Below are 57,671 nucleotides of genomic sequence, written 5' to 3'. Positions count from 1 at the left end.
CATTCCTGAATTCGCTGGTGATTGCCCGCGCCGATTCGCCCTTCCAACTGCTGCTGGCCTTGATGCCGAACAGGTTGTGACTGCTGCTGCCATCCTGGGCGCGCATGACCGATTTGCCCCATCCGGTTTCCAGGGCGGCCTGCGCCACCAGGTAACGCGGATCAACCCCAATGCGTTCGGCGGCCTCTTTGGCCATCGGCAGCATGGTATTGACGAATTCGTCGGCGGAACTGAACGCTTTCTTCGCCGGTGCCAGCGGTATTTGCGCCATGGCACGACCGTAAACCTGCAGGCGCCCGCTGGATGTCGCATCCGCTTGCGAAGCCAGCCAATCGCCGTTGTACAGCGGACCGGCACCGGTCTTGGTGCTCTGCGGCATCTGGATGTTGTTCTGTGCTGTCGTGGCGGTCGCGGCAGGAATCGATGCCGACGGCACCAGCCCTGCGAGCAAGCGGTCGGCCAGTTTTGGCGGCAGCGCCAGACGCCGTTGATTGATCAGCGCCATGTCATTGCGATGAGTGCCTTCGCCCGCACTACTTGCCGCGCTCACCGAGCGCGAAGCCCACAACGGACGCTCGCCATTGAGGCGCGACAGCGGCCCGTTGGTGGCAACCGTACCGGCGGCAATCGGGGTTTCCACGGCGGCTTTCGCGGCAGCTTGCTTGGCGGCTGACGCTGCAGCGGCCTCGCCCGGGGCCAGCGGTTTGTTCTTCGACATCTGACGCATCAGCACGTCAGCCAGACCAATACCGCCACCCTCACGGGACATGGAAACGGCCAACTGCTGGTCGTACATTTCCTGGTATTGCTTGGCGGCCGGCGTATTGAGCGGATTGTCCTGGCCCAGCGCGTCGGTGGCCGAGCGCATGGACTTGAGCATTTCACCGAGGAACAGCGACTCGAATTCCTGCGCAACCTTGCGCATGTTCGCGTCACTGTCCTTGTCGCCGACCTTGAGCTGGTTCAAGCGATTAAGGTCCGAATAGGAACCCGAATCGTTGCTGTTGACCCCCAAACCGCCCTTGCGCATATCCATGGTCGCCGCCCTCAGATCACGATCAGATCGGCTTGCAACGCGCCGGCCTGTTTCAGGGCTTCGAGGATGGCCATCAAGTCACCCGGCGCCGCGCCGACCTGGTTCACCGCACGCACGATTTCGTCGAGAGTGGTGCCCGGGCCGAACTTGAACATCGGCTTGGCTTCCTGCTGGGCGTTGACCCGCGAGCGCGGCACGACCGCCGTCTGCCCATTGGACAGAGGGCCGGGCTGGCTGACGATCGGGTCTTCGGTGATGGTCACGGTCAGGCTGCCGTGGGTCACGGCGGCCGGGGAAACTTTGACGTTCTGGCCGATCACGATGGTGCCGGTCCGCGAGTTGATGATGACTTTCGCCACCGCCTGACCCGGGTCGACTTCAAGGTTCTCGATGATCGACAAATAGTCGACGCGCTGGCTCGGATCAAGCGGCGCACTGACGCGAATCGAGCCGCCGTCGATGGCCTGGGCAACGCCAGGGCCGAGCATGTTGTTGATCTTGTCGACGATGCGCTTGGCGGTGGTGAAGTCCGAACGGTTGAGGTTCAGCGTCAGGCTGTTGCCCTGGTTGAAACCGCTCGGCACCGAACGCTCGACCGACGCACCGCCCGGGATACGACCGGCCGACGGAACGTTAACAGTGATCTTCGAACCGTCACGACCTTCGGCGTCGAAACCGCCGACCACCAGGTTGCCCTGAGCGACCGCATAGACGTTGCCGTCGATCCCCTTGAGCGGCGTCAGCAGCAAGGTGCCGCCGCGCAGGCTCTTGGAGTTACCGATGGACGATACGGTAATGTCGACCTGCTGCCCCGGCTTGGCGAACGCCGGCAAATCGGCACTGATCGACACCGCCGCGACGTTTTTCAACTGCACGTTGCCCGAACCCGGCGGCACCTTGATGCCGAACTGCGAGAGCATGTTGTTGAACGTCTGCAGGGTGAACGGGGTTTGCGTCGTCTGGTCGCCGGTGCCGTTAAGCCCGACCACCAGGCCGTAGCCGATCAATTGGTTGGAACGCACACCAGAAATACTGGCGATATCCTTCAGCCGCTCGGCTTGAGCGTTGAACGCTGCGGACAGCATTAGAGCGGCCACCATGAGGCTTTTGAAATTCAACGTGGCCACCTAGAAAGGGAACAGCGGGCTGAGGAAGAAACGGTCGAACCAGCCTGGCTGACTCGCATCGGCAAAAGCACCGGTGCCCGAATAGGTGATGCGCGCATCGGCGACGCGGGTCGACGACACAGTGTTATCGGTGGCGATGTCATCGGATCGAACCATACCGGCAATCCGCACCAGCTCATCGCCAGTATTGAGGGTCAGCCACTTCTCGCCGCGCACGGCGATGATGCCGTTGGGCAACACATCAGCGACGGTCACGGTGATCGAACCGGTCAGGCTGTTGCTCTGCCCGGACTTGCTGTCGCCCTTGGTGGCGCGGTCACCTTCATAACCGACATCCAGGCTCAGGCTACCGCTGCCCACTGGATCGCTGGTGCTCAGGCCACCCCCGAAAAACGAGCTCAGACCGATGTCGGTCTTGCTGTTCTTGCCAATTTGCGAGTTGGCGTTCTTGCTGGCCTGGGTGCGTTCATTCAGGGTGATGGTGATGATGTCACCGACCCGGAACGCCTTGCGGTCGCTGTAGAGGTTCTGTTCGAAACCGGCCTGGTAGATCGAGCCGTTATTGGCGGCAGCCGGCAGCGGTGTGCGCGGCAACACCGGGGCGTAGTAAGGGTCATTGGGCTTGGGCGGCGGGGCAACGCAGCCCGCGAGCACGACGGCCCCACTCAGTGCCAGAACAGATACGAAGCGATTCATGACCCTACCTCACGGTGTTGCAGGCGACCTCATGGCCGCCTCATAGACTTGATTACAGATTCTGCGTTACGAACGAGAGCATCTGGTCGGCGGTGGAGATCACCTTGGAGTTCATCTCGTAAGCGCGCTGAGTGGTGATCATGTTGACCATCTCTTCAACGGTGCTGACGTTCGAGGTCTCGAGGGTGTTCTGCAACGTGGTGCCGAAACCGGCCAGGCCCGGGGTACCGACTTGCGGCGCGCCGCTGGCCGCGGTTTCCAGGAACAGGTTGTTGCCCACCGCCTGCAGACCGGCCGGGTTGATGAAGTCGGCGGTTTGCAGGTTGCCGATCACCTGGGAGGCCGGGTTGCCGGTAACGGTGATGGACACGGTGCCGTCACGACCGACCGTGAAGGTCTGGGCATCGTTCGGGATGACAATGGCCGGTTCCAGGGCGAAGCCGCTGGCATTGACGATCTGGCCGTTGGAGTCGAGGTGGAATGTCCCGTCACGGGTGTAGGACGTGGTGCCGTCCGGCTGCAGGATCTGGAAGAAACCGCGACCGTCGATGGCCATGTCCAACGGCTGCTCGGTGGTTTGCAGGCTGCCGGCGGTGAAGTTTTTCTGGGTCCCGACAATGCGAACACCAGTACCCAATTGCAGACCCGACGGCAGTTCACTGTCCTGGGTCGACTGGGCGCCTGGCTGGCGTTTGATCTGGTAGAGCAAGTCCTGGAACTCGGCGCGGTCACGTTTGAAACCCGTGGTCGACACGTTGGCCAGGTTGTTGGAAATGGTCGTCAGGTTAGTGTCCTGGGCGGACAGACCTGTTTTGGCAACCCATAGAGCCGGAAGCATTCGATTCTCCTCGTGCGCCTGTTTTACGGCGCGACGTTCTGATAATTAGCTGATCTGCAAGACCCGAGCCATGGCCTGGTCGTCTTCTTTGGCGGTGTTCATCATCTTGATGTGCAGCTCGAACTGCTTGGCCAGGGCCAACACCGAGGTCATCTCTTCCACGGCGTTGACGTTGCTCGACTCAAGGAAGCCGGACACCAGTTTGACGTCGGCATCGGCCTGCGCCGGCTTGCCGTCCTTGGTGTGGATTGAACCGTCCAGGCCTTTGGTCATGTTCTTGAAGTCAGGGTTGACCAGCTTGATGCGGTCGACTTCCGCCATCACGCGAGGACCTTCGCCCATCGCACGAATGCTGATGGTGCCGTCCTCGCCCACTTCGATTTGCTGCTCGGGCGGCACGGCAATCGGCCCGCCATTGCCCATCACCGGCATACCGTTGCCGGCGCGCAGCACGCCCAGGGCGTCGACGTTCAGGCTGCCGGTGCGCACGTAGCTTTCGCCGCCGTCCGGGTTCTGCACGGCGATCCAGCCATTGCCTTGCACCGCGACATCGAGGTCGCGACCGGTTTGCACCAATGCGCCAGGGGAGAAATCGGTGGCCGGACGCTCGGACAGGGCAAACGCACGCGCCGGAAAGCTGTCGCCGAACACCGGCATCGAACGCGCCTGCTCCAGGTCTTTCTGGAAGCCGTTGGTGGAGATGTTCGCCAGGTTGTTCGCATGAGCCTTCTGCGCCAGTGCATTCTGGCTGGCGCCGGTCATTGCCACATAAAGGTACTTGTCCACACTCTTTCCTCTGCATGCCGGACGTTTGCCGTCCACCGCTGTACTGCTGAGCCACAAGCAATTTGCAGACCAACTTTTTTCTGGCGGCGCAGGGCCCGGCAAACAAAGGACTTGAGGGGTTCAGGAGGGATTGGAGGATTGTGTCGAAGACGAAAAACCGGCGGTGTTATGCCGCTTCGAGGCAAGTGCCGACCTTACTGACCGATTCGCTGATCGTTCCCACGCTCCGCGTGGGAATGCAGCCCGGGACGCTCCGCGTCCCAAAGCGGACGCAGAGCGTCCATTGAGGCATTCCCACGCGGAGCGTGGGAACGATCAGGCGCTGCCGGGTTCTTTGCCGACTTCATACTCACGCAACTTATTGGCAATGGTCGTATGCGAAACCCCCAACCGCTTGCCCAGTTGCCGACTGCTCGGATGCTCGGAATACAAACGCTCCAGCACCGCTTTCTCGAAACGCCCGACAATCTCGTCCAATCCGCCTTCAAGAGAAAAATCGCCAAGCGGCTGACGCACGCCGTAGTCCGGCAAGCGGATATGTTCGGCCTTGACGGTACCGCCCTCGCACAAGGAAACCGCCTGGAACAATACGTTTTCCAATTGCCGAACATTGCCCGGCCAATGGTAGTGACTGAGCCGTTCCATCGCCGCCGGCGCCAGTTTCGGCAGCGGGCAACCAATTTGCCGACTGGCCTGATCGAGGAAGTGTTCCACCAGCGGCGTCAAACCATCGAGGCATTCGCGCAGTGGCGGGATGTGCAGTGAAAGCACGTTCAAGCGGTGATACAAATCCTGGCGAAACTCACCCCGCGCGCACAACTCGGACAGGTCGACCTGCGTCGCGCAAATCACCCGCACATCCAGATAAACCTCTTCATCACTGCCCACACGACGGAAGCAACCGTCCTGCAGGAAGCGCAGCAATTTCACCTGCAAACGCGGGCTCATTTCCCCGACACCATCGAGAAACAGCGTACCGCCTGCCGTCAGCTCCAGCAGACCGAGCTTACCCTCGGCCCGCGCCCCCTCGAAAGCGCCGGGGCCGTAGCCGAACAGCTCCGTCTCAGCCATGGATTCCGGCAGGCCGGCGCAGTTGAGCGCCATCAACGGTGACTGCCCCCGCGGACTCGCCAGATGGCAGGCGCGCGCCAACAACTCTTTACCGGTACCGGTTTCGCCTTCTATTAACAGCGGCGCATCCAGCGGCGCCATGCGTCGGGCTTCGCGCACCACCGCGGCCATCACCTTCGAGCTTTGGAAAATACTGTCGAAACCGCGCAACTCCTGCTTGCGCACGTTATAGATGCGCTCACCGACCCGGTCGGCGCGGTGCAACGTGAGTACGGCACCGGCCATTGCTTCGCTGTCGTCATGCTCCGATTGCAGTGGCGCGATGTCGGCGAGAAACACGTCGCCCTTCACTTTCACCCGCAAGCCGTTGATCCGCGACTTGTTGGCGCGCACCAGTTCCGGCAAGTCGAAATCCTCGGCGTAACGCGACAACGGAATCCCCGGCACCTCATCGACCCGCACGCCGAGCAACTGCGCCGCCGCGCGGTTGGCCGCGACGATCGAGCCGCCCATGTCGATCGATAGCACCGGAAATTCCAAGGCGCCGAGCAACGCATTGAGTTCCATGTGCCGACGTTCGCTGGGCATCAGCCCTACACGCTTGACGCCGAATACCCCGCCGATCGCCTCAAACTTCGGACGCAACGCCTGAAACTGAATGTTGATCAGGTTCGGGCAGTGCAGATAGATCGCGTTGCCATGCTCACCGCCGACTTCGCCGCGAGCGACGTTGATCCCGTACTCCACCAGCAAGTTGAGAATGTCGCGCAGGATGCCGATGCGGTTCTGGCAGTGGACTTTGATACGCATAAAAACGCCCGAAACAGGAGTGATTGAGGGCCTGAGCAGGGATTTTTCTGCGCAGACACCAACTTAGTCGTCAAGATTATGTGACACCTGCACGCCATTTCAAACCCGCCAATCTCAATCCCTGCGCCATTTCAGTCGATCCGTAACGATTACTTTACAAAAATCGACGATTTTTCCTACGCACAGCGCGACTCGGGCGCTGCAACACTGCATTTCTGAGGTATTTCTAGGTCCATAGCTGTACTCACAACAAGAACGAATTCCCCTAGCAGGAGAGCAGCATGAAGCAGACGCAATACGTGGCTCGCGAGCCCGATGCGCAAGGTTTTATCGACTACCCCGCCGAAGAACACGCGGTGTGGAACACGCTGATCACTCGCCAACTGAAAGTGATCGAGGGTCGTGCGTGCCAGGAATACCTGGACGGTATCGAAAAACTCGGTCTGCCCCACGACCGCATTCCGCAACTCGGCGAGATCAACAAGGTCCTCGGTGAAACCACCGGGTGGCAGGTTGCCCGGGTACCCGCACTGATCCCCTTCCAGACCTTTTTCGAATTGCTCGCCAACAAGCAGTTTCCGGTGGCGACGTTTATTCGTACCCGCGAAGAGCTGGATTACCTGCAAGAGCCGGACATTTTCCACGAGATCTTTGGCCACTGCCCGCTGCTGACCAACCCCTGGTTTGCCGAATTCACCCACACCTACGGCAAACTCGGCCTACAGGCTTCCAAGGAAGAACGCGTGTACCTGGCGCGCCTGTACTGGATGACCATCGAGTTCGGCCTGGTCGATACAGCTGAAGGCCTGCGCATCTATGGCGGCGGCATTCTCTCCTCGCCGAAAGAAACCGTTTACTGCCTGTCAGACGAACCTGAGCATCAGGCCTTCGATCCGCTGGAATGCATGCGCACGCCGTATCGCATCGACATCCTGCAACCGCTGTACTTTGTCCTGCCGAACCTCAAGCGTCTGTTCGACCTCGCCCACGAAGACATCATGGGCATGGTCAAGCAAGGCATGCTGTTGGGCTTGCACACACCGAAATTTCCGCCAAAGGCTGCGTGATCCGCAGCTTTTAGAATCAAGTGAGCCTGTCAGGAACCGACGCTTTGGTTTAGCGTGGTGAATTGACGGCCGAATTCCAATAATTCGATTTCAGGAACCCATCATGTCCACATTGAACCAAGCCCATTGCGAAGCCTGCCGCGCCGATGCCCCTCAGGTCAGCGACGAAGAACTGCCGGTACTGATCAAACAGATTCCTGACTGGAACATTGAAGTGCGCGACAGCGTGATGCAGCTGGAAAAAGTTTTCCTGTTCAAGAACTTCAAACACGCACTGGCGTTCACCAACGCCGTTGGTGAAATCTCCGAGGCGGAAGGTCACCACCCAGGCCTGCTGACCGAGTGGGGCAAAGTCACCGTGACCTGGTGGAGCCACTCCATCAAGGGCCTGCATCGCAACGATTTCATCATGGCCGCGCGCACTGACGAAGTGGCGAAGGACGCCGAGGGCCGCAAATAATGCATTTCGACGCCATCGGCCGAGTACCCGGCGACCCGATTCTCGGCCTGATGGAGGCCTATGCGCAGGACCCCAATCCGCGCAAATTCGACCTCGGCGTGGGCGTCTATAAAGATGCCCAAGGCCTGACACCGATTCCCCAGTCCGTGAAACTCGCCGAGCAACGTCTGGTGGATCGCCAGACCACCAAGACCTACATCGGTGGCCACGGTGAATCGGCGTTCGGCAAGGCCATCGTTGAATTGGTGCTGGGCGCCGATTCCCCGCTGATTGCCGAACAACGGACCGGGGCGACGCAAACACCGGGCGGCACCGGCGCGCTGCGCTTGAGTGCCGACTTCATCGCCCAGTGCCTGCCGGGCCGTGGCGTGTGGCTGAGCAACCCGACCTGGCCGATCCACGAAACCATCTTCGCGGCAGCCGGGGTCAAGGTCAGTCATTACCCGTACGTGGGCAGCGATAACCGCCTCGATGTCGAAGCGATGCTCGCCACCCTCAACGAGGCGCCGAAAGGCGATGTGGTGCTGCTGCACGCCTGCTGCCATAACCCGACCGGTTTCGATCTGTCCCATGACGACTGGCGCCGAGTGCTGGACGTGGTGCGCAGTCGCGATCTGGTGCCACTGATCGACTTCGCCTACCAAGGCTTCGGCGATGGCCTGGAACAGGACGCCTGGTCGACCCGGTTGTTCGCTGCCGCGTTGCCGGAAGTGCTGATCACAAGCTCCTGCTCGAAGAACTTCGGCCTGTACCGCGATCGCACCGGTGCGCTGATTGTCTGCGCGAAAACCGCTGACAAGCTGGTGGATATCCGCAGCCAACTGGCCAACATCGCCCGCAACCTGTGGTCGACACCACCGGATCATGGCGCGGCTGTGGTAGCGACCATCCTCGGTGATCCAGAGCTGAAAAGCCTCTGGGCCGACGAAGTGGAAGCCATGCGTTTGCGCATCGCCCAGCTGCGCAGCGGTTTGGTTGAAGCGCTGGAACCTCATGGTTTGCGCGAGCGCTTTGCGCACATCGGCGTGCAGCGCGGGATGTTTTCCTACACTGGTTTGTCGCCGGAGCAGGTCAAACAACTGCGCGATCATCACAGCGTTTACATGGTCGGCACCGGCCGGGCCAACGTCGCCGGAATCGATGCGACACGCTTGGATCTGCTGGCCGAAGCCATCGCCGAAGTCTGCAAGTAATCCCTATCGCACCACTGATCGTTCCCACGCTCCGCGTGGGAATGCCTCGACGGACGCTCCGCGTTCGGCTTTAAAGCGACGCAGAGCGTCCCGGGCTGCATTCCCACGCAGAGCGTGGGAACGATCGTCTGCGCCACTGCCGCAGACCTGTCTAGACAATCCCATCCGTCGCAACAATTGGATATAAAAGTCTATTTGTCATTTCTTCTGCTGTATCCTCCCCAAGCTTTTTAAAAGCGCGGATCTACCAGATCTATCAACAGACTTTGCGAGGAGCGCGATATGCACGAGATCCCTAATCTCCCCTTCCCAAGCCTGCACGAAACTGAGCAGACGCCCACGCAACAAGCCGGCGCCCAACAGCCCGAGCCGAAAGAAGCCACTGAACGCCGCAAGGCCGACAGCGAAGACTGATTCACCTGCAATGCCAGACCGTGTGGAAAGCGCTAACATGCGCTTTCCACACCGCCTGAACCCTTGAGCCCTCCATGACCGACGACTTCAGCGAAACCCAAGCCAGCGTCCTGATCGGTACTACCGAGAAGATGATCGAGATCTGGAATCGCCTGTCCCCCGAGAAACGCGCCGCGCTGCTCGCCCGTTTCGGCAGCGAAGAAAACGCACTGGCCGCCCTGGTCACCACGCACCTTGTCGCTCCCGCCAAACCCTGATTCATCCCCGCCCGGCAAATAGTTTTACTTTTTCCACGACCCGTAGCCGCTTGCGCCGCTATCATAAGCAGCCTATCTATCCTGCTTCCCCGTGGATCTTTACCCATGTCTGAAACCCAGCGCCCCCTGGCGGTCACGCTGCAAGTCGTTTCCATCGTCCTGTTTACCTTCATCGGCTACCTGAATATCGGCATTCCCCTCGCCGTGTTGCCGGGCTACGTCCACAGCGATCTGGGCTTCGGCGCGGTCATCGCCGGCCTGGTAATCAGCGTGCAATACCTGGCCACCCTGCTCAGCCGTCCGTATGCCGGGAAAATCATCGACAACAAGGGCAGCAAACTCGCCGTGATGTACGGCCTCGCCGGCTGCGGTTTGAGCGGCGTGTTCATGCTGATTTCGGCCTGGACCCAAAGCCTGCCGACCTTGAGCCTGATCAGCCTGCTGATCGGCCGTCTGGTACTCGGCAGCGCGGAAAGCCTGGTGGGTTCTGGCTCGATTGGCTGGGGCATCGGCCGGGTCGGCGCGGCGAACACCGCCAAAGTCATTTCCTGGAACGGCATCGCCAGTTATGGCGCGCTGGCGGTCGGTGCACCGCTGGGCGTGCTGCTGGTCAGTCAATTGGGTTTGTGGAGCATGGGCGTGAGCATCGTGTTGCTGGCCGTCCTCGGCCTGGTGCTGGCCTGGCCGAAGACCGCAGCGCCGATTGTGGTCGGTGAGCGGCTGCCGTTCATGCACGTGCTGGGGCGCGTACTGCCACATGGTTGCGGTCTGGCGCTGGGCTCCATCGGTTTCGGCACTATCGCGACTTTCATCACGTTGTATTACGCCACGCAGCATTGGGACAACGCGGTGCTGTGCTTGAGTTTGTTCGGTGCCAGTTTCATCGGGGCGCGGCTGCTGTTCGGCAACCTGATCAACCGCCTCGGTGGCTTTCGCGTGGCGATTGCCTGCCTGTCGGTGGAAACGCTCGGCTTGCTGCTGCTGTGGCTGGCGCCGGACGCTCATTGGGCACTGGCCGGTGCGGCGCTGAGCGGGTTCGGTTTCTCGCTGGTATTCCCCGCGCTGGGGGTGGAAGCGGTCAACCTGGTACCGGCCTCAAGTCGTGGCGCGGCAGTCGGGGCTTATTCGTTGTTCATCGATTTGTCGCTGGGGATCACCGGGCCGGTGGCGGGTGCGATTGCGGCAGGCTTTGGCTTTGCCTCGATCTTCCTGTTCGCTGCACTCGCCGCGTTGAGCGGTCTGGCACTGAGTGTTTACTTGTACCGGCAGGCGCCGAAGCATCTCAATGAAAAGTACCGGGAAGAACGCCAAACCCGCTAAAAATCGACCTTGCCGCGTCCAGCCTTGATGCTGCCGCGCTTGGTCTTTGACTCCAACCGACGCTTCTTCGAACCGAGGGTCGGCTTGGTCGGGCGACGTTTTTTCTCGACCTTGGTGGCACTGAGGATCAACTCGGTCAGCCGTTCCAGCGCGTCCGCACGATTGGCTTCCTGCGTGCGGTATTGCTGGGCCTTGATGATCAACACGCCTTCGCTGGTAATGCGACTGTCACGCAGCGCCAGCAACCGCTCCTTGTAGAACTCGGGCAAGGACGAGGCCGGAATGTCGAAACGCAGGTGCACGGCACTGGAGACCTTGTTGACGTTCTGCCCACCGGCGCCCTGGGCGCGGATGGCGGTCAATTCGATCTCGGCATCCGGCAGATGCACGTTGTTGGAAATCACCAGCATGGAAAAGCGTCCGGGTTCAGGGCGCTCAGGATACCGCGAATAAACTGAAAGAATGCGGTCCCCGTAGGAGTGAGCCTGCTCGCGATAGCGGTGTGTCAGGCAACTAAGATGTTGACTGACACACCGCTATCGCGAGCAGGCTCACTCCTACAAGGGATTTGTGTAAAACCCGAAAACAACAAACCCGGCACATGGCCGGGTTTGTTGTGTCTGCGCTTACATTATTTCGCTACGGAACCCGCAGCCTGCAGTGCGTGCCGGGCGCTGCGTTTGTTCTTGATGCCGTAGCAAATCCACATGAATGCGACCCACACCGGAATCGCATACACCGAGATCTGAATCCCCGGAATCAGCAGCATCACGCCAAGAATGAACACCACGAACGCCAGGCAGACGTAGTTCCCGTACGGGTACCACAGGGCCTTGAACAGCGGCGTCTGTTTGGTCTTGTTCATGTACTGGCGGAACTTGAAGTGCGAGAAGCTGATCATCGCCCAGTTGATCACCAGGGTGGCAACCACCAGCGACATCAACAGTTCCAGCGCGTTTTGCGGGATCAGGTAGTTCAGCAAAACGGCAATCAATGTCACCGCCGCCGAAGCAAGGATCGAACGCACTGGCACGCCGCGCTTGTCGATCTTCGACAAGGCTTTCGGCGCATCGCCCTGCTCGGCCATGCCCAGCAACATGCGGCTGTTGCAGTAGGTGCCGCTGTTGTACACCGACAGCGCCGCGGTCAGGACCACGAAGTTGAGAATGTGCGCAGCGGTGTCACTGCCAAGCATCGAGAACACTTGAACGAACGGGCTGCCGCTGTAGGAGTCGCCCGACGCATTCAGGGTCGTCAACAGGCTGTCCCATGGCGTCAAGGAAAGCAGGATAACCAACGCGCCGATGTAGAAAATCAGGATCCGGTAGATCACCTGGTTGATGGCTTTCGGGATCACGGTTTTCGGCTTGTCAGCTTCCGCTGCGGTGAAACCGAGCATTTCCAGGCCGCCGAAGGAGAACATGATAATCGCCATGGCCATCACCAAACCGCTGACGCCATTCGGGAAGAAGCCGCCGTGGACCCACAGGTTGGTCACCGAGGCTTGGGGGCCGCCGTCGCCGCTGACCAGCAGATAGCTGCCGAGTGCAATCATGCCGACGATGGCCACGACCTTGATGATCGCGAACCAGAACTCCGCCTCACCAAAGACTTTGACGTTCGCCAGGTTGATCAGGTTGATCAAGACGAAGAAACCGGCTGCCGAAACCCAGGTCGGGATATGTGGCGCCCAGTAGTGAATGTACTTGCCGACCGCGGTCAGCTCCGACATGCCCACCAGAATGTACAGAATCCAGCAGTTCCAGCCCGACAGGAAGCCGGCGAAACCGCCCCAGTATTTATGGGCGAAGTGGCTGAAGGAACCGGCGACTGGCTCTTCGACGATCATTTCGCCGAGCTGGCGCATGATCATGAAAGCAATGAAGCCGCAGATGGCGTAGCCGAGGATCATCGACGGGCCGGCAGATTTCAGTACACCGGCCGAGCCAAGGAACAGCCCGGTACCGATCGCGCCACCGAGGGCGATCAGTTGAATGTGGCGATTTTTCAGGCCGCGTTTCAGCTCGCCTGAATGCGAGTTTTGTCCACTCATGAAAAGGGTCTCACGCAAGGTTTGATGATGTTCGTTAGACGTTGCTGCTCGGGGGCGATTTCAAGCAGCGCCGATCAAACCCCAGCGAAGGCAAAAGGAGTTCAGCGTTTTTACAACGGTCATGCGTCACCTGTTTGTTTTTATCTGTGACGAAATCGAACCCGACACGCTTGTGGCGCAGCGGAGTGAACAAGGCGGATAGCCTTGAGGTTTGCGCAGATGCGCAGGAGGTCACAGTTAAAACGCGGCGCATTGTACACCTGTAACCCCCTGCTGCCAGACACTGCTGGATCAGCGTGTCATTTGCCGGGATTGCCTGTGTCCGCCTCGAGGCTCTCGGGCGGCTGCAAAAATAGAGTCAGACCTTTGCGGGTCATCGATGGGAACGATGGAAAAATCGCTCCCCGGGGGAGATGGAGATGAGTCACGGCGTACATTGCGCCTCCTTCTTGTTATGCACCTGCACGACAGGCATGGGGCGCATCTCACCCTTCAACCGCGCCTGAAACAAGCGGGCCAGAGCCCTGCGCACGGCCTGAATGGCTACTTGGCGGAAGGTTTTCCTTACATCCCTTGCGCAAGCGTCAAACCAAGGGCTTTGAGGCTTGATTTCGTCAGTATTTCTTTACAAGCCGTAACGTAAATTTGCCGAATCAGATCTGACTGTATGTTGACTGCAAATTGACGGTAGGACGTTTCCGTAGGGAAAGGTCGAGTTAGTTTTTTGTTTTTTATTAACAAATTGCCCGATAAAAAACAGAATAAAAAGTTCAAACAAATCTTATTTGATTATTTTTTTGCAATTTAAAAACCTGTGAACTAGGTTTTCAGCGACTTGCCGAGACGCATCGATCAGCAAGTTGGCGGGTTGTTCAATGACTGAAAACGCGCCGCTGCACTTACCGAAAAAGTCATCTAGGAGATTCACAATGCAAGCACTTGAAAAAGACTTGGAAACTGAACTGCAACTGGACGATTGGTTTGAAGCACCGACCCATGACGCCGCCGTTGAAATGATGCAAGCCGATGCGGTTGTTCCGTTCGGCACGGCGATGTGGCCTCTGTAAGACATCCCGGCAGGCACGATCCGGCCGGTTGTGCCTGCCACTTTTTCTCGGTTTGTCAGGGAGGACTACATGGATAAGCAACGCGCCATTTCGCATTTCCTTTACTACCTCGAACATCACCCTGCCCTTGCCGGCATTAATCCGGCGAAGGTCTTGCTCGGCTACACGGCTGATTACCATGCACTGACGGGCGCCATCGCCGAACAGGCCGGTGCCAGCCCTCGCTTCAGTTTCAGCGCAATGCGACTGGACCTGGAACCCACGGAATTGCTGGCCCAGACGATTGCCGACAGTGATCTGTACATTTTCTTCTACGACTCTTCCACCCTGCCCAACCCACGCCCCGATGGCCCGGATTTTGTCCGCGCGCTGCAAGGCGTCATGGCCGAGAACTGGAAGAAGTCGCTGCTGTTCAAGGATTACGGCGATTACTTCTACGACACGTTCAGTGTCACCCCGCAGCGCATTGCCGGGTTGAACAGCCACTTGATCCAGCGCATGTCCCATGCCACCACGTTAAGTTTCAAGGATGATCACGGTTCGTGGTTTGAAACACCGTTGAGCAGCATCAAGAAGTGGACCGACATCAACGGTGTCGGCAACTTCGATCTGGCGCCTGGTGAGATTGCCACGCACAGCGAAGCCATAAACGGCCGGGTCAAGTTCATGGGGACTTTTCTTGGCACTATTCCATTTGCCCGCAAATACGGGGTGCTGGAGTCGCCGCTGGAGTTGTGGATCGAGAACTCGACCATCAGCAAAATCGCCACCGAGGTGCCGGGGCTGGAACATGACTTCAACAAGTACCTGGAGGCCAATCCATCCAATCGACGAATTGAGGAGTTGGGGATCGGCACCAATGAAGGCGTTAAGGCGTTGTATGCGCGCAATGCCGGATTCGAGGAGCGCCATTGCGGGCTGCACCTGGGATTGGGCGGTGGCGCGAAGGGTAGCCATCATCTGGACCTGATTTTCTCCAGCGGCGTGTTGGCGCTGGATGATGAGCCGGTGTTTGATGGGCGGTTTGTGTTCTGACTGATCGACTGATCGTTCCCACGCTCCGCGTGGGAATGCATCAATGGACGCTCTGCGTCCGCTCTTGAGATGTGACGCAGAGCGTCACGGGCTGCATTCCCACGCGGAGCGTGGGTACGATCAGAAAAACAGACAAAAAAAACGCCAACCCGAAGGTTGGCGTTTTTCATGGGGCGCTTAACGATTACTCAGGCTTGCGACGACCGAAGCCCGGACGCTGGCCCGAACCGGCTGGCGCGCCACGGCGCTTGCCCGATGGCGCGTCCTTGTCGACCAGAACGATGCCTGGACGCTTCTTCGCCGGAGCCTTGGCCGGGCGCTTGGTGTCGGAAGGACGGTCTGCCACAGGCGTACCGCGACCCGACTCACCACGAGACTCGCCACGACCGGCCGGAGCACCGCGATCGCTACGACCACCGCTTGGCGCACCGCGGCCTTCGCCGCGCTCGGTGCGACCATTGGCCGGACGTGGCGTGCGTGGACCGCGCTCGCCGTCAGCACGAGGTGCTGCTGGCTTGCGGGCTGGGCGCTCGCCTTCGATATGCGGTTCACGGGTATCACGCGGCGTAGCAGCGGTCTGGTTACCGATGGCTGGACGCAACGAACGCACGCGCTCGGTCTTGCCCATCGGACGCGACGATTTACGCTGCATGCGATCGAGCTTGTCTTTGCTCTTGGCGTTCATCTGCGGCATGGCCACTGGGGTCAAGCCAACTTCAGCACTCAGAATGTCGACTTCGTACTGGCTCATTTCGCGCCAGCGGCCCATCGGCAGGTCGGAGTTGAGGAACACCGGACCGAAACGCACACGCTTCAGACGGCTGACCACCAGGCCTTGGGATTCCCACAGACGACGGACTTCGCGGTTGCGACCTTCCATCACCACGCAGTGGTACCAGTGGTTGAAACCTTCGCCACCTGGCGCCTGCTTGATGTCGGTGAACTTGGCCGGGCCGTCTTCGAGGACGACGCCTGCTTTCAGACGCTCAATCATCTCGTCATCGACTTCACCACGGACACGCACCGCGTATTCACGGTCCATTTCGTAGGAAGGGTGCATCAGGCGGTTCGCCAGCTCACCGTCGGTGGTGAACATCAGCAGGCCGGTAGTGTTGATGTCCAGACGACCGATGTTGATCCAGCGACCTTCTTTTGGTTTCGGCATCTTGTCGAAAACGGTCGGACGACCTTCCGGATCAAGGCGGGTGCAGATTTCGCCGTCCGGCTTGTTGTACATGATCACGCGGCGTACCGACTCGGCGGCTTCTTCGCGCTTGATCACCTTGCCATCAATGGTGATGGCGTCGTGCATGTCGACGCGCTGCCCGAGGGTGGCGTCTTTGCCATTGACCTTGATGCGGCCGTGGCTGATCCAGGCTTCCACGTCACGGCGCGAGCCGACGCCGATACGGGCGAGGACTTTCTGCAGTTTTTCGCCTGCTGGGCCGATTTCCTGGTCGTCTTTCTGGTCTTTGATACTCATCTGGGCACCTCCCGGTGTGGTCTGTAAAACGGGGTACTTGGCGAAGGGATCGCCGAAGGGTCGCGAATCATACGCTCATGGGAGCGTTCGCGCATCAGAGACTAGCTGATCAATGGCGACTTACCTGTTTTTCCGCCGACCGGCTTGTGCAGGAGCCGAGCTTGCTCGCGATGACGTCGGCATATTCAACATCAAGGTGACTGGAAGACCGCAATCGCGAGCAAGCTCGGCTCCTACAGTTCTTGAAGATCGTTCCCACGCGTGGGAACGATCAGTCAGGTTAATCGTCTTCGAAATCGCGGCGTTCGGCCTCGATTGCTTCGGCGAGGGCTCGGGCTTCGGCTTCTTCGTCGGTCAACTCGGGCTCGGGCTTGTGTTGTTCAAGGGCGGCGACAGCGGCCAGGAGTTTCTCGCGAGCTTCGGCAACGCCAAGCACATCATCTTCCTGCTCTTCTTCCTGCTCTTCTTCGACTGTGGCTTCGGGCTCGACCTGAAGTTCAACTTCGCTCACAGGCTCGGGCAGGTCCAGAATCTCTTCGGTCGCGCTCACCTCACCATCACGCAATAGATCGTCGAAGTCGGTCTTGAGCCCCTCCTCCATGGTGTCGAGCTCCAGCAACAGCGTATGGAAACTGGTTTCTTCCTTCGGCTCTTCCGGCTCGGCGCTGGCGTCGGCCAACTCTTGCAGTGCGGCAGGCACCGGCGCGTCGTCGAAATCGAGCACCGGATCAGGCTCAAGCTCGCGCAATTCGGCCAGCGGCGGCAAATCGTCGAGGTTTTTGAGGTTGAAGTGATCGAGAAAGGCCTTGGTGGTGGCAAACATCGCTGGTTTACCTGGCACGTCGCGGTAGCCGACGATGCGAATCCACTCGCGCTCCAGCAAGGTTTTCACGATGTGACTGTTGACCGCCACACCCCGCACGTCTTCGATCTCGCCCCGGGTGATCGGCTGGCGATAGGCGATCAGCGCAATGGTTTCGAGCATGGCGCGGGAATAGCGCTGCGGCCGCTCTTCCCACAAACGTCCTACCCACGGCGAGAACTTTTCGCGGATCTGCAAGCGATACCCGGAGGCCACTTCCTTCAGCTCGAAGGCGCGGCCGTCGCAGGACTTGGCGAGAATCGTCAGGGCTTTCTTGAAGACCGGCGGCTCCGGCCGCTCACCCTCTTCAAAGAGTTCGAACAGGCGTTCAAGCGATTGCGGTTTTCCCGAGGCCAACAGAAAGGCTTCAAGCAATGGCGCCAGCTCGCGGGGTTCAGTCAGGTTCATGATTCAACTCGTTATTCGGCTCGGGCCCGCACGTGGATCGCTGCGAACGGCTCATTCTGCACCAGCTCGACCAAGGATTCCTTGACCAGTTCGAGGATCGCCATAAAGGTTACCACCACCCCCAGACGTCCCTCCTCAGCGGTGAACAGCTCGGCAAAGGGCACGAAACCGCCGCCCTTGAGGCGCTCCAGCACATCGCTCATGCGTTCGCGGGTGGACAGTGCCTCGCGGCTGACCTGGTGACTTTCGAACATGTCGCCACGGCGCAACACTTCTGCCATGGACAACAACAGCTCTGAAAGACGCACGTCCGGCAACAGCTTGCGCGCTCGGGCTTCCGGGGCGTCGAGCTTGGGGACGACCACGTCACGACCCACACGGATCAGGCCATCGATGCCTTCGGCTGCGGCCTTGAAGCGTTCGTACTCTTGCAAGCGGCGAATCAGTTCGGCGCGAGGGTCATCTTCTTCGGCTTCGATCGTTTCGGCACGCGGCAGCAGCATCCGCGATTTGATCTCGGCCAGCATTGCGGCCATGACCAGGTACTCGGCGGCCAGTTCCAGGCGCACCGACTGCATCAACTCGACATAGCCCATGTATTGCCGGGTTATTTCCGCTACAGGAATGTCGAGGATGTTGATGTTCTGTTTGCGGATCAGGTACAGCAGCAGGTCGAGGGGGCCTTCGAAGGCTTCGAGAAAAACCTCAAGCGCATCCGGCGGAATGTACAGGTCCAGCGGCATTTCCATGACCGCCTGGCCATAGACCATCGCGAAGGGCAGCTCTTGCTGGGCTCCGGCCTGACTGTCAACCACGGGTTCTACTGCAGACATCTACGCCTCGGCCATGAACGGCGTCGGGTCGCCGCAACCCACGCGGATCACTTCCGGCTCGCCGTCAGCGAGGTTGATCACGGTGGACGCCTTGATCCCGCCGAAACCGCCGTCGATGATCAGGTCGACCTGATGCTCGAGCAACTGGCGCATTTCGTAAGGATCGGTCATCGGGTCGGTGTCGCCGGGCATGATCAGGGTCACGCTCATCAGCGGTTCGCCGAGTTCTTCCAGCAGCGCCAGGGCAATCGGATGGCTCGGTACGCGCAGGCCGATGGTGCGTTTTTTCGGGTGCAACAACAGCCGCGGGACTTCGCGGGTGGCGTTGAGAATGAAGGTATACGGACCCGGCAAGTGGGCCTTGAGCAAGCGAAAAAGACCGGTATCGATCTTGGCGAACAGCCCCAGTTGCGACAGATCGCTGCAAATCAGGGCGAAGTTGTGCTTGTCATCCAGACCACGCAATCGACGCACGCGCTCCACGGCATTCTTGTCACCGATCTGGCAACCAATGGCGTAGGAGGAGTCTGTGGGATAAATCACCACCCCGCCTTTGCGGATGATCTCGACAGCCTGTTTGATCAGGCGCGCTTGCGGGTTTTCCGGATGAATCTGGAAAAATTGACTCACATTCTCTACCTGTTCAGACGGCGGCAATAATTGGGTCATGTTTGAATCGACACCACAGTGGTGGCAAATCTTCCGGAAGCGGGCGGTACTCACCGATCTCGGACCAGCCTCCAGGGCCATGAAAATCACTGCCGGCGCTGACCAGCAGACCGAACTCACGGGCGAGAATCGCCAGGCTGCCCACTTGCTCGGCGGGCTGATGGCCATTGACCACTTCGATAGCGTGGCCCCCAGCTTGAATATAGTCAGAAATCAGCCGGCGACGCTTGCTGCGAGTGAAATCGTAGTGCCACGGATGCGCAAGGCTGACCCAGGCCTTGGCGGCACGCAGGGTTTCGACCGTGTCTTCCAGGGTTGGCCAGTGTTGCTTGACGTCCCCCAGTTTGCCGGCACCCAGCCATTTGCGGAACGCTTCGGCGCGATCCTTGACGAAACCTTCACGCACCATCCAGTCGGCGAAATGCGGACGGGCCGGCGCGTTGCCGCTGTCGCCCAGTTCCTGCTGGATGGCCCGGGCACCTTCCAGCGCACCCGGCATGCCTTTCAATGCCAACTTGCGGCTTATTTCTTCGGACCGTAGCCAGCGGCCATCGTGCAATTTTGCAATGGCCTCGACCAACGGCACAGCGTTGACGTCGAAACCATAGCCCAGCACATGAATGGTCGCGCCGCCCCAGGTGCAGGACAATTCGACGCCGTTGACCAGTTGCATCCCCAGCGCGGTCGCCGCACTGCGAGCCTCGTCGAGGCCCTCGAGAGTGTCGTGATCGGTCAAGGCCAGGACTCGCACGCCTTTCTCGAACGCACGCGCAACCAGTACTGCAGGCGCGAGAGCGCCATCGGAGGCCGTGCTATGGCAGTGCAAATCAACATTCACAGGACTTTTTTACCTCAATTCAGCTGGCGCTATCGCGCGCCCATATGTTTGTTATTATGCCGCCACATCCTGCTTCTGGCTGCCACTGTGAAACAATTCATCGATTTCATCCCGCTCCTGCTGTTCTTCATCGTCTTCAAACTCGATCCCCGGGTCGTCGACATTGCCGGCCATGAGGTCACTGTAGGCGGTATCTACAGCGCCACTGCCATGCTGATCCTCAGCTCCCTGGTGGTTTACGGCACGCTGTTCATCAAGCAGCGCAAGCTGGAGAAGAGCCAGTGGCTGACCCTCATCGCCTGCCTGGTCTTCGGTAGTCTGACCCTGGCGTTCCACAGCGAAACCTTCCTGAAATGGAAAGCGCCGGTCGTGAACTGGCTGTTCGCCCTGGCGTTCATCGGCAGCCACTTCATCGGCGAGCAATTGCTGATCAAACGCATCATGGGCCACGCGCTGACCCTGCCGGAGCCGGTCTGGACTCGCCTGAACATCGCCTGGATCGGCTTTTTCCTGTTTTGCGGTGCCGCCAACCTGTTCGTCGCGTTCACGTTCCAGGAATACTGGGTCGACTTCAAAGTCTTCGGCAGCCTGGGCATGACGCTGCTGTTCCTGGTTGCGCAGGGCATCTACCTGTCCCGCCACCTGCACGACGCCGATACCACAACGCCAAAAACCGAGGACTGACATGCTTTACGCAATCATTGCCACAGACGTCGCCAACTCCCTGGAAGCCCGCCTGGCCGCACGGCCTGCACACCTTGAGCGCCTGCAAGCGCTCAAAGGTGAAGGTCGCATCGTTTTGGCCGGTCCACACCCGGCAGTCGACAGCAATGATCCTGGCGCTGCGGGTTTCACCGGCAGCCTGATCGTCGCCGAATTCGATTCCCTGAGCGCCGCGCAGGCCTGGGCCGACGCTGATCCGTATATCGCCGCAGGCGTCTACGCCAACGTTTCGGTCAAACCGTTCAAGCAAGTCCTGCCGTAATATCTCCCCGCGCGATGAACCTTATCGGTTCATCGCGCTCTCAACGCTCATTATTCTCGTTTGCCGGCCGACAACCTGCCCAATACTCGTATTGGAATCAGGAGTGGCGATGCGCAAAGGTCCGTTGTGTCTGATGTTGGTGACGTTATCGATTGTGGCCCCTGCCCACGGTGAAGAAAGCGCCGAGGGCGGCAGCTCGACACCGCTGTCCCTGAGCGCCGGCAGCCAGATCACCGAGTTGCAACAGCGCTTGAAGGCAAGCGAACAGCAACGAGAAGAACTGAGCAAACAGCTGCAAAATACCGATGCCGAACGCGAAAGCGCCCAGCTAAGCCGGTTGCGCCAAGAGAATCAGCGTCTCAAGCTGCAACTCAAGGAAACCCAGGCCAGCAGCTCGCTGCCGCGTCTATTGACCGATCAGCAACAGTGGTTCGTCATCGGCGCCGGGGTAGCGCTATTGGCGCTGCTCTGCGGTATCTTCGCCAGTGGTGCCACCAGAAAACGTAGGCAATGGCTAAATTGAGTGAGTCATGAGCGAGCTGTTATTAATTGATGATGACCAGGAGCTGTGTGAGCTCCTGAGCAGTTGGCTGAGCCAGGAAGGCTTTCAGGTCCGCGCCTGCCACGATGGTCAGAGCGCCCGTCGCGCACTGGCCGAAACATCGCCGGCAGCCGTGGTGCTGGATGTGATGCTGCCGGATGGCAGCGGCCTGGAGCTGCTCAAGCAATTGCGCAGCGATCACCCGGACTTGCCGGTGCTGATGCTTTCGGCTCGCGGCGAGCCGCTGGACCGCATCCTCGGCCTGGAACTCGGCGCCGACGATTACCTGGCCAAACCATGCGACCCACGGGAATTGACCGCCCGCCTGCGCGCCGTGTTGCGCCGCAGTCATCCGGCAGCGGTGTCCAGTCAGCTGGAACTGGGCGACCTGTGTTTCAGTCCGGTACGTGGCGTGGTCAGCATCGATGAACAGGAGTTCACCCTCACCGTCTCCGAAAGCCGCTTGCTCGAAGCCCTGCTCAAGCAACCCGGCGAGCCGCTGGACAAACAGGAACTGGCGCAAATCGCCCTCGGCCGCAAACTGACGTTGTACGACCGCAGCCTGGACATGCACGTCAGCAACCTGCGCAAAAAGATCGGCCCGCACCCCGACGGCCGCCCACGCATCGTGGCCCTGCGCAGCCGCGGCTATTACTACAGCCTCTAAAACCCAATGCAAAACGTTGTCGCAGCTGTCGAGCCCCAGCGAGGCTGCGTTCGGCTGCGAAGCAGTCGTAAGTTCTGGATACGCGGCTTACTTGAAAAAACGCATCGCCTGATTTCACGACTGCTTCGCAGCCGAACGCAGCCTCGCTGGGGCTCGACAGCTGCTACATCGGTCATGTTTGGTCAGTGAAATTGGTGAAAGTGATGGATTTGTCAGGTCAATCTGAAATCGTCTTTACCTAAGCTTTACGCTCAGCTGACCGCCGCTGACCTTGATCTGCGTAATCTGTACTCATCCGGAACGTACCGGGAACGAGACAAGGAGATTCACCATGCGCAAGACTCTTATCGCTCTGATGTTCGCTGCCGCCCTGCCGACCGTTGCCATGGCCATGCCTGAAGGTGCCGGCCCGATGGACGGATCACACCATGGCGGTCAGATGCACGGCATGCACGGCAAAGGCCCGTACAGCCAGCTGGACCTGAGCCGCGAACAGCGCGAGCAGATCCGCAAAATCATGGGCGAGCAGATGCGTGAACGTAAGCAAGTGGTCGACAAGTACCTGGAAAAACTCTCGCCAGCCGACCAGAAAGCCTTGAAAGATGAAATAGCGGCCAACCACAAGAAAGCCGAAGCCGACGTGCGTGCGCTGCTGAAACCGGATCAACAGAAGCAATTCGACGAGATCCAGAAAAAACAGGCTGAACGTCGCGCCGAATGGGCCGAGTTCAAGGCCTGGAAAGCGCAACAGCCGCAAAAGGCGCAGTAATGTTCTAGCGTCATATCACAGCCCGACGGTTAATCGCCGTTGGGCTTTCTTTGCTGAGGAGTTTCTGTGCGCTCATTGTTCTGGCGTATTCTGGCCAGCTTCTGGTTGGCCATCGCTCTGGTTGCAGGGCTTTCCATTCTGCTGGGGCACATGCTCAACCAGGACGCGTGGATTCTCAGCCGCCATCCAGGCCTCAATACTTTGGCCGAACAGTGGACGCAAACCTACGAATCACAGGGTGAAGACGCGGCCCAGGACATTCTGGAACAGCGCAAGCGCCAGTATCACATCGACGTTCAAGTGCTCAATGAGAGCGGCGATCCGCTGGTGCGCGGTACCTTTCCACGCCGGGCGGCCGCCTTCGAAGCGCGCCAGAACAACGACGACCGCCGCCTGCCATGGCGCCGGCTGACCGATGAGTACACCAGCGCAAAAACCGGCGACACTTACCTGCTGATCTACCGTATTCCGCACCCCGAACTTGACGCGTGGCACCGCGAAAGCCTGCTATGGCCGTTGAGTGCGCTGGGTATCGCGCTGGTGGTCCTGACCTTGTTCAGCCTGTTCGTGACAATGTCCATTACTCGCCCACTCAATCGCTTGCGCGGCGCGGTGCATGACCTGGGGCAAACCACTTACCAACAAAACAGCCTGGTGAAACTGGCCAACCGGCGCGATGAATTCGGCGTGCTGGCCAACGACTTCAACCGCATGGGCGCGCGCCTGCAAAGTTTGATCGGCAGCCAGCGGCAGTTGCTGCGGGATGTGTCCCACGAGCTGCGTTCACCGCTTGCCCGGCTGCGCATCGCGCTGGCACTGGCCGAGCGAGCCAACCCTGAAGAACGCCAGAAACTCTGGCCGCGCCTCACTCGAGAGTGCGACCGACTGGAAGCGCTGATCAGCGAAATCCTGGTTCTGGCGCGGGTCGATGCCGACAACGCCAGCGCTGAAGAGATTGATCTCAATGCGCTGCTCAACACGTTGCAAAAGGATGCTCAATTGGGTTCGCCGGAGCAGAACGTGCACCTTGAGGCCGAGTCGAATCTGAACCTTAAAGGCTGGCCGACGATGATCGAGCGCGCCGTCGACAACCTGCTGCGTAATGCTCAACGGTTTAACCCGGTGGGGCAATCGATTGAAATGCAGGCGGTGCGCCAGGGTGAGCGGATTGTGGTCAGTGTGCGCGATCATGGCCCGGGTGTAGAGGCTGCGCATTTGAGCCAATTGGGCGAGCCGTTCTACCGGGCACCGGGGCAGACGGCGGCCGGCCATGGCTTGGGATTGGCGATTGCGCGCCGTGCGGCGGAACGGCATGGCGGGAGTCTGGTGCTGGCTAATCATCCCGATGGCGGGTTCATCGCCAGCCTCGAATTACCGTTAGTGCCGGGAGTCGCCACTTAGATGATCGTTCCCACGCTCCGCGTGGGAATGCAGTCCGGGACGCTCTGCGTCCCATTGGAACGCGGAGCGTCCCTTGAGGCATTCCCACGCAGAGCGTGGGAACGATCCTTACGCGGCTGGCCAGGCGCTGACGAATTCGGCCAGGTCGACTTTCTCCGCTACGCGCGGCTCCTTCTGCGGCGTGCCGAGGTAAAGGAACGCGATCACTTCTTCCCCTTCAGCCAGGCCCAAGCCCTTGGCCACATGTTCCGAATACGCCAGTTCGCCCGTGCGCCATACCGCGCCAATCCCTTGCGCATAAGCCGCCAGCAAAATCCCGTGAGCGGCACACCCCGCCGCCAGCCGTTGTTCGGACTTCGGATACTTGACGTGATCCTGCAATCGCGCGATCACCACCACCACCAGTGGCGCGCGCAGCGGACCGTTACGCGCCTTGTCCAATACCGCCTCGGACACTTCACTGTCCTGCTGCTTCGCCGCCTCGGCCAGCAACTCGCCCATTTGCTCGCGCGCCGCGCCTTCGACGGTCAGGAAACGCCAAGGCTGCAAGTGGCCATGGTCTGGTGCTCGCATTGCGGCGCCAAACAGCACTTCCCGCTGTTCTGCGGTGGGCGCCGGTTCTATCAGTCGTGGAACGGAAACACGGTTGAGCAAAGCGTCGAGAGCCTGCATCGGCCACCTCCTGAAAAAAATGTTTGGCTATTCTAGCTGCAACTGCGCAGGCGGCGCCGGTTTACATGGCAGGCGCCACAGGTAGAATGGCGCCCTTCCCTATTTCAGCCCGAGCGGACTTCATGGCGTTGCCGACCTTACGTCTCATTGGTTTCATCATCGGCATCTTCCTGATCACCCTGGCCATCGCCATGGTCGTGCCCATGGGCACGCTGGTGGTGTTCGACCGCACCGGCGACCTGCCGTCGTTCCTCTGGGCGAGCATGATTACCTTTCTCGCGGGCCTCACGCTGGTCATCCCCGGTCGCCCGGAACATGTACACCTGCGCCCGCGAGACATGTACCTGCTGACGGTCAGCAGCTGGCTGGTGGTGTGCATCTTCGCCGCGCTGCCGTTCCTGCTGACACAGCACATCAGCTATACCGACTCGTTCTTCGAAAGCATGTCCGGGATTACCGCCACCGGGGCGACGGTGCTCACGGGCCTGGACAACATGTCTCCCGGCATCCTGATGTGGCGCTCGTTGCTGCACTGGATCGGCGGCATCGGCTTTATCGGCATGGCGGTAGCGATTCTGCCATTGCTGCGCATCGGCGGCATGCGGCTGTTTCAGACCGAGTCGTCAGACCGTTCCGAAAAAGTCATGCCCCGTTCGCACATGGTGGCGCGTTTGATCGTTGCGGCCTACGTCGGCATCACCATTTTCGGCAGCCTGGCGTTCTGGTGGGCCGGGATGAGTCCGTTCGACGCGATCAACCACGCGATGTCAGCGATTTCCACCGGTGGTTTCTCGACCTCCGACCAGTCTTTGGCCAAGTGGCCGGAGCCTGCAGTGCATTGGGTCGCGATCGTTATCATGATTCTTGGTGCCCTGCCGTTCACCCTGTATGTAGCGACCTTGCGCGGTAACCGCAAAGCACTGATCAAGGATGAGCAGGTTCAAGGCTTGCTCGGCATGTTGCTGGTGACCTGGCTGGTGCTCGGCACCTGGTATTGGTGGACCACCCAGTTGCATTGGCTGGAGGCATTACGGCATGTGGCGCTGAACGTGACCTCGGTGGTCACGACCACAGGATTTGCGCTGGGGGACTACAGCCTCTGGGGCAATTTCTCGCTGATGCTGTTCTTCTACCTGGGCTTTATCGGCGGTTGCTCGGGCTCGACCGCTGGCGGGATCAAGATTTTCCGCTTCCAGGTTGCATACATTCTGCTCAAGGCCAACCTTAACCAGTTGATTCACCCGCGCGCGGTGATCAAGCAGAAGTACAACGGTCACCGTCTCGATGAAGAGATCGTGCGCTCGATTCTGACCTTTTCGTTCTTCTTCGCCATCACCATCTGCGTGATCGCGCTGCTGTTGTCGCTGCTCGGCGTGGACTGGATGACCGCCCTCACCGGCGCGGCCGCCACAGTGTCCGGCGTTGGTCCGGGACTGGGCGAGACCATTGGCCCGGCGGGCAACTTCGCCACCCTGCCGGACGCCGCCAAGTGGATTCTCTCGTTCGGCATGCTACTGGGCCGACTCGAAATCATTACGGTGTTTGTTCTGTGTATTCCGGCGTTCTGGCGTCACTGACAGGCGCAGGCGCGCCCATCAACCGCGTCCGGTACTCGCCGGGGGTGGTGTCGAACCAGCGCCGGAAGGCGCGGAAGAAGTTGCTCGGATCGGCGAACCCCAACAGGTAGGCAATTTCCAGCAGGGTCATGGTCGGCTGCGCCAGGTATTGCTCGGCCAGTTCACGCCGGGTGTCGTCCAGCAACGTCTGAAAACTCGTGCCCTCTTCCTGCAAACGTCGCTGCAAGGTGCGTTGCGACAGGTGTAGCGTCTGCGCCACGGTATCGCGCTTGGGCTCGCCCTGGGGCAGCAAACGGCACAGCACCTGCCGCGCCTTGTGGGTTACGCGACTCTCGGAAAACCGCGCCAGGTATTCACCGGCAAACCGGTCGTGCAACAGCGCCATCGCCTCATTGGCGGTAGGCAACGGCGCCTCCATGTCAGCGCGTTCGAAGATCAAGGCGTCATACGGTGCGTTAAACACCAAAGGCGCATGGAAGGCTTGTTTGTAGGGCTCGATATCGACGGGTTCATCGCCCTGCACCAGCACCTTGCGTGGTTGCAGGGTACGTCCGGTCAACCAGCCGCACAGCGCCAGGGCACAAGCCAGTGACGCTTCGGCACTCTGCCGGGTCGGCGGCAGATGGTCGCCGTGGACCGTCAGAATCAGCGCGTAGCCTTCTTCCAACAATCGGAAACTCAGGTCGGCACTTTCCGCAATGATCCGCTGATAACGCACCAGCCGTTGAAAGCCTTCGGCCAGGGTCTGGCTGGACATCAAGGCGTAGCCCGCCACATGGAAGGAGGCCGGTCGCACCACCTTGCCCATGTTCAGGCCAATCGCCGGGTTGCCGGACAGCTCAACCGCGCGCTGCCACAGTCGTGTCATGGAATCTTGCGGGAAGCGCGCGTCCGGATCATCCAGTGCCGCGTAATCGAGCCCCAGCTGTTTGAACAGCACCCGGCAATCCAGGCCGTCCATCTCCAGTGCTTTGACAATCCCCATCGCCCAGCTTGCAGAAGTCGTTCGTTCGCTCATGTCGTCCACTTACATGATGAGCCGCATGCTACGGCCAATTTCCGAAGGATACTAAAGTGGCGCCTATTGTCACTGGCTGATGCCAATGATCACTCTAGACTCAAATAAGCTACCCGCAGAACATCTTGCATGTCAGTTCGATCACCACAGAGATCGCAGTCGTGGAAAACATTAAGCGTTTCAATAGCTTCGCTGAGTTCTACCCGTATTACCTCAGCGAACACAGCAACAGCACTTGCCGACGAATGCACTTTATCGGCACGACGCTGGTTATTTTCATCCTGGCCCTGACCATCGGCAGTGGCGCCTGGCTGCTGTTATGGGTCCTTCCGCTGGCGGGTTACAGCTTCGCCTGGGCCGGACATTTCTTTTTCGAGAAGAACCGCCCCGCGACCTTTCAACATCCGTTTTACAGCCTGCTCGGTGATTTCGTCATGTACCGGGACATGATTCTGGGTCGCGTGCCGTTCTAGGCCCAACGAACCACAGGAGGACAGCCGATGAATGCCAATGCCCGTTTCACCCACATGCAGGACGGCACGCAGGAAGACTGGGCGATCATCGCCGCAGATTTCAGTGCCTATGCGAGGCAATTGCCGACACGGATTGTGGCGCACCTGAAATTACTGGCAGGTGATTTCGGCGGCTTCCCGGTGGATCGTCTGACCCATTCCCTGCAAACCGCCAGCCGTGCCTGGCGCGATGGCCGCGATGAAGAATACGTGGTCTGTGCGCTGCTTCACGACATCGGCGACACCTTGGGCTCCTACAACCACCCGGACATCGCGGCGGCAATCCTCAAGCCGTTCGTCAGCGCCGAGAACCTGTGGATGGTCGAGAAGCACGGCATTTTCCAGGGGTATTACTTCTTCCATCATCTAGGGATGGATCGGCATCTGCGCGAGCAATTCAGCGGGCATCCGCAGTATCAGGCGACCATTGAGTTTTGCGCCAAATACGACGCAGCGGCGTTTGATCCGGCGTATGACACGCTGCCGCTGAGCTTCTTTGAACCGATGATGGAACGGTTGTTTGCGCAGCCCAAGCACTCGATTTACAAGGCGGCGATGGAAGAACATTCGTCGGCCTGAAGAATGTAAGGGAACTGTGGCGAGGGGGCTTGCCCCCGTTCGGCTGCGCAGCAGTCGTAAAAACCGACAAATACGGTCTACCCGATACAACCGGGATGAATGGTTTTGGGGTCGCTTCGCGCCCCAACGGGGGCAAGCCCCCTCGCCACAAAGGCTAAACCTCTGGTTTACGCCGGTTCAGCGATTTTGATGGCCTTCAACTCGGCCTCCCGCGCCTGCGCATCCGCCAATCGATACAACTCGATCGAGCCATCCCAATGCTCGATCAGCGCGGTGCAAGACTCCACCCAATCCCCGCAATTGAGGTAATCCACCCCGCCGACCTTGCGTATCTCGGCATGGTGGATGTGCCCGCACACCACGCCGTGCAACTCGCGCTTGACGCACTCGTGAGCGATGGCTTCTTCGAAATCGCTGATGAAGCTGACCGCGGTTTTGACCTTGTGCTTGAGATACGCCGACAGCGACCAGTAACCGTAGCCATAGCGTGCGCGCCAATGGTTGAGCCAGCGGTTGAGGGTCAGGGTGAATTCGTAGGCCGAATCGCCGAGAAAGGCCAGCCAGCGGTGATACCTCGTGATCACGTCAAACTGGTCGCCATGAATGACCAGGAGATGGCGACCATCGGCGGTCACGTGCACGGCTTCATCCACCAGTTGGATATTGCCCAGAATCAGCTTCGAATAGCGGCGCAGGAATTCGTCGTGGTTGCCGGTGACGTAGATTACTTCGGTGCCACGCTTGCTCATGGTCAGCAAGCGGCGGATCACATTCGTATGCGCCTGAGGCCAGTACATGCCGCCGCGCAGCTTCCAGCCATCGATGATGTCGCCGACCAGGTAGATCTTGTCCGCGTGATAGCCCTTGAGAAACTGCGACAGGTGTTCGGCCTGGCAATCCCGGGTGCCCAGATGCACATCGGAAATCCACAAGGTTCGCACACGTTGCTTACGACTGGGTTTGGCGAGCTCGGCGCTGGTCATGGGCAACCCTCTGGATAGTTTTTGCAAGCTTGCGCCGCACGGGTTAACTGCCTATGACAGTGGCGAGTCAGTCCTGTGACAGCACCCGGCCGGTGTAGACTGGCCGCACCTTGACCAAGAGACCCGCGATGAGACCGATCCTCACGCTTCGCCAATACACCCACGACCTGATCGTCCACAGTCACGACCACGCGCAACTGGTGTTCGGGTTGTCGGGTGCGCTGGATTTCGAGGTTGACGGACGTGGCAGTCAGGTGGTCCAGCAGAGTTTCGTGGTAGTGCCGTCCGGTTTCCATCACGCCTGCGGTAGTGCCAATGGCAGCCGTTGCCTGGTGCTGGATGTGCCCAATGACCAATGGGTTGTTCAGTCCCTGGGTGATCACGCCGAGGCCAGCCGTCGCTTGCTCGACCACGCCGGTCGCTTGCCGCTGGATGCAGGGCAAAGCCAATTGGTCAGTTGGTTGGCGGGCAGTCAGGTCAACGATCCACTGATCGCGCAACAAGGCGCGGTGTTGTTGCTGGCCAGCCTCAACAACGCCAGGCCAGAGATCATCGGCGGTCGGCGACTGCCGTATGCGGCGCTGAATGCGCACATCGATCAGTACGCAGCCTACCCACTTCAAGTCGCCGACCTGGCGCGTATCGCCGGTCTGTCCAGCGCTCGCCTGCATGCGCGGTTCGTTACGGAATGCGGGCAGACGCCGATGGATTACATCCGCAGTCGACGTTTGCACATGGCCGTGGGCTTGTTGCGGGATTCGGCGCTGCCGATCGGCGAGATTGCCAGTCGGGTCGGTTACAGTTCCCAGAGCGCCTTCGCGGCGGCGGTGTTGCGGGAGTTTGGGGCATCGCCTGGAAAATTGCGGCGCGAGGTTGGCGACAAAGGACGCGAGTCTGGCGACAGACACAACGGGACGTTGCGCGGTTCAATGTAGGGCCTGGTTTTATACGTTTTTCAAGGATTGCAATGACTCCCCGTACCGCCCTCGGCGCTTTGCATATTGGCGCATTGATGTTCGGCCTGACCGGTGTCTTCGGCAAACTGGCTGCCGCCTCTCCCGCCGTCATCGTTTTCGGGCGTGCCGCGTTCGCCGTGCTGGCATTAGCCGTTTTTGCACGATTCGCCAGTGCGACTCGCTGGCAGAAACTCGAGGCAGTGGACTGGCGCCGACTGTTGCTCAGCGGCTTACTGCTGGCCGGGCATTGGGTAAGTTTTTTCATTGCGGTAAAAGTCGCAGGCGTGGCGATCGCGACCTTGGGGTTCGCCAGCTTCCCGGCGTTTACCGTAATCCTTGAAGGACTGATCTTCCGCGAGCGAATTCGCGCCAACGAAATCCTGCTGGTGGTGCTGGTCAGTATCGGGCTGGTATTGGTCACCCCTGATTTCGATCTGGCCAGCGGCGCCACAATGGGTCTGCTGTGGGCGGTGGGCTCAGGTTTGCTGTTCTCTCTGCTATCGCTAACCAACCGCGCCAGCTCCGGGCGAATCCCGGCGGTGCAGGCTGCGTTGTGTCAGAACGTGGTGGTCGCGTTGTGCCTGTTGCCGTTGGCGGCACCGCAGTTAAGCGAAGTGCGCACCATCGACTGGTTGTGGATCGGTTTGCTCGGGGTGTTCTGCACTGGCGTCGCTCACAGTCTTTTCGTCGCCAGTCTGGCAGTGATCAAGGCGCGGACCGCCGCCGTGGTTTTCGCCCTGGAGCCGGTTTACGGCATCACCATGGCCTGGCTGCTGTTTGATGAAAATCCGACGCTACGCATGTTGATCGGTGGCGCATTGATCATCGTGGCGATCGTGGTCTCCAGCCGCCTCTCGGGCGCGTCAAGCAAGAAGAATGTTGCGGCAGAAGTCGCTTCTCACTGAGTGCGATCGTTGTGCCCCAGGTCGCGGTCCGGATCAATTTGATCGCGGACCCGCTGCTTCAGCACTTTGGCTTCCGGGAAACCGCCGTCAGCCTTGCGCTCCCAGATCTGCACGTCGTCACAGAAAATGTGAAACACCCCACCGGTGCCGGGCACCAGCGACACTTTGCCGAGGTCGTCGCCAAACGTGCTGAGCAGTTCCTGGGCCAGCCAGGCAGCACGCAACAGCCACTGGCATTGCGTGCAATAGGTGATGATGATTTCCGGTTTGCGTGCAGTCATGATCGGCGAAACTCCTGAGCCAGAGGGCGCCGCTATGATAGCCCGGCGAGCAGGTTCCGGGCTGTCTGCTTAAGCGGCTCGTTGCCTTCCTCGAGCAACTCGTTGAGCAGTTCGATGGCGCTGTTCACATCGCCGTCATCAATGCAGGTCTGGGCTTGTTCGAGTTTGTCGGCGCTGCTCGGTTCAGCCGGCTCCAGATTCAGAGGTTCCAGTTCCAGCGACTGGCCGGGATCGCTGAACTCGTTGAGAAAGGCGTCATCCAGAGACTGCGAGTCAGGCTCGGCGACCCATTCAAGTTCGGGCTCGTCCATTATCGGCTCGTCGGGCATTTCAAACACCTCGGGCAAGACGTGCAGGTTCGAGACAAAAGGCGGCTCGACCGGGGCGGATTCGCTCGATGGTTTCGCGGCGGACGGCGAGTGCTCAAAAGGGCTGATCAGGTCCCAGCTCGAATCCATTGACAGGTCATCCAGGTTCAACTGGAACTCATCGTTGGGCGCCGCTTCGGCAATCGCAGCCTTGGGGGGAGTCATTGACGCTGCAACGGCCAACGGTGCCGCACTGCTCAATTTCGGGTGTCGGGCGCGAATAGTCTGAAGTTCTTGCAGGTCGTATCCGGCGTCACGCAGGTTGTTTTCCTGTGCTTCATAGGCGGGTGCGTCACCCTGTTTACCCAAGACTTCCAACAGCTGAACGGCAAGGTCCGTGCGTTGCGGCTCCTTGATCAGCGCCTCACGCAACAAACCGGCTGCTTCGGAAAAACGGCCATAGGCCAGGTAGATTTCGACCCCTTCAAGCACATCGCCTGCGGGCGACTCTTCGCCCGATTCAGTTGCCGGTTGCACCGTTGACGATTGGGCAACCGGTTCTGCAGTTCGATCAAGTACCGGTTCATGGCGTGACGGTAAAACAGGCAGGGCGTCAGGCAATGCCTGAACCTGTTGTCGTTGACGCCGAACGAACACCCCCAGCAACACCAGAACCGCCACCGCCAGCAACCCGACAATCAGCCCCCAGTTAGTCGCCTCAGGCTCTTCAACAATGGCCGGCGCGGGAGCCACAACGGCGGGAGCAACTGGCTCCGCCGCTGCGGTCGTGATTTCCGCCAATTGGGTTTGCAGTTCCGTCACCTGCTTTTTCTGACCGGCGACCAGCTCTTCCTGGGCCTGAAGCTTCGCAGTCAGTTCATCGATGCTTGCTTGCAGCTGCTGATTTTGCAGCACGCTGGCGGCCAGTTGTTCGGCGACGGGATCACTCATCGGCGCGGCGACAGGAGGCGGTGGTGGCTTTTTGCTTTTTGTCGCAGGTGGCTTCTCAGCGGCCGGCGCAACTGTCGGGAATCCGGAGGACTGAACGTCGGTAACCGGTTCGTCAGTCACGGGGACAATCCCCGGCGTACCCGGCGGATCGATCAGCACCGTGTATTCGCGCAGCACCCGCCCATTGGGTTGATTGAGCTGCACCAGGAAATTCAGGAAAGGCTCATTGACCGGTTTGCTGGAGCTCACCCGGATCAGGCTGCGGTTGCCGCGCAGGATCGGCGTGAATTTCAGATTATTGAGGAAGAACACCCGATCGATGCCGGCGCGACTGAATTCATCCGCTGTCGCCAGGCTGACCGAGAACTCCCCCTCCGCCAGACCTGCGGCATCTTCCAGTGCGATGTCGGCGCGCAACGGCTGATTCAACGCCGAATGCAGGGTGATTTCACCCAAGCCCAACGCGGGCGCCAATGCCGAGTAAGTGACAGCGCCACCGACCAGAAACAGCCTGGCGCAACACCGTAAAGCCACGTGCCAACTATCGAGCATGAGCATCCCTTAGATAACCAGAACCATCTTGTACGCGTTCGCACATCCGGTACGAACACGATATTGCCAAGTAGTTCTTTATAGTCTGCCCAACGGGGTATCTCAAAAGTCCTGGGGGCGTTTATGCCTCAAGATTTTTCCAGGTTGGCCAGAATGTGCCCGTGGACCCGCATGCAGACCTTCAAGTCTGCCTCATCGACGCCATCGAACAATTCGTGGCGCAGTTGGGTGGCAATGGTTTCAATTTGTTCGATCAAGGGAAGAGCCGGGGCACAGAGGACGATTTTTTTTGCCCGACGGTCTTCCAGCACCGATTGACGTTGCACCAGCCCCTGGCTTTCGAGGCTGTCGAGCAGACGAGCCAGGGTCGGCCCCTCAACCCCGACGCTCTGCGCCAGTTCACGTTGAGTCGGCGCATCATCAAAACGCGCCAGGTGCAGCAGCACCAGCCAGCGCGCCTGGGACAGACCCAGGCCAGCCAGGCGGCGGTCCAGTTCGGCACGCCAGCCACGCGACATCTGGGCCAGTTGCATGCCAAAGCGGTGTTGTTCGGTTAACGGCATAAAACACTCATGATTAGACTGAAATAAAGAAAAACTAATTATTAGTCAGCTAAGCATGACCCTTGGCCATAGGCAAGGCTTGCCCTGTACTGAATCGTTACATCTATGTGGCAGATCACCTAAATCTCGAATTCGGATTGCAGCGCCGCCCGAACACAGTACAAAACGCCTTCCGGTACTCTCCCGGCGAACAGTGCGGCAATCTCCGACACAGGCGGCAATTCGCCTTCGCCGTCGAGGAACGCATCCTGGATTTCGCCCATCAACTCTTCAGGCAGATCCAGCGCTTGCTCCAGCGACAACTGCTGCTTGCCAATCGCTTCGGCGAGCAGGGTGTAGACGTTCTTTTCCGAGCATTGCAGCTGACCGGCGATCTGCAACGGGGTCATACCGGCTCGGGCCAGGGTGATCAGTTCGTGGCGCAGGTCGGCCACCACTTTCGGTGCCTCGACTTGCCCGCCGAGCACTTCGAGGAAGGCCTCGCCGTAGCGCTCCAGCTTGCGCGCGCCAACGCCACTGACCGTGGCCATTTCCGCCAGCGAGGTCGGTTGGCTGCGGAGCATTTCCAACAGTGTCGAGTCGGGGAAGATGACGTACGGCGGCACGCCATGCTCTTCGGCGAGTTTTCGACGCAGGGCGCGCAAGGCTTCCCACTGTTCGCGCTCTTCGCCGCGAACCAGTTGGCTCGCCTGGCTCTTGCTGCTTTTGGCCGTGGTTTGCGGCTTCAGGTCGCGACGCAGCTCCAGGGTCACTTCGCCCTTGAGCAGCGGTCGACAGCTGTCGCTCAGGCGCAGGCCGCCGTAGCCTTCCAGGTCGATGTCCGCCAGACCACGGGCAACAAGTTGTCGGAACAAGGAGCGCCATTCGCTCTCCCCCATCGCTTTGCCTACACCGTATACCGACAAATGCTGATGACCGAAGCTGCGAATCTTTTCATTGTCCTTGCCCAGCAACACGTCAACCAGATGGCCGACGCCATAGCGCTGGCCGGTGCGGTAGATCGCCGACAGCGCCTGACGGGCCGGCTCGGTGGCGTCCCAGGTCTGCACGCCATCGACGCAGTTGTCGCAATGGCCGCAGGGTTCGGGCATGTCTTCGTCAAAATAGGCCAGCAACGTCTGGCGACGGCAGCGGGTTTCTTCGCAGAGCGAGAGCATGGCGTCGAGCTTGTGCTGCTCCAGACGCTTGTGGCGCTCGTCACCTTCGGAGTTCTGCAACATCTGCTTGAGCATCACCACGTCTTGCAGGCCGTAGGCCATCCAGGCATCCGCCGGCAGACCGTCACGGCCGCCGCGACCGGTTTCCTGGTAGTAAGCCTCTAGGGATTTTGGCAAATCGAGGTGAGCGACGAAGCGCACGTTGGGCTTGTCGATGCCCATGCCGAACGCCACGGTGGCCACCATGACCAGGCCTTCCTCATTGAGGAAGCGCTTCTGGTGATGGGCCCGCGTGTCATTAGGCAGACCGGCATGGTAAGGCAGCGCCGGGAAACCTTGCTCGCTGAGGAACACCGCTACCTCATCAACCTTTTTGCGCGACAGGCAATAGACGATACCGGCATCGCTGCGCCGCTCGGCGAGGAACGCCAGCAACTGCTTGCGCGGCTGCTCTTTGGGCACGATGCGATAGAAGATGTTGGGGCGGTCGAAACTCGACAGGAAACGCTCGGCATCCTGAAGATGAAGGCGGTCGACGATTTCTTCCCGGGTTCGCTTGTCGGCGGTCGCGGTCAGGGCGATACGTGGGACGTTGGGGAACAATTCCGCCAACTGGCCCAATTGCAGGTATTCGCGGCGGAAGTCGTGACCCCATTGGGACACGCAGTGGGCTTCGTCGATGGCGAACAGGGAAATTTCAAGACTTTGCAGGAACGCCAGCATCCGTGGCTGAACCAGACGCTCGGGCGCGAGATAAAGCATTTTCACTTCACCGCGCTTGATCCGTGCCGCCAGATCGCGCTGCTGCTCGGCGCTGAGCGTGGAGTTCAATGCCGCCGCCGCGACGCCCAGCTCTTCGAGGGTGGCGACCTGGTCGTCCATCAGGGCGATCAGCGGCGACACCACCACCGCCAGGCCTTCGCGCAACAGCGCCGGCACCTGAAAGCACAAGGACTTGCCGCCACCGGTAGGCATCAGCACCAGGGCGTCGCCGCCACTGGCCACGCGCTCAATGATTGCACCCTGACGGCCACGGAAACTGTCGTAGCCGAAGATGTCCTTGAGGACGCGTTGAGCCTGTTCGAGCATAGAAACTCCAAAAATCACAAAAACATCCCTGCAAGGCTGGTTCAGAACCACGAAGGCTGCACCGACAAATCGTAAGTGCGCATTGCATGACGCTTCACATTTCAGCCACGACGCCGGCAGGGCATCACAAAACGCGGGAGTATACCCGAGCGATGTCCGGCAAAGGGTGCCGCTGATAGGACACATAAGGACGAACACCGCGCGCAACCTGTGGGAGCGAGCCTGCTCGCGATGGCGGCGTTACATTCAATATCAATGTTGATTGGGTTGCCGCCATCGCGAGCAGGCTCGCTCCCACAGGGATTGCGGCATTCCATACTCCTGCATGGGTGCAAAAATGCCGCGCGGCTGGCCCAAGCGCTCAAGAAGGCCTAGAATTCCCGCATCTGTTTAAATTCCCAAGGTAGCCCTTTAATGTCCTTCGCTGAGCAACTAACCCGCCTGCAAGTCTTCCTCGACGCCGACGAACTGCATGACGAGGCGCTGGACTACGTGGCCGCCCACGGCTACCTCACTGCGCTGTCGATCTGTTCCGAACCCGTTCCCGACCGTGAATGGATCGACGCCCTCTTCGCCGAAGAGCCGCATTACGCCGACGACACCGAGCGTGAAGCGATCGAATCCACCCTGCTGGCCCTCAAGGCTCACATCGCTCGCCAACTGGCGTCCGATGAAGAGTTCGAGCTGCCCTGCGACCTGGACCTGGGCGAAGAGCCGGATGATTCCGACCTGCGCGGCTGGTGCATCGGTTTCATGGAAGGCGTGTTCCTGCGCGAAGCCGCCTGGTTCGAAACCGCCGAAGATGAAGTCAGCGAAATGCTGCTGCCGATCATGGTCGGCTCGGGTCTGTTCGACGAACAGCCAGAGTTCGAAGATATCGCCAAAGACGCCAACCTGATGGACGACATGATCGTACAGATCCCGGAAGCCCTGACCGCGCTGTACCTGCTGTGCCAGGCGCCAGACGAAAAACCGGCGATCCTCAAGCCTCGTCACCACTAAGGTTTTGCCTATGGACAACCCCATAGGCAACCGCTCCCTGATGTTGCGTTACGTGCTGCTGGCCATCGGCTGGCTAAGCGTAGCGCTGGGGGTGATCGGGATTTTCCTGCCGGTATTGCCCACCACGCCCTTCCTGCTGCTGGCGGCCGCCTGCTTCGCCCGCAGTTCGCCGCGCTTTTATCATTGGCTGATTGAACATCCGCGGCTTGGGCCGTGGGTTCGCGATTACCTGAGCGGCAACGGCATCCCGCTCAAAGGCAAGGTCTACGCCATCGGCCTGATGTGGGCGAGCATCCTGCTTTCCTGCTATCTGGTGCCCCTGCCGTGGGCGCGGGGGTTCATGCTGACCAGCGCCGTGCTGGTGACCCTTTACATCCTCAAACAGAAAACCCTGCACAAACCCTGAGCCCTGATCGTTCCTACGCTCCGCGTGGGAATGCCGCCCGGGACGCTCCGCGTCCCTTCGACTCTGTGACGCAGAGCGTCACTGGATGCATTCCCACGCGGAGCGTGGGAACGATCAGTCCGCGAACTGACCCGACGATCAACCCTACCTTTCAAAAAACACCGCCTAGACTTCAGACATCTGCACCCGAGCGGCCAGACATGTCCCGCAGTCCGCGTAGCCCAGGATGGTCAACGCTCCGACTTCGGCTCGGCGGATGGCTGTTGCTGATCACTTTCCTGTCGACCAGCCTGGTCAGTGTCGGGGCCAACTGGAGTTTTACGCAGATTCTGCAAACCGCCGAAGATCGCTACGGCACCCTCGGCCCGGGACGCGGAAGGATCGAGGCCTGGAGTCAAATGCTCAGTAGCGAAGCCAACGGCTCCGAGCGCGAGCAGTTGAACGCGGTCAATCGCTTCTTCAATCAGCAACTGAGCTTTCTGGACGACACCCGCATCTGGCATCAGACCGATTACTGGGCTACGCCCGTCGAATCCCTGATCAAAGGTGCCGCTGATTGCGAGGACTACGCACTGGCGAAATATTTCAGCCTGCGCCACCTGGGAATTCCCAGCGAAAAGCTGCGCATCACCTACGTCAAAGCCCTGTCCCAGAACCAGGCACACATGGTGCTGACGTTCTACAACAGCCCCACGGCCGATCCGCTGGTGCTGGATAACTTGATCGGCGATGTCCGCCCCGCTTCCCAACGCAAAGACTTGCTGCCGGTGTACGCCTTCAACGCAGAAGGCCTGTACTTGCCGGGAGCCAATGGCGGCAAACGCAGCAGCGACTCGAAAAAACTGTCGCGCTGGCAGGACGTACTGAAAAAGATGCAGGCCGAAGGGTTCGCCGTGGGCGACGGCTAGCCACCTGAGCAAGGAGCGATTCATGTCACTGCGTAAACAGTTGTTTCTCGCCATCTGCCTGTTCTTGCTGGTGGCGTTCAGCGGCAGTTTTTTTGTCAGCCTGGAAAGCTCTCGCGAGCAGATGATCGGCCAGTTGCGCTCCCACGCTCAGGACGCCGCCACCGCGTTGGGTTTGTCGTTGACAGCGCAGATCGATGACCCGGCGATGATCGAATTAATGGTCAGCTCGATTTTCGACAGCGGTTATTTCAGCAGTATTCGAATCATCAACATCGAGAATTCTCAGGTACTGGTAGAGCGCACTGTGCCGGGGCAAATCGAAGGCGTTCCCGCCTGGTTTGTGAACCTGGTCGACCTGCACCCACCCGGTGGCGAAGCGCTGATCATGCGCGGCTGGGTCCAGGCGGCACGGGTCGAAGTGCTGAGCAATCCGCAGTTCGCCCTGGCCAAACTCTGGGACAGCACCCTCGGCAGCCTGATCTGGTTGCTGGTGTGCGGCCTGCTCAGTGCCGTGTTTGGTGGCTGGTTGCTGCGCCGACAATTTCGGCCACTCGATACCATGGTCAGGCAGGCCGAAGCCATCAGCAAACGCGAGTTCATCAGTCTGCCGAAACTGCCGCGCACACCGGAGTTGAAACGCGTGGTGTTGGCCATGAACCAGATGGTCGAGAAGCTCAAGGCGCTGTTCGCCGAAGAGGTCGCACGCAGTGAAAAGCTGCGGGTCGAGTCCTATCAGGACAGCCTTACGGGCCTGGCCAATCGGCGCTTGCTGGATGAAGAGCTGGCCGACGAGTTGCTGGTCTCCGAGCAGAGCAGCGATGGTCATTTGCTGATGCTGCGGATCAACGACCTGGCCGGTCTCAACCAGCGCTTGGGCGGCCAGCGCACCGATGCGCTGATCAGCGCCGTCGGCGAATTGCTCAAGCGCCTGACTGAGCCACCGGAACGTCGCACCTGGCTTGCAGCGCGCAATCGCGGCGGTGAGTTCAGCTTGCTGACGCCCGGGCTGGACAGCGTCGATGCTGCACGCCTGGCCAGCGAAGTCAGCGCCACCCTGGAAAACCTGCGCCTGACTGGCGCCAGCGACGCCATGCCGGTGGCGCACTTGGGGATCGCCCCCTACCACCCCGGCGAGCCCGCCAGTGACGTGCTGACGCGACTGGACCAGGCGTTGACCGAAGCCCGGCAACATCCCGAGCGCCCGTGGGTCCACTTGGCCGACTCCATCACCGCGCCGAATCCGTCCCAAAACGACTGGCAAACCTGGATCGACGACGCCCTGAACCAAGGCAAGATGCAACTGTATTTCCAGCCGGTGGTGCAATGCGCCGACACCAGCCAGGTGCTGCATCACAAAGTGCTCGCACGCCTGCTCGACCCGCAGGGCGAGGCCATTGCCGCCGGGCATTTTCTGCCGTGGATCGAGCGGCTCGGCTGGTCGGCCCGGTTCGACCTGGCCATGCTCGAAGCCACCCTCGACTACCTCATCATCAACCGTTGGCCCCTGGCGTTAAGCTTGTCCGGCAGCACCCTGCGCGATCCAGCGCAGTTGCAACACATCCTCGACATGCTCGAATCGCTGCCCGAACTTGCCCCCCTGCTGATTCTGGAAATCGACGAACGCCAACTGCCACCTCAGGAAGAACTGCAACGGCTGAGCCACAGCCTGCTCAACACCGGTTACCGCATCGGTCTGCAGCATTTCGGCGGCAGCTTCGGCCAGATCGGCAACCTGGCTCAACTGGGTCTGGCTTACTTGAAAATTGATGGCGCGTACATCCGTCACATTGATGAGCAGAGTGATAAACGGCTGTTTATCGAGGCGATTTTCCGGGCGACCAACAGCATTGATTTGCCGTTGATTGCGGAGATGGTCGAGACCAAGGGGGAGCTGGAGGTGATCCGGGAGTTGGGGTTGTTTGGGGTGATGGGGCGGTTGATTGGGCCGCCGGAGCCGATGTGACACGGCTCGACCGCTCGTCGGAAACCTTCATCTAACTGTCAAATGTGACAGTAGCCACCAGTTCGACTTAGAGACCTAATGACTCCGTCACTTCTTCCTGACCGGAGTTGCATCGATGGCCTCCCAATTCCCCGCCAATGCCGGTTCACTGGTTGAACTGGAAATCCCGGACCGCACCGAGCCCGCGCTTCCATCGGGCGAATGGGGGATTAACATCGCCGCCGCCCAAGGCGTAAATCCGGATGACGGCTTGAAGTGCCAAATCCAGCCATGGGACCCAATGGAGGTGGGTGACAAAGTCGTGCTACTGCTCGATGGTATTGAAGTCGCTCATGAGGAGATTGATGCCAACGAAGTCAATCAGCGCGTGACCTTGTTCGTAAAGAACCTAACCACAGGCGCTTACACGCTGAACTACAGCGTTACGCGACTTAGTGAAGGGATAGGCGCGCCAGAAACGCCAATCCGCGTTTACGCAAAACTCGAGAGGCCTGGCGGCAGGGATGAAAATGGCAGTACGCCAGGACATTCTGAACTGTACATGTTCATTGACCCGCAAATCATTGGCGGAGTCGTGGACAAAGAAACCGCCAAAAACGGCGTCCCCATCACCATCATGCCCAAGCCGGGCAGCGCAAAAAAAGAGATTTACCCCAATATTGCGGTGGGCGATATATGCAGACTGAGCTGGGGCTGGAAGATTGTCGAGTCGGCCCCGGTGACAGAACTGCAAATCAAGGATCCGGCAAACAACCCCATCGTCATTACCGTTGACGAAGAAACCATTCTTTCGGTGGGCGACTCTGACGAAGAAGGCTTGGCAGTCGCCTTTTATGTCAGGGATATCGTGAACAACCATTCCGAAGACTGGAGCGCTCCGCAGTGGCTCGAGGTCGATACCGGTAATTCACGGCTCGATGCGCCCCTAGTCGAGCAAGCGGATGGCCACATACTTGATCTCGATACGCTGGGTGGCGAAAAGGTCATTGTCCAGATCAACGCAAAAAAACCCAGTTTTGAAAAAGACGACACCATTGTTGTCAATCTCAAGGGCAATCCGCTGGAAGGCCCAGCGGTGGATATCAATGTCTCCAAAACCATCGACAAACAACCTGATACCAACGTCAATGTGGAGCTGCCAAATGCGGTCGTGCGTTTACTCGCCCAGACCCAGGCTGTTTTTTCCTATCGCCTTGAAAAGCAGGATGGGTCGAAAGACCTGAAATCAAAAGGGCGATTCATTGACATCATCGGTACAGCCAATCGCCTGGCAGCGCCCGTCGCCGACGATGCGCGCCAAGGTGCACTTGACCCAGCACTCGCGAGCACCACCGTCAGCATTCCATTCGATGAGTCGATGGTTGCCGGGCAGGAAATCGAGCTCAGGTGGGTGGGCACCCAACACAACAACGGCAGCTACGATCCGGCGCTGGATCGGTATCCGATCAGCAACAACGATGTGATAAACCAGCGACCGATTCCCATCACTGTCAGCGGTCAGCATATTGTCGCGATCAAGGACGGCAAACTTGACCTGTATTACCTGATCCATTCGATTGGTGATGACGAGAAACCCACCAAGCGCGAATCCATTCACCTGGAAACTCTCATCGTCGGGGCTCCGTTGCTGGAGCTTGTAGTTCCTGAAGTCGAGAAGGAACAAGGCGGCACACTCGACCCTGAAAATGTCCTCACCGGATTCAAACTGACGATTCCCTACATCGGTACAGAAGCTGAAGACGTGGTGAAATTCACCTGGTCGGGATCAACCAGCGGCAAAACCAGTGATTCGATCACCCTGACCTCCCACACCGCAGGTCAGCCTGTGACATTCACGCTTGTCAGCCAATTCGTCACCGACCACCTCTTGCCCAATCGCCGCGGCACTGTCGAAGTCTGGTACGAAGTCAAGCGACCCTCTGAGAACAAAACTCGCTATTCGAACACGCTGACCCTGAAAATCAGCAAAGCCCGCCCCGTACTGCAAATCGTTGGTAGCCGCTCGTCCAGTGGTCCTTACTACTATTCGAACCCGACACTCTTGAATGGGACTCCCACTCGCAGCGGCGACGTGTTGTGGACTTATGAAGGCGACGGTTCCGGTATTACAGGTCAGTACTTTATCGACATCGAGCCTGAACGCCCCTTGATCGTCACCCTGCAAGACCAGGGCACCCTCATCGAAAAACACATTCTGCGCCCAGCTAACATTACGGGTTTGTTTAATCTGGCAGACCGTCACAGCGGGTGCATTACCAAAAATGACGGCAGTGTTTTTGGCTGGAGTGATAACGCCGAGATGCTTCCCCCAGTCGATCTCACGGATGTGAGCTACGTCACGGCCGGTGGGCTCGCTTATGCCGCGATCAAACGAGATGGCACTGTCAAAGCGTGGGGTGCTACCGAGTTTGGGGGCACCATCCCGCCCCTCATCGGCGCTCAACTCCGAAGCGTGAAAAAAATCGCCGCCAGCGGTGGCGGTGCATTTGTCGCCTTGCGCGCCGATGGCAGCCTCGTGGCCTGGGGCCATAAAGCATTCGGTGGCGTCATTCCTACCGCGATCAGCTCACAACTCAGACAGGTGAAACAGGTTGTCGGCACGACAACTGATTTCAGCGCGTTACTGAGTGACGGTCGTGTCTTCAGCTGGGGAGAGACCTGGCCCCAAGGCCTGAACATAACCGCAGCCAATGGTGCCGTCCGCCTGAGTGCCAACAATCGCGCGTTCGCAGCCCTCAAGACTGATCGCAGGGTTGTGGCCTGGGGTTCGAAGGAGCATGGCGGAGAGATTCCCGCAGCGATTGCAAAACAGCTCCTGAACGTGACGCATATCTGCGCCACCAGCGCAGCGTTTACTGCCTTGAAAGTAGATGGATCGGTGATTGCCTGGGGCAACTCTCGATTCGGCGGCGCTGCGCCCGGCACCTTGCAAAATGTACAGCATGTTACCGGTACCACTACCGCCTTCTGCGCATTGAAAAAGGACGGTTCGCTGGTCGCTTGGGGAGAACCGGGCGAGGGAGCAACGATCCCTCACGGGATTGGGCCGGTACTCACGTTGTCGGCGTCTTATGGGTCTTTCAGCGCGTTGCTGGAGGACTTCACCGTAGTGTCCTGGGGCATCAACTCAGGGGCGGCAAAAGACCATGAAGCTGCCGGGGTTTATCACGCAGGCCCTCATTGGGTGCTCCTGACTCCGCAAGACACGGTGTACGCATGGGGATCAGGCGCTCCCGATCTTCAACTGCTCGATGGTCAGATTTCTTACGCCGAGTGAACAACAACCGATGTTTTTTGAACTGTGTTTCCTGCATGTGGGGAAACTTGTCCCTGGAGAAATGCAATGAGCATCAACGTGAAAGCTGCACCGACTGTCAGCAACGTTACCATCATGGGTCAGCCACTCGTTGGCGGAACGATTACCGGCAGCTACCTCTATCAGAATGCAGACGAAAATCCCGAAAGTGGCTCAATGTATTGCTGGTACAACGGGGGAGAGACTGGCGACGTAATTGCCACTACGCTCGATTTAACGCTGCTGGCTGAGCACGATGGCATGGAGCTGACATTCTCGGTGACTCCGAGCGCCTTGTCCGGTGAAACTGGCGAGGAGACCTTCTCCGAGTCGATCATCATCACCACGGGGGGATTCCAGAACATCTCGGACGAGGAGAGCGAGAACAGTTACCTGAAGCAGCGCGGCCAGTACGCCTTCCACGCCAATACCCCCAAGGACGGGATGATCACCACGTCGGCGGGCGCCATGGCGTTGAAGAACCGGGTCACACAGAACGTTTCCGTCATGGGAGGCAGTACGTTCGGTGGTGTCGTGCCCCCGGAGATAGCGAGCTATCTGTTGAACAACCCCGCCACCACCATGTCCTCGACCCATAGTAGTTTTGGTGCTTTGGTGCCGGTAGGCAGCGGTAACCAGCTGTTTGTCTGGGGCCCGAACATGCCCGCCAACAAGCCGATTATCAGGGACGTCAAAGCGGTATACGCCAACGAGACGTCACTGGCGTTTATCTATCGAAACCCCAAACCGGGTGAGCACACCATTGGTGCTATCGGGTCTGCGGCGACGGGGGGCGAGGTTCCATTGGCCATTCAAACCAAGCTGTTTTTTGATCCGCCAACCGCCATCTACTCCACTACGAGTTCATTCGTTGTGCTAACCAAGGCCGGCAAGGTATACGCCTGGGGACCGGTCGCCACAGGCGGCGTGATCCCGGCCGAGGTGCAGGCGGAACTCGACTTGATGAAGGTGGAGCGAATCGTTGCCTCATCTGCAGCATTTTGCGCAATCACGGCCGAAGGCGACTTGATCGGCTGGGGAACAAATGGCGTCATACCAGCTGCCGCGCTGGAAAAAATCTACGACGATAACGGCGCTCAAACGGTCATTGCCAATGAGCATGCCTTTTGTGCAATCACCCTTGGCAGGAAAAAAGCCGTGACCTGGGGGAATGCGAGTTTCGGCGGCACGATGTCTGAAGCAGCAGCAAGCCTTGCCGCCAAGGGCAATCTTGCATTGTGTGCTGCCAGCCCCTGGGCCATGTGTTTTGTAAATGCCAATGGCCAGGCAGCGGCGTGGGGATACGCAGGTTACGGCGGGGGACCGATCCCGACCCGAAGCAGGGCTATGAGTGCTATGAGAACTATGGGAGTCATGGGCGTTGAGGCTACAGAAAGCGTCGATGCCCCATCCATGAACGCACAGGCACTGTTTGAAGAAGGCGACACCCAAAGCCGTATCGAATCACTGTTTGAAGCCAGCCCTATTGTCGAACCCTCTGAGGCCGAAGCATTCGGGGCTTTCAGGGCTTTCTCCGCCCCCCCTGCATCGACACGAGTGTCGTCCAGGGTTGAAACAAAAGATGGTGGCGACATCGAACTGGTACGCAATGACGGTAGCTTCGTGTTGATCAGTCGTGATGCCGATGGTCGCACCAAAGAGGTCATCTCCTGGGGATTGGCTGCAACGGGAGGCACACTTCCTGACGTGACCCGCCAGGTCCTGATGGCCAGCACCATTCGTAAGGTGTATTGCTCCAATGGTGCGTTTGCCGCACTGGTCGATCAAGGCCAAACCAAAGGCGCTGTCGTTGCTTGGGGTAGAGCGGCCTACGACGGTGGCGAGATTCCCCCAGCGTTGCAAAACGCATTGAGTAGCGGGGTTGTTGAAATCTATACGGTTCAGAGCCGACCCGCGCCTTCAGCAACCGTGTATGGGGGGTTTGTCGCACGCAAAGAGAACAACCAATTCGTGACATGGGGCGGTTATCTCCCGGCGCAGGAATTTGACCCGGCACGAGACGCTTAGTCCTAACCCGGCCTCTGGGGCCAGGCGAAAACCCTCGACTGGCTCCCAGCACTTCATCCCCCCTCCTTCAGCCATTAAGTTTCCATGATTGAAGGGCAACCACGACTCATCGTCAGGTGATGACCCTCAGGAGCGCCCATGGACCTTTTCGATCCAGGCCTGTTCTCTCGATTTGATGACACTGATTCTGTGTTCGCCACGTATCCCTTGATGATCGCGGGCATGATCCGACAGGTCGCGGACGGTGATGCTGGAGTCAATATTGCGGTGCTTGCCAATCACCCCGCCGGGATGCTTTGCAACATCGACCCTTATCAAGGCATGCAGGCAGGAGACCGACACGACATTTACTGGGGTGCTCTCAAGGTCTATGAAAAAGAGGTTTTGCCTGAAGAAGTCGATAAGCGCCTGCTGTTCTACATACCGACTACCCACATTGTCTCGGGCTGGGTTGAGAAAGTGTATTACGAGATAACTCGCAGTGGCTCGACGACCCCTGATGAAACTTCTGTGCCATTGCGAATTCTAGTCAAGCGCAACCGCCCGGGCGGGCCGGACAAGCGCCCCTTTGAACCTTGGCATTCAGAACTGAAAGCCCCAAAGCTACCCGAGGATGTGATCAAAAACGGCGTGGATGCCGAATGGGCGAAAAACGGCATTCCAATCACTGTGCCGATTTACCCGGCAATTGCCGCAAGAGATACGGTACGACTGAAGTGGGGGACTGCATTCGCCCCCGCTCTGCGGATCACTGAGCAACAGGCCGCAGGCACAGAGGCGATCACCCTCACTGTTGATCAGGCGACGGTCCTGGCCGGAGGTGACAGCAATGCCTTGCCGGTGCGCTACGAAGTTTTTGATGAAGTGTTCAACTTCTGCGAAAAGTGGTCCGCAATTACCACAGTGAATGTCGACGCTGGTGCCTGGCGACTGCAGGCACCTCTTATCGTAGAAGCATTGAACGGTGTTATCGATCTGGATCAATTGAACAGGGCCCCGGTCACCCTGCAAATAGACATCACGCCCGAGGACTTCGAAACCGGCGACACGCTTGAGGTGTCCTGGGTCGGTACGCGCCCTTCTTCCAGCGAGCCGGTCAACCATAAAAAATCGGTAACCATTGTCAAAGGCCCAGACCCTGTCCAGGTCAAGGTGCCCTACGAGCTTGTCAAAGCCATTGCCATGGGCTCGGCGGATGCGTCATACGTGTTGATCAAAGCCAATGGTGCCCCACCATTGTCTTCCAAGCGCGCCTTCGCCACAGTCAGAGGCAAGATCTCGAATTTGCCGGCGCCGACCATCAGCGAAGTCATCGGGGAAACACTGGAGCCAACTGTCAGCCGGGCGACCGTGCATATCCGTTATCTGGAAATGACTGACGGCGACCTGATCAGCCTCGTCTGGTCAGGCACGAAGACCAATGGTAATCCCTACCTGCATGAAGTGCCCTATACCGTGACGGCGGGCGACGCCCGACTCAAACACATCACCCTGCTCGTCGAGAATATGCACATCACGCCGCTCGATGGCGGCACACTCGACGTTTTTTACCGTGTAGCCAATGACCTGGCGCAAACTCGCAAGATTGACGAATCCGATTATTTGTCCGTGAAGGTCGGCGCAATATTGGCCACGTTGCCCGCCCCGCTCGTGGACAAAATTCAGGACGGCGTACTCGACCCAGCACTGGTGCCGCTCAACGCCATCTTGCGTATCCCCTATTTGGGGACTGCCAAGGGAGACGAGTTGACCTACTACTGGAGGGGTATCTCCCCTGCCGGCACGACCACCGACCGACTGCCAATCACTACCGGTCTGGTCGGCAAGCCATTGACCTTCAGGATCGATGCGCAATTCATCAAGCCCAACATGAACCAGCAGGTCGAGGTCCGTTACACCCTCAAGCGCGCAGCCACCGGCGAATACGAGACATCGGAACTGCTGCTGCTGATCGTCGGCACGTTGATTGGCGAATTGCCAGCGCCGGAGGTGAAAGAGGCAGACGGCAACGCATTGAATCCGATCAAGGCGCAGGCCTACCTTACGGTTAAAATTCCGCGCTATGCCACCATGGAAACGACTGACCGACTAAGCGTCACCTGGACCGGGGCGCCGGGCCAAGGATCTTTTACGAGCCTTGAAAGAGAGGTTCGTACGATTGAACCTAAAGAAGTTGAGATGCCTACCCAGTTGGTCCCCTTCAACCTGGATCGAGACGTGGTGGTCACCTATAACGTCAAACGCTATGTACAGGTGAAACCCTCCAATCCGCTGAATCTTCACGTGCAGAAGTTTTCACTCAGTGATCTGCCAACCCCAAAGATCACTCAGGCACCCGATGACAAGGTGCTGGAACTGGCGGCCTTCATTGGAGATGCGACCACCACCCTGGCCAAATGGCCACACAGCGCCGAGGGCCAGAAAGTCTGGTTGCACGCCGAAGGCACCAAAAACGGCAGCCTTGAAACCATTACGTTGTATGACGGCAAAGCCATAACCCAGCAGGAAGCCGAAAGGGGTTTGAGTACCTTTCTTCCACGGGCACGACTTCTGCAATTGACTGACAAAACACTGCTCACACTGATTGCCAAGGTCGCTTTCGATGGCGGCGACGATAGTGATCTGGCACAGGAGTTTCCGCGACTGCTACTGACATTAATGCAAGTGGGAGAGTTGGTCCTGATCGCGCCAAGTGTGAACGGTGTGGTGGGCAATGCCCTCGACCCTGTCCTCCTGCCTGCCAGTGGTGCGGTGGTGAAGGTGCCTCGTTATGGTGGCATGGCCGTGGGAGACAAAGTCTTCGTCTCCTGGCGTGGGGCTCCGGGCAGTGGTTCCGATACCACTCCCGTACAACAAGTCTCCAAGCGGGAAGAAATGAGCTTCAATGTGCCCAAAAATGTCGCGTTGGCCAACGCCGGGCGCAGCGTCACGGTGGTCTATCACGTTACCCGTGCCGAAGATGGCGAACAACGTGAGTCGCCACCTTATACCTTTAACGTCGTGGTCGAACTCAAACTTGGCCCTCCCACCGTTACTGGCGTCGTCGGTGGCATTCTTGACCCGGACAGAGTCCCTGCAAGCGGCGTACCGGTCATCGTGTCGCAATATCAAGGCATGGCGATTGGCGACAGGGTCAGAGTGAGGTGGACAGGACCGGGCGGCAGCGACACCACGCTGCCTGTGAGAATTGATTCATTGGGCTCCAGAACAATCAACGTTGACCGAGCGCTGGCAATCAACAATAGAGGGTATGACGTTACGGTCACCTACCTGGTAACGCGCGTTACCGGTGGATCAGAGAAAGAGTCACCGTCAACGGGATTTAGATCATCGGAGCCTTGGCAAGACTCAGTGACTGACTTCAATAACGGCACTGCGGGTGGTTGGCAAATTGGCCCCGCCGGGTATCAAGGACGAATCACCGGTGGCGTGTTTGATAACTATACGACAGCTCATTCTGGACATTCCGGCGTGCTATTCAGTCAAACATTTACACTCACAGCAGGAAGACAATATTTAATCAGTTTGCGCGTCTTTAACTACAGTCCTCAGCCAGAAAACATGCCACCCATTTTTTCGATCCAAACTGCCACAGGCCAAGTGATCTGGCCTCGCAACACCATTTATCGAACGGGGCAATGGAGGACGATCGATGTCAATTTTCATGTTGCATATACTGGCAATCACACCATTCAAATCATTAGCCACGAAGACCGAGGAGGCGGAAGTGGTAGCGCCGGGGGTAATGACTATCAGATAGATCACATCATAGTAAGAAGGATTTCCTGAGCACCGCGATAAAGGAAAAGCGCGATAAGGGGACGCATTTATTTATCGGGCCACCAACAGCATTGATTTGCCGTTGATTGCGGAGATGGTCCAGACCAAGGGGGAGTTGGAGGTGATCCGGGAGTTGGGGTTGTTTGGGGTGATGGAGCGGTTGATTGGGCCGCCGAAGCCGACGTGAGGAATTCGACCGTTCGTCTGGAAGTCACGCTTACCTGTCAGATCTGACAGTAGCCAACCTTCCCAGCCTGGTGTGTGATGAGCCCGCGTCCCGAGAGGACTCAGGGCTTGCCACCTCCAAGGAGAACGTAATGGATATCCAGTCCGCGGTGTTGAACGAATTGTTTGTGCTGCATCCCATGATCATCCATGGCTGGGTCACGCCGGTGAAACCGGCCGGCATCGCCGACGGCGGTATTTCCAAAGCCCTTTACTACGGCCAGGCACAGGGCCTTGTATGCCTGGTCGATCCCTGGACCGAACTGCAGCAGCGCTCCTGGATCATGGCGGCCGATGATCACGTGGATTTGTATTGCAACGGCGATCTCATCCCAGGAGCAGGCCAGACCGTCAAGCCGGGGGAGGAAACGCTGCGCCAGCGCCTGTGCCTGCCACACGGGAATTTGAGACAGGGCGTCAATCGGCTGCATTACATGGTCACTCGTCCCAGCGGGAACTCGGAACCCTCTCGGGATCTGCTCGTGCTGTATCACCTACGGCCTGCGGAAAACCTGAATCTGATAATCCCGGCCGACGTACTCAAGGACGGCGTCAGCGCCGCACGCGCGGCGCAAGGGGTGGAGTTCGGGTTCACCTATGCCAACCGGCGCAACCACGACCGCATCAAGTTTGGGTTGGGCGACACCCTAGTCGAGTTCGATGTCCCCGACGGCACGGCGCCAATCACCCACACACTGTTCACCGACACGTTCCAGAAGGCGGGTGACAACGCGAGTGCAGTAGCTGAATTTGCTGTCGTCGACCAGTTGCTCAACCGGGTCAAATCCCCGGAGAAGCGACTGGACATTCATCTCGACCGACTTGACCTGCCGGCCCCGACTGTCAAGGGCATGACCGGCACCAACTTCAGCCCGACCCAGCCGGAAGTCCGAGTGCTGGTGCCGCAAGCCTCGCTGCTGCCCACCGACAAGTTGAGCGTGATCTGGCAAGGCGCGACCGGCTCAGCGGTGGCGGGCTCCTACACCAGCCCGCAGCGGCTGGTCAGCGCAGGTCTGGAAATCGCCGTGCCGCGCTCGGTGCTGGCCTACAGCCTGGGTAAACAGGTGACGGTCACTTACGTCGTCGAACGCAACGGCAAACCCGCCCCCTCATTGCCTTTGCCATTGAACATCCTGACGCTGCCAGCGACGGCACTGATCGCGCCAAAGATCGTCGAGGCCGACGCCAACAACTTTCTGGATGTGATGGCGCTGGGCAGCAACAACGCGACCATTCACGCCCTGCTCCACACGCTGATCGAAGCGGGCCAGCCGTGCTGGCTGAGTCTGGAAGGCAAGAAGGCGGACGGCACGGCACACAACCTGACCCGGTGGAACGGCCTCCCGTATCAGGTCAACGCCACCTGGATCAGTCAAGGATTCTGGCCCAACGCGCTGGACAACAGCTATCTCAAGCAACTCGGACACGGCACCACGCTGACGATCAAGTTCAAGGTCTCGCTGGACAAGAGCAACAATCTGGCCACGGCCACGGTGTTTCCGGATCGGACCTATACCATCAAGGCGGTGGAGCTGGTGGTGCCAACGATCAGTTCGGTCAAGGGCTCTGCGAGCGGGATCGAGATTCCCAATGGCAGCAGCACCGTGGAAACCGCAGTGACCCTGAGCGGCACCGCCAGCAAAGGCCTGAAAGTTGAGGTGCTCGACGGCGCCGTCTCCAAAGGTCAGCCGACGGCCGACCCGGACACGGGTATCTGGACCCAGCTTGTTTCCGGGCTGAGCGTGGCAACGCATAGTTTTACCGCCAAGGCGCTGTATGGCTCGGGAGTGTCCTCCGCTGCACGGACATTGATCGTCCGCTCGGCCCTTACGCTCAACCGGCCTTCGGTGAAAGAAGCCCTTGGCGACAAGCTGAACCCGATCGCCGCCAAGGACACCTTGACCGTGATCGTGCCGCACTACACCGGCATGCTCGACACGGACCAACTGAGCGTGACCTGGGCGGGCACTGCCGGTGACGGCTCGTACACTTCGGCCTCCATCGATGTGGGCACAGTCGGCACCAAAGAAATCCCGATTCCCAACAGCGTGGTGGCCTTCAACTTGGGTAAACCGGTGACGGTGACCTACACGGTCATCCGCAACGGCGCAGCCTATCCGCCCTCGCAGGCCTTGACCCTGGCCGTGCAGACCATCCCCAATCATGATGGGGCTTTACCCATGCCGGCCATCGACAGCGCGGTGAACAATGTGCTGGATGTCACCAACCTGAGTGGAACCGAACAACTTAGGGTTGCTCAGTGGCCGTTACAGACCTCAGGGCAGCGTGTCTGGTTACGTTATGACGGCGTCGCCGAAAACGGCAGTGCGACCAAAGAGGTAGTCTGGGAAGGACCGGCCCATAACAAGCCGCCAGCAAATCTGGTTACACCGGCCGCGGTGGCATGGCTGAAAACCCTGAAAGATGGCAGTCAGGTGAAGATCACCTTCCGGGTGAATTTCGACAAAGTAGCCAGCGACGCCACGGCGGTGACCTTCCCGCTGCGAACTTATACGGTCAGGGCCATAAAACTACCTGAATTAGTATTTAACACTAGTCCAATAACTTCAAATCGGAAGCTCTATGTATGGCCCACGATACCTAATGATGTGATCTTTTTCGGTTCTTCGCGCGAAGCAAGCGGCGGTCGTCCGCCATACGTTTATAGCTCTAGTAATTCAAGGGTTAGCTCGGTCAATCCCTCCACGGGTCGAGTTACGGTACTCGGAAAAGGCACAGCCACAATAACTGTTCGCGATCAGGCCGCACAGTCGAAGAGCTACGACATCTTTATTAACGAAGCCGTCTTTGAGTGCTTTGATCTGGGACGAGGAAACTATTCACAAATAGAGAATATTGCAAATGCCCGTGGGCTTCGTCTGGGGACGGCAAACGGTGAATTGAGCCTTATATCAAATTTGTATAAAGGCGGCCATTGGCCAATTAACGATGCAGAAGGAACCTGGTTTAAATCCTATTATTCCGGAGGCAACCTATGGGGAATCACATTCATTTATTCTAATAAAGGATCCGGCAACACCAGTCCGACAACCATACGTTGTGGGTTAGGTCTTAAGTAGCACCCCCCGACGGAAAACCGAGGATACGGCGACAGCAGAAAATTTCGCCTGCTCGCGAAAACAATGTAACAAACAACAAAACCCGCCATCCCTTTCACAGGGATGGCGGGTTTTGTCATTTCAGATCACACCGTATCCACCTTCAACGAATGATCATTCAACATCCCGTTGATAATCGTCGCCGTATCCTGCCCCCCTGCAATCACCCCACCCGCCCCCGGCGTTACGCCGTAATGGCTGGCCAGGTTCACACCCGCCAGGTCGATGGTCTGGTTCGGCGCGGCGCCGGCCATGGCGCTGACGTCGATGCTGGTGACCAGTGATTCGCCGCTGCCGGTGACTTTGAAGTGCAGGTAATCATCCAGCGACGCCGCGGTGCTGTTTTCCCCTTGCAGCAGTTGCGACAGGTCGAGTTTGTCGATGCCCGGCGTGAAGTCGGTGACCACGTCGTGGCCGCTGTTGCCTTTGAGCCACTGGAAGGTGTCGGTCCCGCTGCCGCCGGTGAGGGTGTTGTTGCCCAGGCCGCCAATGAGGAAGTCGTCGCCGCCCCCACCGTTGAGCATGTCCTCACCCAGGCCGCCGTTGATGATGTTGCTGTTGTTGTCGCCCGTGAGGCTGTCGTTGAAGTTGGAACCGGTCAGGTTTTCGATCGCGGTCAGGGTGTCGGTCCCGGCGCCCCCGGTGTTTTGCGCACCGAGCACGCCCAGATTGACCGTGACGCCAGCGGTGGCGTGGGCATAGCTCGCGGTGTCGACGCCGGTGCCGCCGTCGAGCAGGTCGTTGCCGGCACCGCTGTACAGCAAGTCATTGCCGGCGTCGCCGTGCATTTCGTTATTGCCGTCACCGGCGGTGAGTACGTCGTTGCCGTCGCCGGCATTGATCACGTTATTACCGGCGCCCGCCACCAGTACATCGTCGCCCGCCGTGCCGGTGAGGGTGTGGCCGTCCTGATAGGTGATGGTCACCGCGGCGTTGTCGCTGCCGCCATGGCTGTCGTTGGCGGTGTAGGTGCCGTGGGCATCTGGCGCGATGTCGTGGGCGCCGGCGTAGTTGACGGTCATCGTGAGCTGGTAGTTTTCCGCGCCCTTCCCGCTGTTGCCCGGGCCAGGGTTGTCGGTGTTGGTGATGTGGATCTGGTAGGTGCTGTCCGACGTTGCGGTGAGGGTTTGCCCGTCCGCGAGGGCGATCCATGCGCCGCCGTTGATCGAGTACTCCATAGCAACATGAGCGGCTGGCAGATTGTGATTCAGGTTGAGGGTTTCACCTTGTTTGAGGTCGACGCTGATGTGGTCCTGATCGTGAGTGTTGTTGACCGCTCCCAGCGCCCCGCTGACCACCAGCACCGCCGTCATGGCTGCCGTGTTGGCGACGAATGCACTGCGGGCGAGGGTCACCGCCTGTTCATTACCGCCGGTGAAGCTGAAGTTTTGGTTGGTGCCGGTGAAGTCCGCGCCTTTGGCAATCCAACCGGTATTGAATGAGGTTGGCGATGCGGTGAGCGGATCCTTATCCGCATCGGTGTCATTGGCCAGCAGCAACGCTTGCGGTACCACGATGTTGCCCGACAACACGTTGGTGATGATGTGGTCATCGACCGCCACGGGTGGCGCGTTCGCAATGATTGGGTTTTGGTCGCCGCCGTTGTCGATGATGCAGCTATTGCTCACGTCGATGGTGATGGTGGTGGTCCGCTCGTCGCCATCGCCATCGCGCAAGGTGTAGGTGAACACGTCGGTCGCACCGGGACCGTTCACGGTGTCCGGGTTGCTGTGGTAGACCGCGTTGCCCGCCGCATCCAGCGTCAGATAACCGTAGGTGCCGTTGATCTGGCTGTTCAGGCCGCCGATGGCCGAGGTCGAGGTGTCTGAACCGGCACGCACGCCGACCACCCCAATGCCATCAGCATCGCCGAAGTCATTCGCCAGCACGTTGCCGCTAACGATACCGCCCTCCACGACCGAGGCCGCGTCAGGGTTGGCGGTCGGCAGGTCATCGACAATCTTGACCACGATGGTGCTGGTGGTGGAGTGCCCCAGGGAATCGGTGGCTTTGTAGGTGAAGCTCTCGCTGACGGTGTTCTCGCCATCGTCGGCGTGCGGCGTGGTGCTGGGCGCCGAGGTCAGCGTGTAGGTGTAGGAGCCATCGGGATTGAGCAGGATTTGCCCATAGGTGCCGATGGCGCTGCCGACCAGGGTGTAGGTGATCGCGCCGACCGCGCCGCTGACCGAACCGGCCAGGGTGCCACTGGCGGTTTCAGCCGTGAGGCCCGGCTGACTTCCGGTGACGGTACCGGGCGCCAGATCCTGACCGTCCTTGTTCAGATCGAGGGCTTTTTCGTAGACGGTCACGTCGCTGTCACTGATCGCCGTGATGCCGCTGTTAAACACGTCGATGGTGATGGTGGTGGTGCTCTGGTCACCGTCGGCATCTCGGATGGTGTAGGTGAACGTGTCGGTCGCGCCGGGGCCGCTGACGGCGTTGGGGTTGCTGTGATAAACCGCGTTGCCGTTGGCTTCCAGCGTCAGGTAACCGTAGGTGCCGTTGATCTGAGTGTTGAGACCACCCACGGCCGGGGTCGAGGTGTCGGAACCGGCGCGTACGCCAACCACAGCGCCCCCCGCTGCGGGGCCATCGGCGCCAGTGACATCGTTTACCAACACGTTGCCGCTGATGATGCCGCCCTCCACGACCGAGGCCGCGTCGGGGTTGGCGGTCGGCAGGTCATCGACAATCTTGACCACGATGGTGCTGGTGGTGCTGTTGCCCAAGGCGTCGGTGGCTTTGTAAGTGAAACTTTCACTGACGATGTTCGGCCCATCGTTGGCGTTCGGCGTGGTGCTGGGGGCCGAGGTCAGCGTGTAGGTGTAGGAGCCATCGGGATTGAGCAGGATTTGCCCGAAGGTGCCGGTGGCGCTGCCGACCAGGGTGTAGGTGATCGCACCAACCGCCCCGCTGACCGAACCGACCAGCGTGCCACTGGCGGTTTCGCCGGTATTGCCCGGCAGGCTGCCGGTAGCGGTACCGGGCGCCAGGTCCTGGCCGTCCTTGTTCAGGTCGAGGGCTTTTTCGTAGACGGTCACGTCGTTGTCGCTGACCGCCGTGATGCAGCTGTTGAGCACGTCGATGGTGATGGTAGTGGTGCTTTGGTCACCGTCGGCATCGCGGATGGTGTAAGTGAACACGTCGGTCGCGCCAGGGCCGCTGACGGCGTTCGGGTTGCTGTGGTAGACGGCGTTGCCGTTGGCGTCCAGCGTCAGGTAACCGTAAGTGCCGTTGATCTGAGTGTTGAGACCACCCACGGCCGGGCTCGAGGTGTCGGAACCGGCGCGTACGCCGACCACCGCGCCACCGACAGCGAGGCCATCGGCGCCACCGATGTCGTTCCATAGCACGTTGCCGCTGACGACGCCGCCTTCGGCGACCGAAGCCTCGTCGGCATGAGCAGTGGGCAGGTCATCGACGATCTTGACCACGATGGTGCTGGTGGTGCTGTTGCCCAGGGCGTCAGTGGCTTTGTAGGTGAAACTTTCGCTGACGGTGTTCGGCCCATCGTTGGCGTTCGGCGTGGTGCTGGGGGCCGAGGTCAGCGTGTAGGTGTAGGAGCCATCAGGATTGAGCAGGATTTGCCCGAAGGTGCCGGTGGCGCTGCCGACCAGGCTGTAGGTGATCGCACCGACCGCGCCGCTGACTGAACCCACCAGCGTGCCACTGGCGGTTTCGCCGGTATTGCCCGGCAGGCTGCCGGTAACGGTGCCGGGCGCCAGGTCCTGGCCATCCTTGTTCAGGTCGAGGGCTTTTTCGTAGACGGTCACGTCGCTGTCGCTGACCGCTCTGATGCTGCTGTTGTGTACGTCGATGGTGACGGTGGTGGTGCTTTCATCACCGTCGGCATCGCGGATGGTGTAGGTGAACACGTCGGTCGCGCCAGGGCCGCTGACGGCGTTGGGGTTGCTGTGGTAAACGGCGTTGCCGTTGGCGTCCAGCGTCAGATAACCGTAGGTGCCGTTGATCTGGCTGTTGAGGCCGCCGATGACCGGAGTCGAGGTGTCTGAACCGGCACGCACGCCAACCACCGCGCCCCCTGCGGCGGGACCATCGGCGCCGGTGACATCGTTCCCCAATACGCTGCCGCTGATGATGCCGCCCTCTGCGACCGAGACCGCATCGGGGTTGGCGGTCGGCAGGTCATCGACGA

At 59.4% G+C, this 57,671-nt stretch carries 48 protein-coding genes and 1 pseudogene (2 of these 49 cut by a window edge); 28 read left to right on the top strand and 21 right to left on the bottom strand.

What is annotated here, in order from left to right:
* The 6 genes from flgJ to BLW70_RS12905 form a co-directional block, all read right to left on the bottom strand.
* Nucleotides 1–1,036: the 5' portion of a flagellar assembly peptidoglycan hydrolase FlgJ gene (gene flgJ, locus BLW70_RS12930; RefSeq protein ID WP_074874491.1), read on the bottom strand. Its footprint begins 266 nt before the window's first position; the window shows 1,036 of its 1,302 coding nt (coding positions 1–1,036); its start codon is at nt 1,034–1,036; its stop codon lies off the left edge, out of view.
* 11 nt (nt 1,037–1,047) lie between these two features.
* Complete coding sequence (locus tag BLW70_RS12925) at nt 1,048–2,136, bottom strand: flagellar basal body P-ring protein FlgI (protein ID WP_046056003.1); 1,089 nt, start codon at nt 2,134–2,136, stop codon at nt 1,048–1,050.
* A 27-nt stretch (nt 2,137–2,163) separates the two neighbouring features.
* Entirely contained in the window at nt 2,164–2,859 is a 696-nt protein-coding gene (gene flgH, locus BLW70_RS12920; protein ID WP_074874489.1) for a flagellar basal body L-ring protein FlgH, read from the bottom strand.
* Nucleotides 2,860–2,911: 52 nt separating this feature from the next.
* Nucleotides 2,912–3,697: a flagellar basal-body rod protein FlgG gene (flgG, locus tag BLW70_RS12915; RefSeq protein ID WP_059407583.1), complete on the bottom strand. Its 786-nt coding sequence runs from the start codon at nt 3,695–3,697 to the stop codon at nt 2,912–2,914.
* Between the two features lie 45 nt (nt 3,698–3,742).
* Nucleotides 3,743–4,483, bottom strand: coding sequence for a flagellar basal body rod protein FlgF (locus BLW70_RS12910; RefSeq protein WP_074874487.1), 741 nt, complete (start codon nt 4,481–4,483; stop codon nt 3,743–3,745).
* A 315-nt stretch (nt 4,484–4,798) separates the two neighbouring features.
* Entirely contained in the window at nt 4,799–6,364 is a 1,566-nt protein-coding gene (locus tag BLW70_RS12905; RefSeq protein WP_074874485.1) for a sigma-54-dependent transcriptional regulator, read from the bottom strand.
* A gap of 281 nt (nt 6,365–6,645) precedes the next feature.
* Between BLW70_RS12905 and phhA the strand changes: the two genes are divergently transcribed.
* From phhA to BLW70_RS12875, 6 genes are all read left to right on the top strand, one after another.
* Nucleotides 6,646–7,431 (top strand): phenylalanine 4-monooxygenase, encoded by a 786-nt coding sequence (gene phhA, locus BLW70_RS12900; RefSeq protein ID WP_074874484.1) that lies wholly within the window; start codon nt 6,646–6,648, stop codon nt 7,429–7,431.
* Nucleotides 7,432–7,534: 103 nt separating this feature from the next.
* Entirely contained in the window at nt 7,535–7,891 is a 357-nt protein-coding gene (locus BLW70_RS12895) for a 4a-hydroxytetrahydrobiopterin dehydratase (RefSeq protein WP_008030478.1), read from the top strand.
* Nucleotides 7,891–9,084 (top strand): amino acid aminotransferase, encoded by a 1,194-nt coding sequence (locus tag BLW70_RS12890; protein ID WP_074874482.1) that lies wholly within the window; start codon nt 7,891–7,893, stop codon nt 9,082–9,084. Before BLW70_RS12895 ends, BLW70_RS12890 begins: the two co-directional genes overlap by 1 nt.
* A gap of 282 nt (nt 9,085–9,366) precedes the next feature.
* Nucleotides 9,367–9,498 (top strand): hypothetical protein, encoded by a 132-nt coding sequence (locus BLW70_RS31280; protein WP_008156098.1) that lies wholly within the window; start codon nt 9,367–9,369, stop codon nt 9,496–9,498.
* 74 nt (nt 9,499–9,572) lie between these two features.
* On the top strand, nt 9,573–9,755 hold the full coding sequence (locus tag BLW70_RS12880) for a hypothetical protein (protein ID WP_074874481.1): 183 nt from the start codon (nt 9,573–9,575) through the stop codon (nt 9,753–9,755).
* 105 nt (nt 9,756–9,860) lie between these two features.
* The gene (locus BLW70_RS12875; RefSeq protein ID WP_074874479.1) at nt 9,861–11,075 is read left to right on the top strand and encodes an MFS transporter; all 1,215 of its coding nucleotides are present in this window, start codon (nt 9,861–9,863) and stop codon (nt 11,073–11,075) included.
* On the opposite strand, the gene arfB is transcribed toward BLW70_RS12875, so the two are convergent.
* Complete coding sequence (arfB, locus tag BLW70_RS12870; RefSeq protein ID WP_008010994.1) at nt 11,072–11,485, bottom strand: alternative ribosome rescue aminoacyl-tRNA hydrolase ArfB; 414 nt, start codon at nt 11,483–11,485, stop codon at nt 11,072–11,074. The genes BLW70_RS12875 and arfB overlap by 4 nt on opposite strands.
* 221 nt (nt 11,486–11,706) lie before the next feature.
* Nucleotides 11,707–13,128, bottom strand: coding sequence for an amino acid permease (locus tag BLW70_RS12865; RefSeq protein WP_074874477.1), 1,422 nt, complete (start codon nt 13,126–13,128; stop codon nt 11,707–11,709).
* Nucleotides 13,129–14,057: 929 nt separating this feature from the next.
* Here BLW70_RS12865 and BLW70_RS30795 point away from each other — a divergent pair.
* On the top strand, nt 14,058–14,195 hold the full coding sequence (locus tag BLW70_RS30795) for a hypothetical protein (protein ID WP_008156111.1): 138 nt from the start codon (nt 14,058–14,060) through the stop codon (nt 14,193–14,195).
* A 69-nt stretch (nt 14,196–14,264) separates the two neighbouring features.
* Nucleotides 14,265–15,230, top strand: coding sequence for a M29 family metallopeptidase (locus BLW70_RS12860; RefSeq protein WP_074874475.1), 966 nt, complete (start codon nt 14,265–14,267; stop codon nt 15,228–15,230).
* A 184-nt stretch (nt 15,231–15,414) separates the two neighbouring features.
* Here BLW70_RS12860 and rluB read toward each other — a convergent pair whose 3' ends face one another.
* From rluB to BLW70_RS12835, 5 genes are all read right to left on the bottom strand, one after another.
* Nucleotides 15,415–16,713, bottom strand: a complete 1,299-nt coding sequence (rluB, locus tag BLW70_RS12855) for a 23S rRNA pseudouridine(2605) synthase RluB (protein WP_074874473.1) — start codon at nt 16,711–16,713, stop codon at nt 15,415–15,417.
* 280 nt (nt 16,714–16,993) lie between these two features.
* Entirely contained in the window at nt 16,994–17,983 is a 990-nt protein-coding gene (gene scpB, locus BLW70_RS12850) for an SMC-Scp complex subunit ScpB (protein WP_074874470.1), read from the bottom strand.
* Between the two features lie 11 nt (nt 17,984–17,994).
* Entirely contained in the window at nt 17,995–18,816 is an 822-nt protein-coding gene (locus BLW70_RS12845; RefSeq protein ID WP_074874468.1) for a segregation and condensation protein A, read from the bottom strand.
* Entirely contained in the window at nt 18,817–19,446 is a 630-nt protein-coding gene (locus BLW70_RS12840; RefSeq protein ID WP_102616520.1) for an L-threonylcarbamoyladenylate synthase, read from the bottom strand. It lies immediately after the preceding gene.
* A 13-nt stretch (nt 19,447–19,459) separates the two neighbouring features.
* Nucleotides 19,460–20,323, bottom strand: coding sequence for a PHP domain-containing protein (locus tag BLW70_RS12835; protein ID WP_033053481.1), 864 nt, complete (start codon nt 20,321–20,323; stop codon nt 19,460–19,462).
* Nucleotides 20,324–20,410: 87 nt separating this feature from the next.
* Here BLW70_RS12835 and BLW70_RS12830 point away from each other — a divergent pair, with 87 nt between their 5' ends.
* The 6 genes from BLW70_RS12830 to BLW70_RS12805 all read left to right on the top strand — a co-directional run bounded on the left by BLW70_RS12830 (nt 20,411) and on the right by BLW70_RS12805 (nt 24,686).
* Entirely contained in the window at nt 20,411–21,007 is a 597-nt protein-coding gene (locus tag BLW70_RS12830; RefSeq protein ID WP_074874463.1) for a septation protein A, read from the top strand.
* Nucleotide 21,008: 1 nt separating this feature from the next.
* Entirely contained in the window at nt 21,009–21,308 is a 300-nt protein-coding gene (locus BLW70_RS12825) for a YciI family protein (RefSeq protein WP_047532085.1), read from the top strand.
* Nucleotides 21,309–21,417: 109 nt separating this feature from the next.
* On the top strand, nt 21,418–21,831 hold the full coding sequence (locus tag BLW70_RS12820) for an SH3 domain-containing protein (RefSeq protein WP_074874461.1): 414 nt from the start codon (nt 21,418–21,420) through the stop codon (nt 21,829–21,831).
* A gap of 7 nt (nt 21,832–21,838) precedes the next feature.
* Nucleotides 21,839–22,516: a response regulator transcription factor gene (locus BLW70_RS12815; protein WP_027922300.1), complete on the top strand. Its 678-nt coding sequence runs from the start codon at nt 21,839–21,841 to the stop codon at nt 22,514–22,516.
* A 331-nt stretch (nt 22,517–22,847) separates the two neighbouring features.
* Nucleotides 22,848–23,285 carry a Spy/CpxP family protein refolding chaperone gene (locus BLW70_RS12810; protein WP_074874459.1) on the top strand — a complete coding sequence of 146 codons (438 nt, stop codon included), beginning with the start codon at nt 22,848–22,850 and terminating at the stop codon, nt 23,283–23,285.
* Between the two features lie 66 nt (nt 23,286–23,351).
* Nucleotides 23,352–24,686, top strand: a complete 1,335-nt coding sequence (locus BLW70_RS12805) for a sensor histidine kinase (protein WP_074874456.1) — start codon at nt 23,352–23,354, stop codon at nt 24,684–24,686.
* Between the two features lie 108 nt (nt 24,687–24,794).
* On the opposite strand, the gene BLW70_RS12800 is transcribed toward BLW70_RS12805, so the two are convergent.
* Nucleotides 24,795–25,358, bottom strand: coding sequence for an NAD(P)H nitroreductase (locus BLW70_RS12800; protein ID WP_074874453.1), 564 nt, complete (start codon nt 25,356–25,358; stop codon nt 24,795–24,797).
* Nucleotides 25,359–25,480: 122 nt separating this feature from the next.
* Between BLW70_RS12800 and BLW70_RS12795 the strand changes: the two genes are divergently transcribed.
* Nucleotides 25,481–26,935 (top strand): TrkH family potassium uptake protein, encoded by a 1,455-nt coding sequence (locus BLW70_RS12795; protein ID WP_074874451.1) that lies wholly within the window; start codon nt 25,481–25,483, stop codon nt 26,933–26,935.
* On the opposite strand, the gene BLW70_RS12790 is transcribed toward BLW70_RS12795, so the two are convergent.
* Nucleotides 26,892–27,953 carry an AraC family transcriptional regulator gene (locus BLW70_RS12790; protein ID WP_207250574.1) on the bottom strand — a complete coding sequence of 354 codons (1,062 nt, stop codon included), beginning with the start codon at nt 27,951–27,953 and terminating at the stop codon, nt 26,892–26,894. The two genes, BLW70_RS12795 and BLW70_RS12790, sit on opposite strands and share 44 nt — an antisense overlap.
* A 161-nt stretch (nt 27,954–28,114) precedes the next feature.
* On the opposite strand from BLW70_RS12790, the gene BLW70_RS12785 reads away from it, so the two are divergent.
* Both BLW70_RS12785 and BLW70_RS12780 read left to right on the top strand, forming a co-directional pair.
* Entirely contained in the window at nt 28,115–28,426 is a 312-nt protein-coding gene (locus BLW70_RS12785) for an Mpo1-like protein (protein ID WP_074874447.1), read from the top strand.
* Nucleotides 28,427–28,453: 27 nt separating this feature from the next.
* Nucleotides 28,454–29,044: an HD domain-containing protein gene (locus tag BLW70_RS12780; RefSeq protein ID WP_074874445.1), complete on the top strand. Its 591-nt coding sequence runs from the start codon at nt 28,454–28,456 to the stop codon at nt 29,042–29,044.
* Nucleotides 29,045–29,211: 167 nt separating this feature from the next.
* Here the strand turns inward: BLW70_RS12780 and BLW70_RS12775 are convergent, their stop codons facing one another.
* Nucleotides 29,212–30,027 (bottom strand): UDP-2,3-diacylglucosamine diphosphatase, encoded by an 816-nt coding sequence (locus tag BLW70_RS12775; RefSeq protein WP_008156147.1) that lies wholly within the window; start codon nt 30,025–30,027, stop codon nt 29,212–29,214.
* Nucleotides 30,028–30,155: 128 nt separating this feature from the next.
* On the opposite strand from BLW70_RS12775, the gene BLW70_RS12770 reads away from it, so the two are divergent.
* Together BLW70_RS12770 and BLW70_RS12765 are read left to right on the top strand one after the other, a co-directional pair.
* Entirely contained in the window at nt 30,156–30,962 is an 807-nt protein-coding gene (locus tag BLW70_RS12770) for a helix-turn-helix transcriptional regulator (protein WP_074874443.1), read from the top strand.
* A gap of 32 nt (nt 30,963–30,994) precedes the next feature.
* Nucleotides 30,995–31,888 (top strand): DMT family transporter, encoded by an 894-nt coding sequence (locus tag BLW70_RS12765; protein WP_074874441.1) that lies wholly within the window; start codon nt 30,995–30,997, stop codon nt 31,886–31,888.
* Here the strand turns inward: BLW70_RS12765 and BLW70_RS12760 are convergent.
* The 4 genes from BLW70_RS12760 to recQ form a co-directional block, all read right to left on the bottom strand.
* On the bottom strand, nt 31,882–32,169 hold the full coding sequence (locus BLW70_RS12760; RefSeq protein WP_033055915.1) for an Rdx family protein: 288 nt from the start codon (nt 32,167–32,169) through the stop codon (nt 31,882–31,884). The two genes, BLW70_RS12765 and BLW70_RS12760, sit on opposite strands and share 7 nt — an antisense overlap.
* A 32-nt stretch (nt 32,170–32,201) precedes the next feature.
* Complete coding sequence (locus BLW70_RS12755; protein WP_074880532.1) at nt 32,202–33,980, bottom strand: type IV pilus assembly protein FimV; 1,779 nt, start codon at nt 33,978–33,980, stop codon at nt 32,202–32,204.
* 128 nt (nt 33,981–34,108) lie between these two features.
* Nucleotides 34,109–34,543: a MarR family transcriptional regulator gene (locus tag BLW70_RS12750; protein ID WP_074874439.1), complete on the bottom strand. Its 435-nt coding sequence runs from the start codon at nt 34,541–34,543 to the stop codon at nt 34,109–34,111.
* A 119-nt stretch (nt 34,544–34,662) separates the two neighbouring features.
* Nucleotides 34,663–36,789: a DNA helicase RecQ gene (gene recQ / locus BLW70_RS12745; RefSeq protein ID WP_074874437.1), complete on the bottom strand. Its 2,127-nt coding sequence runs from the start codon at nt 36,787–36,789 to the stop codon at nt 34,663–34,665.
* Between the two features lie 414 nt (nt 36,790–37,203).
* On the opposite strand from recQ, the gene BLW70_RS12740 reads away from it, so the two are divergent.
* From BLW70_RS12740 to BLW70_RS30220, 9 genes and pseudogenes are all read left to right on the top strand, one after another.
* Complete coding sequence (locus tag BLW70_RS12740) at nt 37,204–37,791, top strand: UPF0149 family protein (protein ID WP_074874434.1); 588 nt, start codon at nt 37,204–37,206, stop codon at nt 37,789–37,791.
* Nucleotides 37,792–37,801: 10 nt separating this feature from the next.
* The gene (locus tag BLW70_RS12735; RefSeq protein ID WP_074874433.1) at nt 37,802–38,197 is read left to right on the top strand and encodes a YbaN family protein; all 396 of its coding nucleotides are present in this window, start codon (nt 37,802–37,804) and stop codon (nt 38,195–38,197) included.
* Nucleotides 38,198–38,397: 200 nt separating this feature from the next.
* Nucleotides 38,398–39,105 (top strand): cysteine protease LapG, encoded by a 708-nt coding sequence (gene lapG, locus BLW70_RS12730; protein WP_074874431.1) that lies wholly within the window; start codon nt 38,398–38,400, stop codon nt 39,103–39,105.
* Nucleotides 39,106–39,127: 22 nt separating this feature from the next.
* Complete coding sequence (gene lapD / locus BLW70_RS12725; protein WP_074874429.1) at nt 39,128–41,068, top strand: cyclic di-GMP receptor LapD; 1,941 nt, start codon at nt 39,128–39,130, stop codon at nt 41,066–41,068.
* 115 nt (nt 41,069–41,183) lie between these two features.
* On the top strand, nt 41,184–44,345 hold the full coding sequence (locus tag BLW70_RS12720) for an RCC1 domain-containing protein (protein WP_074874428.1): 3,162 nt from the start codon (nt 41,184–41,186) through the stop codon (nt 44,343–44,345).
* A gap of 66 nt (nt 44,346–44,411) precedes the next feature.
* Nucleotides 44,412–46,391: an RCC1 domain-containing protein gene (locus tag BLW70_RS12715; protein ID WP_074874427.1), complete on the top strand. Its 1,980-nt coding sequence runs from the start codon at nt 44,412–44,414 to the stop codon at nt 46,389–46,391.
* A 138-nt stretch (nt 46,392–46,529) separates the two neighbouring features.
* The gene (locus tag BLW70_RS12710) at nt 46,530–50,180 is read left to right on the top strand and encodes a PhlB family protein (RefSeq protein ID WP_074874425.1); all 3,651 of its coding nucleotides are present in this window, start codon (nt 46,530–46,532) and stop codon (nt 50,178–50,180) included.
* Nucleotides 50,181–50,220: 40 nt separating this feature from the next.
* A pseudogene (locus BLW70_RS31485) lies at nt 50,221–50,358 on the top strand (hypothetical protein); the annotation flags it as partial.
* A 130-nt stretch (nt 50,359–50,488) separates the two neighbouring features.
* A complete protein-coding gene (locus tag BLW70_RS30220; protein WP_074874423.1) occupies nt 50,489–53,476 on the top strand; it encodes an Ig-like domain-containing protein in 2,988 nt (995 codons plus the stop codon).
* A gap of 125 nt (nt 53,477–53,601) precedes the next feature.
* Here the strand turns inward: BLW70_RS30220 and BLW70_RS12700 are convergent, their stop codons facing one another.
* Nucleotides 53,602–57,671, bottom strand: partial view of a retention module-containing protein gene (locus tag BLW70_RS12700; protein ID WP_074874421.1) — the 3' portion only. The gene runs 1,792 nt beyond the window's last position; the window shows 4,070 of its 5,862 coding nt (coding positions 1,793–5,862); its start codon lies beyond the right edge, outside the window — the gene reads right to left on this strand; its stop codon occupies nt 53,602–53,604.

Origin of the sequence: Pseudomonas frederiksbergensis (genome assembly GCF_900105495.1) — a bacterium.
Classification (GTDB): domain Bacteria; phylum Pseudomonadota; class Gammaproteobacteria; order Pseudomonadales; family Pseudomonadaceae; genus Aquipseudomonas; species Aquipseudomonas frederiksbergensis.
Note: the sequence above shows the minus strand (reverse complement) of the source record. Positions and strands in the feature narration are given on the sequence as shown.

Coding starts and splice junctions, on each gene's coding strand:
- BLW70_RS12925 (WP_046056003.1), bottom strand. CDS start 2,136: ATGGTGGCCGCTCTAATGCTGTCCGCAGCGTTCAACGCTCAAGCCGAG.
- flgH (WP_074874489.1), bottom strand. CDS start 2,859: ATGAATCGCTTCGTATCTGTTCTGGCACTGAGTGGGGCCGTCGTGCTC.
- flgG (WP_059407583.1), bottom strand. CDS start 3,697: ATGCTTCCGGCTCTATGGGTTGCCAAAACAGGTCTGTCCGCCCAGGAC.
- BLW70_RS12905 (WP_074874485.1), bottom strand. CDS start 6,364: ATGCGTATCAAAGTCCACTGCCAGAACCGCATCGGCATCCTGCGCGAC.
- phhA (WP_074874484.1), top strand. CDS start 6,646: ATGAAGCAGACGCAATACGTGGCTCGCGAGCCCGATGCGCAAGGTTTT.
- BLW70_RS12895 (WP_008030478.1), top strand. CDS start 7,535: ATGTCCACATTGAACCAAGCCCATTGCGAAGCCTGCCGCGCCGATGCC.
- BLW70_RS12890 (WP_074874482.1), top strand. CDS start 7,891: ATGCATTTCGACGCCATCGGCCGAGTACCCGGCGACCCGATTCTCGGC.
- BLW70_RS31280 (WP_008156098.1), top strand. CDS start 9,367: ATGCACGAGATCCCTAATCTCCCCTTCCCAAGCCTGCACGAAACTGAG.
- BLW70_RS12880 (WP_074874481.1), top strand. CDS start 9,573: ATGACCGACGACTTCAGCGAAACCCAAGCCAGCGTCCTGATCGGTACT.
- BLW70_RS12875 (WP_074874479.1), top strand. CDS start 9,861: ATGTCTGAAACCCAGCGCCCCCTGGCGGTCACGCTGCAAGTCGTTTCC.
- arfB (WP_008010994.1), bottom strand. CDS start 11,485: ATGCTGGTGATTTCCAACAACGTGCATCTGCCGGATGCCGAGATCGAA.
- BLW70_RS12865 (WP_074874477.1), bottom strand. CDS start 13,128: ATGAGTGGACAAAACTCGCATTCAGGCGAGCTGAAACGCGGCCTGAAA.
- BLW70_RS30795 (WP_008156111.1), top strand. CDS start 14,058: ATGCAAGCACTTGAAAAAGACTTGGAAACTGAACTGCAACTGGACGAT.
- BLW70_RS12860 (WP_074874475.1), top strand. CDS start 14,265: ATGGATAAGCAACGCGCCATTTCGCATTTCCTTTACTACCTCGAACAT.
- rluB (WP_074874473.1), bottom strand. CDS start 16,713: ATGAGTATCAAAGACCAGAAAGACGACCAGGAAATCGGCCCAGCAGGC.
- scpB (WP_074874470.1), bottom strand. CDS start 17,983: ATGAACCTGACTGAACCCCGCGAGCTGGCGCCATTGCTTGAAGCCTTT.
- BLW70_RS12845 (WP_074874468.1), bottom strand. CDS start 18,816: ATGTCTGCAGTAGAACCCGTGGTTGACAGTCAGGCCGGAGCCCAGCAA.
- BLW70_RS12825 (WP_047532085.1), top strand. CDS start 21,009: ATGCTTTACGCAATCATTGCCACAGACGTCGCCAACTCCCTGGAAGCC.
- BLW70_RS12820 (WP_074874461.1), top strand. CDS start 21,418: ATGCGCAAAGGTCCGTTGTGTCTGATGTTGGTGACGTTATCGATTGTG.
- BLW70_RS12815 (WP_027922300.1), top strand. CDS start 21,839: ATGAGCGAGCTGTTATTAATTGATGATGACCAGGAGCTGTGTGAGCTC.
- BLW70_RS12810 (WP_074874459.1), top strand. CDS start 22,848: ATGCGCAAGACTCTTATCGCTCTGATGTTCGCTGCCGCCCTGCCGACC.
- BLW70_RS12800 (WP_074874453.1), bottom strand. CDS start 25,358: ATGCAGGCTCTCGACGCTTTGCTCAACCGTGTTTCCGTTCCACGACTG.
- BLW70_RS12795 (WP_074874451.1), top strand. CDS start 25,481: ATGGCGTTGCCGACCTTACGTCTCATTGGTTTCATCATCGGCATCTTC.
- BLW70_RS12790 (WP_207250574.1), bottom strand. CDS start 27,953: ATGAGCGAACGAACGACTTCTGCAAGCTGGGCGATGGGGATTGTCAAA.
- BLW70_RS12780 (WP_074874445.1), top strand. CDS start 28,454: ATGAATGCCAATGCCCGTTTCACCCACATGCAGGACGGCACGCAGGAA.
- BLW70_RS12775 (WP_008156147.1), bottom strand. CDS start 30,027: ATGACCAGCGCCGAGCTCGCCAAACCCAGTCGTAAGCAACGTGTGCGA.
- BLW70_RS12770 (WP_074874443.1), top strand. CDS start 30,156: ATGAGACCGATCCTCACGCTTCGCCAATACACCCACGACCTGATCGTC.
- BLW70_RS12765 (WP_074874441.1), top strand. CDS start 30,995: ATGACTCCCCGTACCGCCCTCGGCGCTTTGCATATTGGCGCATTGATG.
- BLW70_RS12760 (WP_033055915.1), bottom strand. CDS start 32,169: ATGACTGCACGCAAACCGGAAATCATCATCACCTATTGCACGCAATGC.
- BLW70_RS12755 (WP_074880532.1), bottom strand. CDS start 33,980: ATGCTCGATAGTTGGCACGTGGCTTTACGGTGTTGCGCCAGGCTGTTT.
- BLW70_RS12750 (WP_074874439.1), bottom strand. CDS start 34,543: ATGCCGTTAACCGAACAACACCGCTTTGGCATGCAACTGGCCCAGATG.
- recQ (WP_074874437.1), bottom strand. CDS start 36,789: ATGCTCGAACAGGCTCAACGCGTCCTCAAGGACATCTTCGGCTACGAC.
- BLW70_RS12740 (WP_074874434.1), top strand. CDS start 37,204: ATGTCCTTCGCTGAGCAACTAACCCGCCTGCAAGTCTTCCTCGACGCC.
- BLW70_RS12735 (WP_074874433.1), top strand. CDS start 37,802: ATGGACAACCCCATAGGCAACCGCTCCCTGATGTTGCGTTACGTGCTG.
- lapG (WP_074874431.1), top strand. CDS start 38,398: ATGTCCCGCAGTCCGCGTAGCCCAGGATGGTCAACGCTCCGACTTCGG.
- lapD (WP_074874429.1), top strand. CDS start 39,128: ATGTCACTGCGTAAACAGTTGTTTCTCGCCATCTGCCTGTTCTTGCTG.
- BLW70_RS12720 (WP_074874428.1), top strand. CDS start 41,184: ATGGCCTCCCAATTCCCCGCCAATGCCGGTTCACTGGTTGAACTGGAA.
- BLW70_RS12715 (WP_074874427.1), top strand. CDS start 44,412: ATGAGCATCAACGTGAAAGCTGCACCGACTGTCAGCAACGTTACCATC.
- BLW70_RS12710 (WP_074874425.1), top strand. CDS start 46,530: ATGGACCTTTTCGATCCAGGCCTGTTCTCTCGATTTGATGACACTGAT.
- BLW70_RS30220 (WP_074874423.1), top strand. CDS start 50,489: ATGGATATCCAGTCCGCGGTGTTGAACGAATTGTTTGTGCTGCATCCC.